The organism is uncultured Fluviicola sp., from assembly GCF_902168135.1.
Classification (GTDB): Bacteria; Bacteroidota; Bacteroidia; order Flavobacteriales_D; family Crocinitomicaceae; genus Fluviicola.
In genome coordinates, this window is sequence record NZ_CABHOL010000044.1 from 1 (window position 1) to 57,671 (window position 57,671).

The 57,671-nt window shown below is 41.7% G+C and carries 50 protein-coding genes and 1 tRNA gene (1 of these 51 running past the window's edge); 30 read left to right on the forward strand and 21 right to left on the reverse strand.

The window, feature by feature from the left end; translation table 11 throughout:
- Positions 1–519 (forward strand): prolyl oligopeptidase family serine peptidase (locus QZT69_RS14850; protein ID WP_294676509.1); only part of this gene is annotated, 519 nt, incomplete at its 5' end.
- Between the two features lie 76 nt (positions 520–595).
- Positions 596–1,291, forward strand: a complete 696-nt coding sequence (locus tag QZT69_RS14855) for a hypothetical protein (RefSeq protein WP_294676515.1) — start codon at positions 596–598, stop codon at positions 1,289–1,291.
- Between the two features lie 847 nt (positions 1,292–2,138).
- Here QZT69_RS14855 and QZT69_RS14860 read toward each other — a convergent pair.
- Positions 2,139–2,594 (reverse strand): YbjN domain-containing protein, encoded by a 456-nt coding sequence (locus QZT69_RS14860; protein ID WP_294676520.1) that lies wholly within the window; start codon positions 2,592–2,594, stop codon positions 2,139–2,141.
- A gap of 136 nt (positions 2,595–2,730) precedes the next feature.
- On the opposite strand from QZT69_RS14860, the gene QZT69_RS14865 reads away from it, so the two are divergent.
- Together QZT69_RS14865 and QZT69_RS14870 are read left to right on the forward strand one after the other, a co-directional pair.
- Positions 2,731–3,999, forward strand: a complete 1,269-nt coding sequence (locus tag QZT69_RS14865; RefSeq protein WP_294676533.1) for a nitrate/nitrite transporter — start codon at positions 2,731–2,733, stop codon at positions 3,997–3,999.
- A 30-nt stretch (positions 4,000–4,029) separates the two neighbouring features.
- Positions 4,030–7,038, forward strand: coding sequence for a T9SS type A sorting domain-containing protein (locus QZT69_RS14870; protein WP_294676538.1), 3,009 nt, complete (start codon positions 4,030–4,032; stop codon positions 7,036–7,038).
- A 19-nt stretch (positions 7,039–7,057) separates the two neighbouring features.
- Here QZT69_RS14870 and QZT69_RS14875 read toward each other — a convergent pair whose 3' ends face one another.
- Both QZT69_RS14875 and QZT69_RS14880 read right to left on the reverse strand, forming a co-directional pair.
- Complete coding sequence (locus QZT69_RS14875) at positions 7,058–7,240, reverse strand: DUF6496 domain-containing protein (RefSeq protein WP_294676542.1); 183 nt, start codon at positions 7,238–7,240, stop codon at positions 7,058–7,060.
- 44 nt (positions 7,241–7,284) lie between these two features.
- Positions 7,285–7,611: a hypothetical protein gene (locus QZT69_RS14880; protein WP_294676547.1), complete on the reverse strand. Its 327-nt coding sequence runs from the start codon at positions 7,609–7,611 to the stop codon at positions 7,285–7,287.
- 254 nt (positions 7,612–7,865) lie between these two features.
- Between QZT69_RS14880 and QZT69_RS14885 the strand changes: the two genes are divergently transcribed.
- A complete protein-coding gene (locus QZT69_RS14885) occupies positions 7,866–8,285 on the forward strand; it encodes a hypothetical protein (RefSeq protein ID WP_294676555.1) in 420 nt (139 codons plus the stop codon).
- Positions 8,286–8,346: 61 nt separating this feature from the next.
- Here the strand turns inward: QZT69_RS14885 and QZT69_RS14890 are convergent, their stop codons facing one another.
- A complete protein-coding gene (locus tag QZT69_RS14890) occupies positions 8,347–12,687 on the reverse strand; it encodes a T9SS type A sorting domain-containing protein (RefSeq protein WP_294676565.1) in 4,341 nt (1,446 codons plus the stop codon).
- A 295-nt stretch (positions 12,688–12,982) separates the two neighbouring features.
- Here QZT69_RS14890 and QZT69_RS14895 point away from each other — a divergent pair, with 295 nt between their 5' ends.
- Together QZT69_RS14895 and QZT69_RS14900 are read left to right on the forward strand one after the other, a co-directional pair.
- On the forward strand, positions 12,983–14,392 hold the full coding sequence (locus QZT69_RS14895; protein ID WP_294676569.1) for a hypothetical protein: 1,410 nt from the start codon (positions 12,983–12,985) through the stop codon (positions 14,390–14,392).
- 11 nt (positions 14,393–14,403) lie between these two features.
- Positions 14,404–15,768, forward strand: a complete 1,365-nt coding sequence (locus QZT69_RS14900) for a T9SS type A sorting domain-containing protein (RefSeq protein WP_294676575.1) — start codon at positions 14,404–14,406, stop codon at positions 15,766–15,768.
- 115 nt (positions 15,769–15,883) lie between these two features.
- On the opposite strand, the gene QZT69_RS14905 is transcribed toward QZT69_RS14900, so the two are convergent.
- Both QZT69_RS14905 and QZT69_RS14910 read right to left on the reverse strand, forming a co-directional pair.
- Positions 15,884–16,192 (reverse strand): hypothetical protein, encoded by a 309-nt coding sequence (locus QZT69_RS14905; RefSeq protein ID WP_294676582.1) that lies wholly within the window; start codon positions 16,190–16,192, stop codon positions 15,884–15,886.
- A gap of 16 nt (positions 16,193–16,208) precedes the next feature.
- A complete protein-coding gene (locus QZT69_RS14910) occupies positions 16,209–18,584 on the reverse strand; it encodes an outer membrane beta-barrel protein (protein WP_294676588.1) in 2,376 nt (791 codons plus the stop codon).
- 254 nt (positions 18,585–18,838) lie between these two features.
- Here QZT69_RS14910 and QZT69_RS14915 point away from each other — a divergent pair, with 254 nt between their 5' ends.
- The 4 genes from QZT69_RS14915 (at position 18,839) to QZT69_RS14930 (ending at position 21,497) form a co-directional block, all read left to right on the forward strand.
- Complete coding sequence (locus QZT69_RS14915) at positions 18,839–19,285, forward strand: Hsp20/alpha crystallin family protein (protein ID WP_294676595.1); 447 nt, start codon at positions 18,839–18,841, stop codon at positions 19,283–19,285.
- A gap of 191 nt (positions 19,286–19,476) precedes the next feature.
- On the forward strand, positions 19,477–19,656 hold the full coding sequence (locus QZT69_RS14920; RefSeq protein WP_294676602.1) for a hypothetical protein: 180 nt from the start codon (positions 19,477–19,479) through the stop codon (positions 19,654–19,656).
- A 312-nt stretch (positions 19,657–19,968) separates the two neighbouring features.
- Positions 19,969–20,451 (forward strand): T9SS type A sorting domain-containing protein, encoded by a 483-nt coding sequence (locus QZT69_RS14925; RefSeq protein ID WP_294676607.1) that lies wholly within the window; start codon positions 19,969–19,971, stop codon positions 20,449–20,451.
- A gap of 5 nt (positions 20,452–20,456) precedes the next feature.
- Entirely contained in the window at positions 20,457–21,497 is a 1,041-nt protein-coding gene (locus QZT69_RS14930) for a hypothetical protein (protein WP_294676611.1), read from the forward strand.
- Between the two features lie 241 nt (positions 21,498–21,738).
- On the opposite strand, the gene QZT69_RS14935 is transcribed toward QZT69_RS14930, so the two are convergent.
- Genes QZT69_RS14935 through QZT69_RS14950 form a run of 4 tightly spaced genes read right to left on the reverse strand, consistent with a single transcriptional unit; the run spans position 21,739 to position 24,588 of the window.
- Positions 21,739–22,689 (reverse strand): MlaD family protein, encoded by a 951-nt coding sequence (locus tag QZT69_RS14935; RefSeq protein ID WP_294676623.1) that lies wholly within the window; start codon positions 22,687–22,689, stop codon positions 21,739–21,741.
- Entirely contained in the window at positions 22,686–23,456 is a 771-nt protein-coding gene (locus QZT69_RS14940) for an ABC transporter ATP-binding protein (protein WP_294676631.1), read from the reverse strand. Before QZT69_RS14940 ends, QZT69_RS14935 begins: the two co-directional genes overlap by 4 nt.
- Positions 23,453–24,217, reverse strand: a complete 765-nt coding sequence (locus tag QZT69_RS14945) for an ABC transporter permease (RefSeq protein WP_294676636.1) — start codon at positions 24,215–24,217, stop codon at positions 23,453–23,455. Before QZT69_RS14945 ends, QZT69_RS14940 begins: the two co-directional genes overlap by 4 nt.
- Positions 24,218–24,222: 5 nt before the next feature.
- Complete coding sequence (locus tag QZT69_RS14950) at positions 24,223–24,588, reverse strand: hypothetical protein (protein ID WP_294676638.1); 366 nt, start codon at positions 24,586–24,588, stop codon at positions 24,223–24,225.
- Positions 24,589–24,758: 170 nt separating this feature from the next.
- Here QZT69_RS14950 and QZT69_RS14955 point away from each other — a divergent pair, with 170 nt between their 5' ends.
- Positions 24,759–25,178, forward strand: coding sequence for a DUF3788 domain-containing protein (locus QZT69_RS14955; protein ID WP_294676642.1), 420 nt, complete (start codon positions 24,759–24,761; stop codon positions 25,176–25,178).
- A 3-nt stretch (positions 25,179–25,181) separates the two neighbouring features.
- Here QZT69_RS14955 and QZT69_RS14960 read toward each other — a convergent pair whose 3' ends face one another.
- A complete protein-coding gene (locus tag QZT69_RS14960) occupies positions 25,182–25,592 on the reverse strand; it encodes an HPP family protein (RefSeq protein WP_294676650.1) in 411 nt (136 codons plus the stop codon).
- 166 nt (positions 25,593–25,758) lie between these two features.
- Between QZT69_RS14960 and QZT69_RS14965 the strand changes: the two genes are divergently transcribed.
- Genes QZT69_RS14965 through QZT69_RS14975 form a run of 3 tightly spaced genes read left to right on the forward strand, consistent with a single transcriptional unit; the run spans position 25,759 to position 28,511 of the window.
- Entirely contained in the window at positions 25,759–26,151 is a 393-nt protein-coding gene (locus tag QZT69_RS14965) for a hypothetical protein (RefSeq protein ID WP_294676654.1), read from the forward strand.
- Positions 26,138–27,859: an AarF/UbiB family protein gene (locus QZT69_RS14970; RefSeq protein WP_294676657.1), complete on the forward strand. Its 1,722-nt coding sequence runs from the start codon at positions 26,138–26,140 to the stop codon at positions 27,857–27,859. The genes QZT69_RS14965 and QZT69_RS14970 overlap by 14 nt, the downstream gene beginning before the upstream one ends.
- A complete protein-coding gene (locus tag QZT69_RS14975; protein WP_294676660.1) occupies positions 27,831–28,511 on the forward strand; it encodes a hypothetical protein in 681 nt (226 codons plus the stop codon). The genes QZT69_RS14970 and QZT69_RS14975 overlap by 29 nt, the downstream gene beginning before the upstream one ends.
- 161 nt (positions 28,512–28,672) lie before the next feature.
- Here the strand turns inward: QZT69_RS14975 and QZT69_RS14980 are convergent, their stop codons facing one another.
- Together QZT69_RS14980 and QZT69_RS14985 are read right to left on the reverse strand one after the other, a co-directional pair.
- Entirely contained in the window at positions 28,673–28,933 is a 261-nt protein-coding gene (locus QZT69_RS14980; protein ID WP_294676667.1) for a GIY-YIG nuclease family protein, read from the reverse strand.
- A gap of 102 nt (positions 28,934–29,035) precedes the next feature.
- Positions 29,036–29,109 (reverse strand) — tRNA-Asp (locus tag QZT69_RS14985).
- 408 nt (positions 29,110–29,517) lie between these two features.
- On the opposite strand from QZT69_RS14985, the gene QZT69_RS14990 reads away from it, so the two are divergent.
- From QZT69_RS14990 to QZT69_RS15010, 5 genes are all read left to right on the forward strand, one after another.
- Positions 29,518–30,237 (forward strand): pirin family protein, encoded by a 720-nt coding sequence (locus QZT69_RS14990; RefSeq protein ID WP_294676671.1) that lies wholly within the window; start codon positions 29,518–29,520, stop codon positions 30,235–30,237.
- A gap of 10 nt (positions 30,238–30,247) precedes the next feature.
- Complete coding sequence (locus QZT69_RS14995; RefSeq protein ID WP_294676675.1) at positions 30,248–30,865, forward strand: NAD(P)H-dependent oxidoreductase; 618 nt, start codon at positions 30,248–30,250, stop codon at positions 30,863–30,865.
- A 137-nt stretch (positions 30,866–31,002) separates the two neighbouring features.
- The gene (locus QZT69_RS15000) at positions 31,003–31,521 is read left to right on the forward strand and encodes a YceI family protein (protein ID WP_294676686.1); all 519 of its coding nucleotides are present in this window, start codon (positions 31,003–31,005) and stop codon (positions 31,519–31,521) included.
- A 185-nt stretch (positions 31,522–31,706) separates the two neighbouring features.
- On the forward strand, positions 31,707–33,587 hold the full coding sequence (locus tag QZT69_RS15005; RefSeq protein WP_294676689.1) for a T9SS type A sorting domain-containing protein: 1,881 nt from the start codon (positions 31,707–31,709) through the stop codon (positions 33,585–33,587).
- 2 nt (positions 33,588–33,589) lie between these two features.
- On the forward strand, positions 33,590–33,943 hold the full coding sequence (locus QZT69_RS15010) for a hypothetical protein (protein ID WP_294676694.1): 354 nt from the start codon (positions 33,590–33,592) through the stop codon (positions 33,941–33,943).
- 339 nt (positions 33,944–34,282) lie between these two features.
- Here QZT69_RS15010 and QZT69_RS15015 read toward each other — a convergent pair whose 3' ends face one another.
- Positions 34,283–39,844 carry a T9SS type A sorting domain-containing protein gene (locus QZT69_RS15015; RefSeq protein WP_294676709.1) on the reverse strand — a complete coding sequence of 1,854 codons (5,562 nt, stop codon included), beginning with the start codon at positions 39,842–39,844 and terminating at the stop codon, positions 34,283–34,285.
- Positions 39,845–40,200: 356 nt separating this feature from the next.
- Entirely contained in the window at positions 40,201–41,436 is a 1,236-nt protein-coding gene (locus QZT69_RS15020) for a PKD domain-containing protein (RefSeq protein ID WP_294676717.1), read from the reverse strand.
- Between the two features lie 91 nt (positions 41,437–41,527).
- Here QZT69_RS15020 and QZT69_RS15025 point away from each other — a divergent pair, with 91 nt between their 5' ends.
- Positions 41,528–43,813, forward strand: coding sequence for a T9SS type A sorting domain-containing protein (locus QZT69_RS15025; RefSeq protein WP_294676724.1), 2,286 nt, complete (start codon positions 41,528–41,530; stop codon positions 43,811–43,813).
- Positions 43,814–43,940: 127 nt separating this feature from the next.
- On the opposite strand, the gene ispE is transcribed toward QZT69_RS15025, so the two are convergent.
- Positions 43,941–44,744: a 4-(cytidine 5'-diphospho)-2-C-methyl-D-erythritol kinase gene (gene ispE, locus QZT69_RS15030; RefSeq protein ID WP_294676735.1), complete on the reverse strand. Its 804-nt coding sequence runs from the start codon at positions 44,742–44,744 to the stop codon at positions 43,941–43,943.
- Positions 44,745–44,803: 59 nt separating this feature from the next.
- Between ispE and QZT69_RS15035 the strand changes: the two genes are divergently transcribed.
- The gene (locus QZT69_RS15035; protein WP_294676742.1) at positions 44,804–45,760 is read left to right on the forward strand and encodes an acetyl-CoA carboxylase carboxyltransferase subunit alpha; all 957 of its coding nucleotides are present in this window, start codon (positions 44,804–44,806) and stop codon (positions 45,758–45,760) included.
- Between the two features lie 60 nt (positions 45,761–45,820).
- Here QZT69_RS15035 and QZT69_RS15040 read toward each other — a convergent pair whose 3' ends face one another.
- Positions 45,821–46,603: a hypothetical protein gene (locus tag QZT69_RS15040; protein ID WP_294676748.1), complete on the reverse strand. Its 783-nt coding sequence runs from the start codon at positions 46,601–46,603 to the stop codon at positions 45,821–45,823.
- Positions 46,604–46,818: 215 nt separating this feature from the next.
- Here QZT69_RS15040 and QZT69_RS15045 point away from each other — a divergent pair, with 215 nt between their 5' ends.
- From QZT69_RS15045 to QZT69_RS15065, 5 genes are all read left to right on the forward strand, one after another.
- Complete coding sequence (locus QZT69_RS15045) at positions 46,819–47,733, forward strand: DUF5777 family beta-barrel protein (RefSeq protein WP_294676752.1); 915 nt, start codon at positions 46,819–46,821, stop codon at positions 47,731–47,733.
- Between the two features lie 115 nt (positions 47,734–47,848).
- A complete protein-coding gene (locus QZT69_RS15050; RefSeq protein WP_294676756.1) occupies positions 47,849–48,388 on the forward strand; it encodes a YceI family protein in 540 nt (179 codons plus the stop codon).
- 4 nt (positions 48,389–48,392) lie between these two features.
- Entirely contained in the window at positions 48,393–48,797 is a 405-nt protein-coding gene (locus QZT69_RS15055) for a hypothetical protein (protein ID WP_294676761.1), read from the forward strand.
- Complete coding sequence (locus QZT69_RS15060) at positions 48,798–49,163, forward strand: c-type cytochrome (protein WP_294676764.1); 366 nt, start codon at positions 48,798–48,800, stop codon at positions 49,161–49,163.
- Positions 49,164–49,263: 100 nt separating this feature from the next.
- Positions 49,264–50,139 (forward strand): choice-of-anchor V domain-containing protein, encoded by an 876-nt coding sequence (locus QZT69_RS15065; RefSeq protein ID WP_294676772.1) that lies wholly within the window; start codon positions 49,264–49,266, stop codon positions 50,137–50,139.
- A 58-nt stretch (positions 50,140–50,197) separates the two neighbouring features.
- Here QZT69_RS15065 and QZT69_RS15070 read toward each other — a convergent pair whose 3' ends face one another.
- Positions 50,198–50,764, reverse strand: a complete 567-nt coding sequence (locus QZT69_RS15070) for a hypothetical protein (protein ID WP_294676799.1) — start codon at positions 50,762–50,764, stop codon at positions 50,198–50,200.
- Positions 50,765–50,865: 101 nt separating this feature from the next.
- Between QZT69_RS15070 and QZT69_RS15075 the strand changes: the two genes are divergently transcribed.
- A complete protein-coding gene (locus QZT69_RS15075) occupies positions 50,866–52,356 on the forward strand; it encodes a hypothetical protein (RefSeq protein ID WP_294676805.1) in 1,491 nt (496 codons plus the stop codon).
- Between the two features lie 313 nt (positions 52,357–52,669).
- Positions 52,670–53,047, forward strand: coding sequence for a methionine-R-sulfoxide reductase (locus tag QZT69_RS15080; protein WP_294676809.1), 378 nt, complete (start codon positions 52,670–52,672; stop codon positions 53,045–53,047).
- Here QZT69_RS15080 and QZT69_RS15085 read toward each other — a convergent pair whose 3' ends face one another.
- Positions 53,048–53,710: a winged helix DNA-binding protein gene (locus QZT69_RS15085; RefSeq protein WP_294676815.1), complete on the reverse strand. Its 663-nt coding sequence runs from the start codon at positions 53,708–53,710 to the stop codon at positions 53,048–53,050. It abuts the gene before it with no gap.
- Positions 53,711–53,817: 107 nt separating this feature from the next.
- Here QZT69_RS15085 and QZT69_RS15090 point away from each other — a divergent pair, with 107 nt between their 5' ends.
- The gene (locus QZT69_RS15090; RefSeq protein ID WP_294676821.1) at positions 53,818–56,256 is read left to right on the forward strand and encodes a TonB-dependent receptor; all 2,439 of its coding nucleotides are present in this window, start codon (positions 53,818–53,820) and stop codon (positions 56,254–56,256) included.
- 43 nt (positions 56,257–56,299) lie between these two features.
- On the opposite strand, the gene QZT69_RS15095 is transcribed toward QZT69_RS15090, so the two are convergent.
- Together QZT69_RS15095 and QZT69_RS15100 are read right to left on the reverse strand one after the other, a co-directional pair.
- Positions 56,300–57,259, reverse strand: coding sequence for a transglycosylase SLT domain-containing protein (locus QZT69_RS15095; protein ID WP_294676835.1), 960 nt, complete (start codon positions 57,257–57,259; stop codon positions 56,300–56,302).
- 221 nt (positions 57,260–57,480) lie between these two features.
- On the reverse strand, positions 57,481–57,671 hold the 3' end of the coding sequence (locus QZT69_RS15100; protein ID WP_294676840.1) for a hypothetical protein. 916 nt of this gene lie beyond the right edge of the window; 191 of the gene's 1,107 nt are visible here — the last part of the coding sequence; its start codon lies off the right edge, out of view; its stop codon occupies positions 57,481–57,483.

Consider the following 57,671-nt stretch of genomic DNA (forward strand, 5'->3'; position numbering starts at 1 on the left):
TATCCGAAACAGATAGATGATATTCAGGCCGCACTGAATGAAATCAGCCTTCCGAAATACAATGTTTCCTCTCAATTTTTCCTGTTCGGAGCTTCTGCCGGCGGGCATCTTTCCCTGCTTTATGCCTATGGTTTTGATCCGAACCATTATGTAAAGGGAATTTGCAATACGGTTGGCCCGAGTGACATGACCGATCCGAATTACCTGAACAATCCGCTTTATGCTTCGGTTTACCCCACATTGATCAGCGGAGGCACGCAAAACCAGGCCGGAATTGAAGCTGTAAGTCCCGCACTTCGTGTTACGGCAGCCTCACCTCCAACCATTTCTTTTTACGGAGAACTGGATCCGCTTGTCCCGACTTCGCAAATGTCCAGACTGCATGATGCATTAACGGCTAACAACGTTTATAACCAGGCAACGATGTACCAGGGAGCAGGGCACGGGAATTGGAACACTCAGCAGTCGAATGATTGTATTGCGAAAATACTGTTGTTTGTGAATACTTACTTCCCTTAGAATTCTTGGAACCAAACATTGAAAGATTTTGAAACCTGTTGTATATTTGACCTGCGCAGCTTTATTTTAAACAAACGTGTTGATTATTTTTATTCTATACCTGGTAGTTTTATTACTGGGAATCATTACTTCTGTTTTCTATTTGAAGCAGTTGTGTAAATCCGAAGCTAAACTGCCTGAAGTATGGAGAAATTTGACTACCCGGAAAAATTTCAGGTTGAGTATTCGTCTTATAACAATCTTCCTGACTTTAGTCCTTCTCAACCAAAACACGCTGAATTATTTTGCAATAAATCACCTGGACAACGGTCTTATATTCAGCCTTTGTTTTACTTTCGTTCCAATTCCTTTGTTTGCTTTTTTCTATATTCATACGCACAGCAAATGGAAACGGTACGGCTACATTGTATTACATGCTATCTTGATCGGATCCCTTTTCTACGGAGGTTATTATTACCCATTCAGCCTTCCGAATTCGAGTATTTCTTTGATACTAAACAGCGTTTTTTTCTTAATTGCTCTTTTGAACCTGACAGATTTACTGATCCATTCTAAAACGGATCATTTCAAATTCAAACTAAAGATCACTCTGGTTGTTTTAGTCTTTTCGTTACTTGCCAGCATCCTGTCTACGATGCATTGGTCGGATATTTCTTCGGGCAATTCCATTAATGTTACTTATTTCCTGATGCAAAATATCAATATGCTCCTGTTTTACGTTTCGTTCCCTTGCATATTCGTTGCAGAAATAATTAAATTGCGCCGTGTTTGAGTTTTTTGTTATATGTCAATCGGTCCTTGGGTTAGCTATCCTTTCGGCAATAATATTAATATACCATTTCAAAAAGTCGGTGAAGGATTTACCCCGAGACTGGAAAGAAGCTTCCTTTATAAGAAATTTCAAGTGGAGTGTTTTATTTTTGACACTTTACCTGACCATTATTTTCGTCGGGGAACAAATTTCAACTCCCATGGCGCATAGGGGGATATATAATTGTTATGTAATCATCAGCAACTATTCTTTACACGTTCCTTTCTTATTTGGATTTCTATTTATTAACACCTCAAAAATCTGGAAAAAATATTCTTACATCTTATTGTATTTGATTCTCCTTACCCATTTCCTTTGGATGGATTACTTTGACCCAAATTCGGTTTTGAGTATCCATACTTCCAGGATGATAGACATCATTATTTTCATAGCAACCCTTCTCCACCTAACAGACATCCTAATTAATCCGAAATCGGATAATATAAAATTTCAACTAAAAATAGATTTAAACATTTTGTCTTATTTTCTTCTTTCCAATATTACCAACGCCTTTAATATCCATGGGGCTGATCCCAATGAACTGCTCTATCTAATGAATTATCTGATAACTATATTTTACTATTCTTTTTTTTGCTTGATATTCACTTCTGAGATCATTAAACTGAGGCGCAGGGACAATAGTTGCTAAACACAATCAGTTTATAGCGTAATTCTATAGTTAGATATAACTTTCGGTGCAGATAGTTTTAACATTTGAAAAGAAGCACAAAAACTTTATCGCACTTGTTTGATTTTATTGATCATTAAATATCAAAAAAAACGTCCCGGTTGACCGGGACGAGTATCATCAATTAAAATTCACCGGTTTATTATTCGGTTTCGGATCCCAGCTTCCCTCAAACTTGAAAGTCAGTTTACCGTGATAATCTGCGGAATAGAATGCCACACGATCCAGTGTTGCATCAATCTCACTTTTATCGAGGTTATCTGCTTCCCGCAAACAAAGCACATAAGTCCAATCCGCCTTGATACTGATCCAGGAACCGTACATGGTATGATTGATCTCCAGGCAATTTTTGAAAAAAGCTTCCTGGTTGCGATCGGGAACCGCCACCAACGGACTCATTACCTGGAAATAATATTTATCCGGGTTTTGCGGAAAATTGAAAATATCAATCCACACAGTAGACCCCTTATAGGTCAAATTCCATTGTCCGGGTTTTTCGCCGCGGCATAATCCCGGATCTACTCCTAACTCAGCAATACTCTGCTCAATTAAGAAAGCTGATGCATCAAAACTCATGTCGGAAAATTAGTAAAAAAAGTTTTTCGTGTCAAGACTTCGCGATATTAAGACCTCAGGACTATTGGGTAATGAGATTAGTATTCGTTTTAAATCAATTATGCGTAAGTTTAATAGTCAAAATCTTGAAAAAACAATGAATCCGAAAAAGGCTCCGTGGTACTTCCTGGCATTACTTATCCTGGCAGGTGAATCGGTATTCATACTTCCGTTTGTGCTTTCACGGGTATTCCGTCCGATTGTACTGGAAGCTTTTAACCTGAATAATCTCCAATTGGGGATCTGCTTTTCAATCTACGGAATAGTTGCATTGGTATCCTATTTGTTGGGCGGTCCGCTGGCAGATAAATTCGCACCCCGGAAATTAATTGCTACTGCTTTGTGGCTGACTGCACTCGGGGGATTTGTTTATGCCATGTTCCCTGAATTTACGGTTCTAAAAATCCTTTATGGTTATTGGGGATTTACAACTATTTTCTTGTTTTGGGCACCCATGATTAAAGCCGCCAGAGTATGGGGTGGAACAGCAAAGCAGGGAAAAGCTTTTGGTTTCCTGGACGGCGGGCGCGGTTTGGTTGGAGCATTGTTTGCCACAATGGGCGTTTTTGTTTTTGCTCTTTTCCTGGGTACTAATCTTTCAGGAACCGGTATAGAAGAGAATAAAGAAGCTTTCAGACAGGTCATTCTCATTTCATCCGGGATGATTATTTTGGTTGGGATACTGGTTTGGTTTTTTATGAAATCAGACCCCAAAACAGAGGAAGAACATCAGGTCGACCGGATTAGTTTCTCACAGGTAACTCGTGTTTTGAAATTACCTGCAGCCTGGTTATTGATGATCATTATTTTATGTGCTTATGTAGGCTATAAAATAACGGATGTTTTTTCCCTGTATGCCCAGGATGTAATGAAGTACAACTCCGTTGATTCCGCTAAAGTGGGAACTTTTTTGTTATTCATCAGACCGATCATAGGTGTAATTATCGGGATATTGGCCGACCGCTGGCAAACTACCGTATTATTATTTATCAGCTTTGTAGTCTCTTTTTTTGGAGCGCTGATTTTCGCCCTGGGTTTTGTTCCGGGATCAGCCTTACTTTTATTCCTGGTTTCAATACTGATCACGGCATTTGGAGTTTACGCCGCACGCTGCCTGTATTTTGCTGTTATGGAAAAAGGACAGGTTCCATTAGAACTAACAGGAACAGCTGTAGGGATCATTTCGCTTGTAGGTTACACACCGGATATTTTTGCAGGTCCTGCCATGGGTTATCTGCTTGATGGCTCCAAAGGAATCAGCGGGTATCAGCAGGTATTCTGGATGCTGGCTGTTTTTTCACTGATTGGGGGAATAGCCGGTTGGTGGTATGCGAAAATGTATCATAAGAACAAAAACTTTCCATGAAATGATTTATTTTTGCTTCAAATACGCTTCATGAAATCACTTACCCTCCTAATTCTTTGTTTCTCAACCATTTTTGCACACGCCCAAATCCCGGATTTTGATTGGGCGAAAGTCACAAAACTTGGAACTTTCCAGGGAGCGCGTGATATGGTTATAGATTCTGACGGAAACAGTTACACTACCGGATATTTTCGCGGGAATACTGATTTTGATCCAGGACCGGGAACTTTCATGCTCAACGGTGGAATTGGCGGGACAGATATCTTTGTTTTGAAACTATCTGCAGCTGGAAATTTTGTGTGGGCAAAGCGATTTTCCGGTTCATCCGCTTCATCTGACCTTGGAAAATCTATTACAATAGACAGTTTGGCAAATATTTATATCTCCGGTGAATTCGAAGGCACTGTTGATTTTGATCCGGGACCTGGAATATTTAACCTTACTTCTACAGGCGCTCAGGACGTTTTCATTGTTAAACTCACCAGTTCCGGAAACCTGGTATGGGCAAAATCGTTCGGAGGAATAAGCGCCGAATTGGTTTTCGATATCAAAATGAACAACCCCAACACATTGATGTTGATGGGATTTTACCATAATACCGTTGATTTTGATCCGGGACCTGGTGTTTACAACCTGATTTCTGCGGGTTATCAAGACGGTTATCTCTGTAAATTAAACGCAAACGGTGATTTTCAATGGGCAAAAAGCTATGGAGGGAGTGCGGGCACAGATCAGATTAGTTCAGTAGATTTTGATGGCGACGATAATATGTATATCGGGGGATACTTCAGCGGGACTGTTGATTTAGATCCCGGACCCGATACCTTAAATTATACGCCGGTTAGTTCCTGGCAGGATTTGTTTGTACAAAAACTGGATTCTTCTGGAAATGAAATCTGGACATCTGTTTTTCATGGTCAGGGTTCCGAAGGCATTGCAACGATCAAACATGATCCTTTGGGGTATGTTTATTGTTCCGGATCGACTAATTCTCCTGTGGACTTTGATCCGGGACCTGGTGTAGTCATGGAGCCCATTACCCCGACAGGTTTCTTTACTGGTTTTTTGGTTAAATTATCAGATACCTTAGGTAATTTGGTATGGGTCGACATCATTAAAGGACAGGATAATCAATCAGCACGTGATTTTGACATCGATACTTTGGGAAATATTTATTTGACAGGTTCTTTAGATGGAACTGCTGATTTTGATCCTGGGCCAGGTATTTATAATTTGACTTCCAAAGGAGCCGGAATATTCCCTTATGTTTGTGATGATGCATTCATTACCAAACTTACTCCTGCAGGAGAATTAATTTGGGCTTATGCTTATGGTGGTGTCGATCAGGACGAGGTGTTTTCCATACATTTGGGAGATTCAGGATATATTTATACCTGCGGATTATACTCAAAAATCGTAGATTTTGATCCGGGTGCAGCTATTTATACTCAAAACGGTGTACCTATGGCAGCATATGTGTATCGTATCAACGAATGTTTTCCGGGCGAATCTACTGCAACACATACTGCATGCGGAAGTTTTACCTGGATAAACGGCGTCACTTATACCTCAAGCAATCATACTGCAACCTACGCTCTTGCAGACGCTGCTGCAAATGGATGTGATAGTATTATTCATCTCAATTTAACCATTCTTCCGAATTCATATTACACGGACGTCGCTGCTGCATGCAGTTCTTACACATGGATCAACGGAGTAACTTACACTTCCTCCACCAATAATGCAACTTATATTCTTCCGAATTCAATTGGCTGTGACTCAATCATCACTCTGAATCTGACCATTTACCCCTCACATACAACGACTCTAAATATTTCTGCCTGTAATTCTTACCTATGGCCGACTAATGGTACAACATACACGACTAACGGCACCTACAGCCATCTTTTAACCAGTTCTCATGAATGCGATTCTTTAGTCGTATTAAACCTAACAATCGGGACTCCCAATTCGGGATCAGAAAGCCGAACGGAATGCGATCATTATACCTGGCCTGCCAATGGAGTTAACTATACCAATTCCGGAACTTATACTGCCGTTACTCAAAATTCATACGGTTGCGATTCTACCGTGACCTTGAATCTGATAATTATTCATTCAACCTCCTCAGCTGAAAATGCTGTGGCTTGTGATACGTATACATGGCCAATCAACGGACAAACGTATACTACTTCAGGAGTGCACACTGCTACTATTCCAAATGCTGTAGGTTGTGACTCGATAATTACATTGAATTTAACAATTAACCATTCAAATCTTATTACAGAAAACATCATTGCCTGTGATCAGTATTATTGGCCGGTCAACAACACTACCTATACTTCTTCGGGCACGTATATTGAACCATTCAGTAATCAATCAGGATGTGATTCCATACGTACATTGCATTTAAACGTCAATTATTCTTCTTCGTCAATAACTGTCATGGAAGCCTGCGGAAGTTACACCTGGACAAATGGAAGTACTTACACCACATCCGGAAACTATACTCAAACTTTACTTACCTCAGGCGGATGCGACTCGATTGCTACTCTGGATTTAACGGTTGACCCGCTGCCGGGCATCACTTTTAACGGATTTACTTTAGCAGCAACTACTACCGGAAATTCGTATCAATGGTTAAATTGTACTGCTGATTTTTCTCCGATTTCGGGAGAAACAAGTTCATCTCTTACATTAACAGCCAACGGAAGTTATGCTGTTGTGGTGGCAACCGATAATTGTATTGATACAAGTGCCTGTTTCGTGGTAGAAGGGCTTCAGGTCTCAGAAATCTTCCCGGAAAACACTATCCAGGTTATACCAAACCCTACTAATGGGAAAATTTTTGTAAGCCTGATACAACTTGCCAAACATATTGATGTTCAGCTGATTGACCTTAACGGTAAAATACTTCAGCAAACTATGTTCTCTCAAACAGACACTTTCGAGTGGATGCTTGTCCAGATACCAGGTATTTATGTCTTAAAAATCAATACCGACGGGTACGAAAGCCGCGTGAAGCTCATTGTAAATTAATTCTTACACGATAAGTATTTCATGATTTCTTCTTCTTCTTGGGAACCTTCGCTCCTTCTTCACGTGCTTCGGAGAGACCGATCGCTATTGCCTGTTTTTTACTGGTTACTTTCTTTCCAGAACCACTTTTAAGGGTTCCTTCTTTTAGTTCATGCATGGCTTTTTCCACCTTTTCGCCTGCTTTCTTACTGTATTTTGCCATAACATTGGTTTTTAAGACTTTAGGACACCAGGACTAATTAAGTGTCAAAAGAAGAAGCCGATCAGGAATAACAGAAGTCCTAACAGGATCATGATCACTGCAATCAGCAAAGTCCACTTGAGAAAGGAAATCACCAATTCGAAATTGTGTTCGTGCTCTTCTTCGGTAAGTTCTTTCAATACTTTCCGGAACCGGAAAATAAACCGTATAATGGGAAAACTCTTCTTCTCATATCCTTTCTTTTCCTGTTGTTCGTGAATAACTGCCACAATCTTGTAATACGAAAAGATAAAGATTGCCGTATTCAAAACAAGACCTGTTATCAGCAAACAGATCCCAATCCATTGTACTGCATTTACTTCAAACTCCATACTTAAAGGTAGAAGCGTTTTTAGCCAAATCCAAAAAACCAAAACATTTATAAAATCCGCTAAGTTGAATACAAATGTGCTGCTAACTTACCCCGATGTTTCATTTTCATGATCCGTTTTTCGTATGCGGGAAGTCCCAAATTATCCTAAATGATCACAAAAGACTTTTTCCCGGGGATCGGATGACTTAACTTTAGAAGACACTCGATCCACTTAGTTGTTCTAAGTTTTATTAATTACTAAATAACGAAAAGATGGAAACAACAGACAGCATCAACGAGTTCAAGGACAGACCCGATAAAGGAGAAGGAAGCGACCACGATTCTATGAAAACACTTTCTTCCACTACACGGAAACTGTCACAAAATGGGTACGTAACTCAATTCAAAGCTACCAAAAACGGTCTGGAGTCACTGGAGACGCATGAGGTGTATTCACCGGAAGAAGTGAAAATCATTAATTTTTACCGCTTTGAAGGCGAATCTGACCCTTCCGACAATGCCATTCTTTACGTGGTTGAAACAAGTCAGGGTGAAAAGGGGACATTAACGGATGCATATGGTGTTTATACGGATTTGAAAGTTTCCGAATTTGTGAAGCAGGTAGAAGAAATTGAGAAGGCAAATACCAATCCGCCGATTGATGGCAGACCGGAAGACCAGGAGGCAGGATAACATAAATGAGAAAGGAGTCCTGTTCTAAAGGACTCCTTTCTACAACCAAAAAACTTTTTGTTTATTCCTTTATAAGTTTGAAAATTTGTGTACGTCTTTCCCCGGTAACCTCAACCAGGTAGATTCCATTGCTGCGCTCGGAGATATCGAATTTACTTTGGTCTATTCCTTCATACTGATCAACCACTTTTCCGTGAATATCACGAATTGTGATGCGGTAGCTTCCTTCCGCTTTAACTGTAAAAAGTCCTTTCCCCGGATTCGGGAATAAACTCACCCAATTTCCATCCGTCAGGTTATTAAGACCCAAGATTTCCAGTTCAGCATTATTCTGATGTTCCGTTATTTCATCATTCACGGAAAGAGCAGTTATTGTCCCGCTATTTTCCTGATATTTTATTCCATAGAAGGAAGTTGTATTGGGATTAATGGTACTTAAGGGATTCGTATTGTCGATCAGGATATTCTGCCAGAAGCAGCCTGTATTGTAAACATTTGATGCAGCAAATTTGACTCCCTTGACAGCCGCCCAGTCTGAGGCACCTATTCCTACCGTCATTTTATCCCAAAGCGTTGCATCGGTTGCTGTATTTACTGCCCTCACGTGTACCTCATTCAGTGTATTTCTATATGTAAATACCGCCTTTCCATTCGAAACGTCCATATCAGACCCGAACATATACCCCTGTACAAAACCGATATCTGCAAGATAGATCGCAGAGAGCGCACCTAATGTATTCGGATCGATTCTGATATATCCCGTGCGTTTAACACCCGAAGCATTCAACAGCACACTTCCGTTGTATGAAACCGGATTATCGTAAACGAACTGAGCCATCACATGGGAGTTTGTGCCTTCAACTTCAAGAGTATTGAAAACAAAGTTCCCTCCGGGACTTGAAATCGGCACAGGTGCAGGAGATGCTAAAAGAGCAAGTGTAGTATAATCCAATTTGACTAGTCTCCAAAGCGTCGTTGATGTGGCAAAACTAACAAATAGATTATTATTTTTAAGTGCCACTCTTGATTCGGAAACAGAGCTGATTACAGGTATAACCGAATGAGCTACGTAAGCTCCGCTGTAACTAATTCTCAGAACAAAAATATCATCTACCGTTCCCGGAATCGTTGTTCCCATATAATTGAATCCGGATCCGGTCATACGCCCTGTAACGATAATCTGTGATGCCGCTTCATCAAGTACAAAATCCGTAATCTGGGCCCCTGGAGGAGCATTCCATGCCCAAACAACAGATCCGTTCGCAGCATTAAATTGTGCTAAATATTTGAATTTTGTAGGATCAACGCCTCCCAGGTAGAAAACTCTTCCGGCATCACTCACTTCAAGTTTGCTGTACAGGAAATCGGTTCTTACCAACCAGCTTAAGCAAAAATCATCAAACTTTACCAGGAAGCCTTCCAATGCATTCAAGGCAATACAAGAAACTGTCTGGCTGCCAAATGTAATGTCAGGATCCATTGCCCCGCTGTAATAAACAGCGCCTGAGTTATCACCGTCCACATCTGCTCCAAAAGTCCTTCCGGCAGAATTACATGTCATCGGATGAGTAAAGGTCTGACCTCCTGAACAACATTCAATAAACGTAATATCAACCGTATCGGAAAAATTACAAGAACTGTTTTGGGAAGGTGTAATAACTGTAGATGGCAAAGCCGGATAAGATATATTAAATATGTAATTATCGTCCAATGCCGTTGTTACAGTACCCGGCGAATAGACTTGATTACTACTAAGAACCGTATTGCTATTTTGGGATATCCAGGAAAAAGTATTCGTGCTAACTGCACATAAGTTTTGACCAAGTGAAAGTGTCTGTGGTACACAACCTGAAAGCTCCGTTGGTAAAACCGGAACTTCTTTTTTCATAAATTCCAGGTCTCTAACCAACACATCCCCCCTTCTGATATAGCTGAAATTGTTAATCTGCTCATTGTAAAAAACCAACATGTCATAATCATCATTTGCCGCAAAACAGAAAGAAGATGTTTCAATCGGATAGTTATCAGCAGTAAATAGTTCTTCATATACCAGCTGCTTATTCGCCGGCAAGACAAAATTATTACTGGATTGATTCACCTGCCCATTGATCATATCTGATGATTTTACCAAATATGCGTAAGACTTAACATGGGGATTCCCCAAAGACGTGGCGCCTGTTTCAGAATAACTGCGTCTAAAAGAAAGTGAATAATTCTCTCCGGGATTTGTATTTACCCAAAAGAAGAGCGATGAATAACAGCTTTCCTGTGTTGATCCCTGATCGGTTTCCTGGTAATTACAACTGAATTTGAATGAATTATCCGAATAAATCGCAGGAAATATAAACTGATTACCACTTAATAAGATATGCTCATAGACATTTCCAAAACAGATTTGATTACACTCAGGTGTATCATTGCAGGTTAAATCATCCAGGTCGCTTTCACTACACGCAGGAACATAGACCTGGATATAAGTAGGAAGACCTTCACGGTCTGTGCTTGCCGGTAAATAACCGATCGTGTAAACACCTGGTTGTGTTGCCGTAAAGTTCAGCTGATCATTATTAGCACCTGTAATTGTAACGGAAGCGTTTGCATTCCCGGTCTTAACAACCGCTTCCTGGATGAAAGTAGCATTCATATCATTTACCAAAGGTGTCAGATTTAAAGGCCAGGAATCACAAATCGTATGAACAATCGGTGTATAAGTAACCCCGTCACAAAGAAAACCTTCATCCGGATACGATTGAACCAGCAATCCATCGTGGTTACCAACAATATAGTTTGAATTATTCAACGTATAGTTAACGCCGTTGAAAGGGTTTGTAAAGTTAAAGCCTAAATCCTGCAGTGCGTTCACCTCCCTTTGATGATAGAACCTTTTCACCTGTCCCATACTGATTCCCGGGTTCATTACATTATTCCCCAATGGCGAACCGGAACAAACATCCGGAAAGTGAGATAATGAGCTGCCCTGATCAAATACCGGAGGCGCATAAACAGGATCATTGGTGTAATTACCTATACAACTTATGTTAGTACAGCCGGAAACAGCAAGTGTACTGAAATTCGGATCGGGGTCGCAATCAAAAATTCCCGGAGCATTCAATGGAGTTGCCCCCGCATAGAGCAGATCCCTGAACTTGAAATCCGATGAATTAATCCCGAGGATGTGCGTCAATTCGTGAAGGAGTACGCTGTAAAGGTCATATTCCCCACCCGCAGGCATTCCAGGATAATTCATGTTAAAGTTTGAAACTGCCGGATTGAGGTAAATAGCCCCGATCGGGATTGTCATGTAATCACCATATGGAAAATAAGTGGTTGCCAACTGAACCATGGGGATCTGCGAACACCCCTGACTGAGGAGATTAATGTCTTCGGGCTGAACATTTTGAGATGCAACTCCCAAAGCATTTGTGTACCAATTAAGATCAACCCAGGATTGAGGATAAGCACTTAAAGAAACTCCCATTCGCTGGTTCACATTTCCACAGCTTGCATCGACAAAATTTCGGTTTAAAAATGCATCTATATCCTCCAATAATTCGACCGCTGTGTTAATTACATCCGCTGAATTAGCTGCCCACACAGGTGTTGCATATGCTGAGCCGTCAAAATATGTCAGTACAAATTTGGTCCCGACATTGATTGATACCGTTTTATTTCCGGCATTCTGCATCTTTTTCAGTTCACTGACAGGATCAAAAGTTTCTTGTATTACTTCACAAAATTTTCGCTGATGGTCTAAACGCATTTCACAAGGCTTGGAAGGTTCCGATTCTTCTCCGTTAAGGGTATAAGTTACGGACATAGCTATTTCATCGCCGGGAAGAAGTGTAATCCCCACAGCAGATAAATAAATGAAATTATTTGTTGTACAAGGTGATACATAGGTTTGACCGTTTGTCAAATTCGTAATGTAGAATGTATAGCATGTTGCGTTGTATATTGGTTCGGCAGAAATCCGAAGATCTAAATCCGTAATAACCGAACCGCAAATTCCTTCTTTCAGTGCAATTTCCTTGGGAGGCAGTCCCAATGCAAATTCACACATATTCGTCCAGTCCGTATAAGAGCCTTTGGAGGATCCGGAATACTTGATGCGCACTTTTGTATGATAACTGCTTGAATAAGTAATGATACTTGCAAATGCATTCAACTGGATCGAATTGGAAGCACTTACCAATGTCAATGAATTACCGGTGGTAATATTCTTCAGTTCAAACTCGTATTCAAGGGCTCCGGGATATACCTGGGTGGAAATAAAACCGTCCGTTGAAATGGTTGAACAGTTTTCGATAGTGTTGGCAAACTTGACCGGTGAAGTTTGTGCGTTGGATTGCGTGGTTATACTTATTGCCAATAAGATACACAGCGCGACGAAGGCAGTTCTCATGTAGTTAAAGTTAAATTATTTAGACGAAAATAATAATTCTGCTCATTCGCCACCTATGTTTTTCAAAAAAAAAGCACACAACTACCTGCTTATGAAGCCTTTCAACTAAAATGATATGTCAACTAACACAGTGGTAGCGTGGGAACTTTAAAAAACAGTCTATTCGATTTTTTTTTGTTTTTAAATTTTTCTTTCATAAATTGCAATGAATTAGCTATCGCTTGTTTTTCACAACTCAATAAAAAACGTAAAGTAATTTACGTTGTTTTCATGTTTTAACATAAACATACGAGTTATGAAAAAAAAATTATTTCTTTTGACCACTATCGCTGTAAGTTCCATTATTCAACTGACAGCCCAGGTAAAAATTGGGGACAATCCCAACACAATTAACGCCAATTCAATGCTTGAATTGGAAAGCACCAACAAAGGTTTTTTACCTCCGAGAGTAGCATTGAACAGTCTCACAAGCACTTCTCCCATGACTGCCACAGTCGCTGAAGGAACATTGGTTTACAGCGTCGGGGGAACACTTCCCAACGGTTATTATTACTGGAATGCCAGCAGATGGGTGATGCTACGGGTAGCACGAGACAATTATGTTCTTGTAAAATCTACAGCAGATCTTCCTGCTCCTGTTGCAGGAGTAATTACACTGGTTGCAGGAGTAGAGTATGAAATTAACGGAACAATCTCGCTTTCAAACTCCATCGACCTGAACGGTTGTACACTGAAGGGGGATGATTCTGCAAACGATAAACTCATTTACACGGGTACAGGTGCATTGTTTACCGGAAACAAGACCGGGAATATTCGTTTCCTGACGCTTACCGCTGCTTCTGGCAGTGTATTTAATATCGACGCACTGGGAACCGCCCAAAACATGCTTGTACAAAACTGTTTTTTTCTCGGCAGCAGCAGCGTTGGGACTATAGCCGGTGTGGGCGGAACCGTATTCTTTTCCACGGTAGCTTATTTTGTCAACACCAATGGAATCACACTCCAAAATGACAACAATGTGGTCCTGAACAATACGCTTTGGGATGCCTCCAATTCGAATACCTACGAAAAATTTGTGGGTACTTTCAATGTCATACAAATACTGGGTGGTGACCGTTTAACTACTTCAGCAAACTCAGCCAAAGCTTTAGACATCAGTGGAATAACAAGCATTAATACCGGATCAGCAAAAGTTATCATGTTCATAGGAACAGGAACTTACGTGGTGGGTACTTTTGGCAACGCCTGGGAAGTGGAAGCTAACGGTCTTCCTACACAGAAGGATGAAGTAGCCGGGGGAAACATCTACATCTCAACCCCCGTCGCAACGACCTTTTCAGCCTCAGACACACCGGTAAAAGCACAGGGAACAACAACTTCTTCCAATTTGTTCCGCGTAACGAGTCCTGCCAATAACAGGCTCACTTATTCAGGAAGTAAGACACGCTCGTTCTACGTTTCAGGCGCAATGAGCATCAGCAATCCCAACAGCAACAGGTTCTTTTCCTTTTACATTGCAAAAAACGGGGTGGTCATTCCTGAGTCGCGCCAGGACGTCAAACTTGTCAACAGCACTGACCAGGTTGCTGTTCCAATTTCCTGTTGGGTGACGATGGCACCGGGTGACTATATTGAAGTTTGGGTAGCAAATCAAACTGCAACGACGAGTGTTACTGTTCAAACGTTGAACCTGTCGATCCAATAAAACAGAAGGTCATGAAAAAGCTCATTATTAGTTGCCTTTTGTTCCTCACCGGAACAGCCGGGATTCATGCCCAGCTCACCAATTCGGGAAATATCCGAACATTTACCGGTGCGAATGTGACGATTTATGGCGATGTCACCAACAACGGGACTATCGCTGATTCGGGCACACTCGTAACCCTTGCGGGATCCAGCTTACAAACTTTCGGAGGAAGCAGTGTTACTACTTTGAAGAACCTGCTTCTTAACAATACCAGCGCATCCGGGGTAACACTTGCCCAGGCCCTGAATGTAAGAGGAACTTTGACTTTTACAGACGGGTACCTCAATACTACTGCTGTCAATCTATTAACAATGACCAGCACATCGGCTGCCAGCGGGGCAAGTAATAACAGCTTCGTATCCGGTCCGGTTGCTAAGCTTGGAAATACGGCATTTGTATTCCCAACCGGAAAGAACGTGGTCTATGCCCCCATTGCCATTGGGGCTCCCGGGGTCGTAACAGACCAATTCACTGCCGAATATTTCCAGGTGTCACCAACTCCAACATACCCAACATCGAGTTTTGAACCGGCTTTGAACCATATTTCCGAATGTGAGTACTGGATGCTCGACCGGACCACGGGATCTTCCGATGTGGCAGTAACACTCAGCTGGGATACAAGAAGCTGCGGTGTTACCAACCTTTCAGATCTTCGCGTAGCTCGCTGGGACGGCGCTCAATGGACGGATAAAGGAAACGGTGGCACAACTGGTACAACAGCAGCAGGAACAGTAGTTTCTTCAGCTGCCGTAACAGGTTTCGGACCATTCACACTGGCTTCGTCTACCCTGACAAACCCTCTGCCGGTTGAACTAGTGACTTTCGCTGCAAACTGTGAACAGGAGAAAGCTGTCCTTCGATGGAGTACTGAAAGTGAGTATAACAACGACTATTTCAGCATTGAAAGCAGTCTCAACGCGCAGGACTGGCAAACAGCTGCCACCATTGAAGGAAGCGGGACAACCAGCGATTTAAGCAATTATTTATGGGTTGATGCATCCAATCGGGGAAGAGACATGTATTACCGCTTATCCCAAACGGATTACAACGGTACAACGACCGTGCATGAACCGGTTTACCTCTCAAGCTGTTCTGAAACGGATAGCAGGCTCAGCATTTACCCCAATCCTGCCAAAAGCGTTGTCAATATCCTGACGGATGAAAAGATCACTCAAATACGGATCCTGGATCCGGCTGGAAAGGTTGTTGCCGTTCCGATTGATTATCACTACCAGCAAATCAATTTCGGCGAGCTGCCAAACGGTGTTTATTTCATCGAGGTAACAACTCCGAAAGCCATTTTTAATGAGAAAGTGGTGATCTCCAGGGATTGAGAAGAATGAAGTCATATTGATTAATCCCCGGTCCGGATGGGTCGGGGATTTCACATGAATTACCATTTCCTTTAGGTTGTATTATCCTTCCTTCATCCATTTTATCTGCTACGTTTTATTCTTCTTTGATTAATACAAACAAAAACCTCTCAACGGATCCTATAGTACTCATGGTAACATCTTCAATCTCATATCCCTGATTTAACCAAATATCTACTTCCTGTTTCAAAGCAACCAAAAAATCAACTTCTCTTCGGTCCATCTCTTTGCTTTCCAACTTATAATCAGGTTGTACAATTTCAATAGTATACCTTGCTGTATTGGTACCTGAAATAATTACCGATGATTTCTTTTGCCCGTAGCTGCTTGCCATTCCTAAAAATGAGAGTGTCAGCACACACATCATTGCCTTTAACTTTTTCATATTCTTTGTTTTAAACTTATTTCTTCCCCGCCCTGCCTGCTTCTCCCGTTGAGCCTGCGCTGCGTTCGTTTACATTCAGTCTTTTGTTGCCAAACTTAAAGGAGCACGAAAAACGAACTGACTGGGTATCGTAGTAAAAATCATCCTTCACCACGGTTTGGTTTGTGCGGGTGGTTGTTTTAAACCGCAATATACGAAACGGATCGCTCATTGAAAGTTTCAGGGAAACGCGGTTCTTCAAGAGGTTTTGGGTCAGTGAAAACCCCGTAAACGGGTATTGAATATTTTGTGTGATGTTTTGGTACGAAGGACTCACATAGGAAACGTAAGCTTTCAAGGTCAGGCTTTCCCGTTTATCCAATACAAAACTGAAATCCAGGTTCAATATCCCCACGAAATTGTTGATATTTTGACGTTCAATGACCTGATTAACGCTGGTGTTCGAGAAACTTCCAAGAATCATTGCATCTATTGAAATTCGCTTTTTGATTAGTTTGTAATAACTAAACACAAGCGTTGCCGACCGGCTTGAATACAGATTCGCATAAGTAGTTTGCTGCAGCTGGGTCGCGTTATCAAAAATGGTGACAGTGGTTGAGCCTTTGTGATCATACCCCAAGTAAAGGTTCATAGTGAAATCCTTCACACTCGTAGTGATCGACATGGAATGATGGACAGACGGTTTCAACAGGGGATTTCCCACTCTATAGCTGAAGCTGGAGGTGTAATAGCGAAAAGGATTTAACTCATCATACCCGGGACGGTAAAAATTCCTGGAGTAGGAAAAATTCCATGAATTCCCTTTCTTGGTTTCGTACATCGCAAAAACTTTGGGAACCAGCTGGAAGTAATTATTAGCTGTTTCAAACCCGGTAGTTGGGGATTTTCCCCGATACATCGTATTCTCCCCTCTTAATCCCAATTGGAAGGACCATTTTCTGATTTTCCAATCCACACTTGCGTAACCCGCCTGAATGTGCTCCAAATAGTTAAACCCATTGCTTTTCAGTGTATCAGGCGTTTCCGGGTCGGAAAGATTATTGAATACCGAAAGGTCGTTCCTGCTGTCGGTATAGGAATAACGCACCCCAAAGTTCAGTGTGATCTTTTTGATCGGATGCACGTAATCCAATCCGCCGGATAAAAAATGGGCATTTGCCGACAACCGGTTAGTCTGAGAACTCAATGAATCCACCTGGTCCGTATTGTAATATTCGGTTTCATAATTGATCCGCTGCCGGTTGTTATAGTTGGTGTAATCGACATTAAAATCAAGCTTTTTACCGAGCGTATCCAGGCGTTTTGCAAGACTGAGGTTCAAAGAATGTTTCCCATTGTCCGATCCATCTTTCGTTTGATTATCAATCAACCCAAACAGCCCCCCCGAATTTGCTCTTTTCTCAATTTCGCTTAAACTGCTGTATATGTACCTGTTAAAACTGGTAAAACCCAGGATACCAATTTCCGTGTTTGAATTCAGTTCGTAATTCATGCCAAGCGCTCCCCTGAAATCCCGGTATTGCGACAAACTCGTACTATATTCATCCCATTGAAGGGTATCAAAATCGATGTTCTTTTCACCTTTCGGACGGGATTTGCCATTACTGAAACTTGCATTGGTATACAAGCTGAACTTCCCTTTACGATAAGCATAATTGCCCGAAGCTTCCTGCTGGGAGTAAAACTTTTGACCGATCTCTCCGCGGACACTCCCTTTGCTCAACCGGCTTTTGGAACCGACAGTCAATTTGATATTGATCAATCCCGAGCGGACAGAAGCAGCATATTTAACCGGTGGAATCGGGATTATTTCGATGTACTGGATATCTTCCGCTGGAATAGAGCGGATGAAAGAAATGAGAGAAGCACCGTCCAAAGGAATGAGCTTATCATTCATCATCACCTGGGCTGTTTTTCCATCGGCCAGCTTGATATGATCACCACTGATATAAACTCCCGGAGCAAATTCAATCACGTCCGCGGCATCTCCACCAGCCAATGCCGGGATATCAGCAGGGTTAAAAATCGTACGGTCGACCTTTCTGACAATGATGGGCTGTTTTGCAACAACCACCACGTCTTCCAACACTCCACCATCGTCTATCGTTAAATCAAACTGAGTATTTCCCTGAACCTTAACTGTGGTATCAATCGATTTAAAAGGCACTTTGATGTGCAATTGGTAGTTGCCATCTGCCAGACTGCCAAACTCAAAATGACCGGTAGAATCGGTATGAGTTGTTTGAAGACCGATAGAATCCTTCTCCAGCACCAGTTTACAATAGGTAAATGAAACACCGGATGAAGCTGAGATTTTCCCGCTCAAACGTGACTGAGCCAACAGGCAGACGGGCAGAAAAAGAAAAAGGAGGTACGCGGTTAGTACTTTCATCCAGGGACATTAAAGGAGTTTTCACTGTAGTTCCAAATGCTAATTAAAGCATTTTAGTCTAATAAAAAACAATTTGACAAATAGTTACATTTTAAACATCTGATTTGTGTTCAGAGATGCTGAAAAATTTTCAGAAAACCTGAAATTTTGTCACTGAAACTGAAAAAATATCAGCTTTATTCTGACTGGCATTTTGTTTGATTCTAACTGATTGTAAGTTATTTATAATTATTGTTTAACTAAAAAAGTTGGTTATGAATCTGGTAAAAAAGAATGGGAACAGATTTCCCTCATTTTCCCCGATGTTCGACGATTTTTTTGGACGCGAACTTTTTAACTGGGGAAACAACAATTATTCTTCAACAAGCACAACTATGCCATCGGTGAACATTCGGGAGACGGGTGAAAATTACGAAGTTGAAGTTGCGGCACCCGGCATGGACAAAAAAGATTTCAAGATTACGCTTGACGGCAACCTGCTGACGATTTCTTCCTTCAAGCAGCAAAGCAGTGAGGAAACAGAAGATCGCTATACACGCAGGGAGTTCAGTTATCAGTCCTTCCAGAGAAGTTTTCAGCTTCCAAAAGATGTGGTAGATCAGGATAAAATAAGTGCCCGTTATGAAAATGGCCTGCTGAACTTGTCTATTCCTAAAAAGGAAGAAGCCAAAAAAGCTCCCAAACTGATTGAAATTGCGTAATCTGTTGCGCAATACAAACAAAGAGGCTGTCTTAAAAAGACAGCCTCTTTGTTTGGTTAAACTTCCAACACCTCTAATATCCTCTTGTCTCCCTACTTACCTTACAGTTTTCGCACTAACGTTTGTCACTGTTTCGTCTTCACCCGCTTTGCGGCCTCTTGCCGAGGCCCAAAAAGTAGCAAAAACGCCTTTTGCACAATTACAGCTTTCAGACAACCAACCGATCCGGACCAATCCACGAAAAGGAGGGATCAGGATCCAAAATGCAATCCTGTAGCCGTTTTACAAACACTACAGGATTAACACTTTTCGGGATTGCTAACCAGATCGGCTGGTTGTCACTTCTTCAAAAAGATGTGAAGGACGGGTAATGATTGGAAGATTCTGTGCTATTCCTACAGGTCGTGTAATTGTGCATGTTCACAGCTAATCCCAATCAGCCAAAAAGGTTAAATCTTTAATTTTCAAAAAGTAATCTTCTGGTTTTTTGGAACAGTTTCAAAACCCTATGAAATAAAAAAGAAGCAATCTTTTTAATGGCCAACAATGATTTCAAATCGACATCCGCGAATGTTCACCACATCAAAAATTCAACGATAAACAGCTAAAATGTGATTAAAAATGATTCGTGCAACTCCGAAATCGGATAAGCGTCTTAAATCTGAACACACATATTCAAGACTATGAAGAAAAGAAAAATCATTGCAGCTGCAACACTCCTTATTGCCAGCTCAGGTGGACTTCATGCACAACAAGCTTTACCGGCCGCGGGGAATGAAGCCTCGGGTGCAGGAGGAACATGCAGTTACACCATCGGACAAATTGATTACACTTCCAATTCCGGACCGAGCGGAGAAGTAAACCAGGGAGTTCAGCAGCCTTATGAAATCCTTACCACAGTTGGTCTGGAAGATCACAGCATCACTTTGGAGCTTGCTGCTTTTCCAAATCCAACCAACGGAAGCATGACCATTTCAGTGAGTGATTACGCGAATCAAAAGCTTACTTACCAGCTTTTTGATACCCGTGGGAAACTCATCGAAGAAAGGGAAATCAACCAGCATGAAACGGGTGTTTCCATGCACCAATTGGCTCCGGCCGCCTATTTATTGAAAGTAACTGATAACGGTCAGTTAGTAAAAGAATTCCAAATCATTAAAAACTAAACACCATGAATAAACGCATATTAAATACCGCAATCTTATTATTACTTGCCTTCAACCTTTTTTCACAGGCACCGCAAAAAATGAGCTACCAGGCTGTCATCCGCAATGCATCCAACACACTGGTAACCAACCAGAATATCGGCATGCTTGTCAGCATTTTACAGGGAAGTCCGGGCGGAACCGTGACTTACCAGGAAACACAAACCCCTACTTCAAATATCAATGGCTTAGTGAGCATTGAGATTGGGGCCGGAACGGTTGTTTCAGGTACTTTTTCGGGAATCGACTGGTCAGCAGGACCTTACTTTGTGAAAACCGAAACAGATCCTGCAGGCGGAACAAATTATACGATTACAGGAACTACCCAGTTATTAAGCGTTCCTTACGCACTGCACGCAAACAGTGCCAACGAAAACGATCCGGTCTTCGGCGCTTCCGTTGCATCCGGAATAACAGCTATAGATACGGCAAACTGGAACAATCACACTGATTCCACAGACATTGCAGGCATGGGATATGTTGCCGGTCTGGTGAAATATGAAGTAGGAGATTTTGCACAAGGCGGTGTAGTATGCTATGTAGACGAAAGCGGACAGCACGGACTGGTAGTTGCCAAAAACGACATACCTACCGTGAGATGGTTTGCGGGTACTTACGGTAAAACGCGTGCCGACGGAAATGGTATTTATGCAGGTGCTGCGAATACAACGATTATTATTCCGGCACAAATCTCCATCGGTGATGACGGCAACCCTTATGCTGCAGCAACCTGTAATGAACTGCAGATCACTGAAGGAACTGTTACTTATTCCGACTGGTATCTTCCAACAAAGGCAGAGTTAGAGCTTATCGGTGCCAACTACACCATTATTGATGCAACTGCAACGGCGAACGGCGGAACCAACCTGCTTACATCGCCTTACTGGAGTTCCAATGAAGCAAACAACACCGATGCAAATGCGGTGGTGATTACTCCCGGGGGAACATCCATTCTCACCATCAACAAAGCAGCAACTTTTGAAATAAGAGCGGTTCGTAGATTCTAGTTCAAAGTTCGATAAACCGCTCTGAAGGCCATGGAATTCGTTTCATGGCCTTTGTTATTTTGTAAGGTTATAAAACGCATTGTATTTGGTTTCAGCATGTGCTTTTATGAAAATCAAGATTTGAATGGAGCCATCCGAAAAAAATACATGGATGAAGATTTCCGACTGAAAGAAAATAGCGCTGTGCTTTTTGCTATGGTTTTGACACAACATTTGGTGGAGCTATGTTAAGACCGGCAGATTAGCGCTTTCCTTTTTTCTTTTCTTTAAAGGGCCACCGATGTTTTAAATTGTTCATACTTTCATCAAAATCATCTGCTCCATTCTCGAAATGCATCAGGATGGAATCAAATTTCTTCAGATATTCCGGATCTGTGAACAATACTCGAACGATTCCCTGGCCATTTTTCAAGTTATCGGACAAGGATTGAAGATTTCCTGAAACAATCGCCAGACTGTCTGTCAGTGAACGGATATTGACAACTGTGCGACTAACATTATTTCTCAAAACCGTGTCCCCCAGTATCAGACCTGCAGTTCCTTTTCCTTCACGAAGATTCCGGGCCACTGCACGCAGGTCTCCCGTAAGCACCGCCGTATTTTCCCCTACATACCTAAAATGGGTGATCGCCGACTGCACATCGGCTGATACAGCAGGGTCAAGCAGTAGGTTCAGCAATGATCCGTCACTATTCAGTTTACCGGAAATAACCCGCAAGTCTGCCGATATCACGTTTAAATTTTGGTTTGTTTTATTCAGAGTCTGAAGCGTAGCATCCATTTCTACAGACCTGTATGTAAGCAATTTATCTCCTTCTTTTATTTCCGGAGCTGTACTGTGTGAAGCATTGATATTAACAATTCTATTCCCCATTAATCCATCGGTTCCAATAACTGCCACGGCATCTTTCCGGATAAACCGGCAAGCATCCCTGTCAATCGACATAATAACCATTACGGAAGAATCACTAACGATTTCGACCTCATCGACCGTTCCAACGTCTATTCCTGCATAGCGTACACTATTTCCACTTCTGAGTCCGTTAACATTATAAAATTCTGCCCTGATATGGATCGTATCTCCGAACAAACGCTGTTTGCTCCCCACGTAGTATAGTGCAGCGATAATTCCAAGCGTCCCTATTAATACAATAAGTCCTAAGCGGATATTTCTGTTGGTTTCTTTTTTCATGATTCAAAAAATTTTCTGACGGCTTCATTTTCGGACGCCTTGAGCTGCTCATAAGTACCTTCCTGATAGCATTTCCCCTCTATCAGCATTACAATTTTTTCCGCGACTTTCTTTACGCAATGCATGTCATGTGATATAATAATCGACGAGGTGTGATATTTTTTTCCAAGTTCAATCATTAGATCACTGATTTCTCCGGCAGTAATCGGATCAAGACCGGTAGTTGGTTCATCATACAGAATTATTTCCGGCTTAAGAATCAGGGTTCTGGCTAACGCGATGCGCTTGCGCATTCCACCGGAAAGTTCCGATGGCATCATGTTGATAGTGTGAGGGAGTCCCACATTGGTTAATGCTTCTTCAACAAGCCGGGCCACTTCCTCTTCCGACATTTCCCTCCGATGCCTGCGCAATGGAAACTCCAGATTTTCCCTGACAGTCATCGAATCATAAAGCGCATTGCTTTGAAAAAGGAATCCCACACGGGAGCGTATTTGGTCCAGTTCGCGAAGACCGATACCAGACATGTCCTGCTGCAATACACGGATAATTCCGGAATCGGGTTTTATCAAACCGATGATGCATTTGATCAATACCGATTTCCCGGAACCGGACCTTCCCAGGATAACTATATTCTCTCCTTTGTTTAATCTCAGGTTGAAATTGCGAAGCACGTGATTTTCCCCAAATGATTTACAGAGATTTTCCAGGTAAATAACGGTCTCCGAAGTTTCGGTCTCAGTTCCATATCCGGTTTTCAAACTCATATCAGTTGTAATAAATCAGTTATCTGAACAGCTACCAGGTCCAGCACAAATACCATCAGGGAGGAAACAACAACTGCTGCATTTGCAGACCTTCCCACACCTTCCGTACCATGTTGTGTGGTGTATCCCTTATAGCAGCTGATAATTCCAATTGCAAAACCAAAAAAGAACGTTTTGGAAATTGACGGGATAATATCTCCGAAAGAAAGGGACTCCATCACCTGAGTCCAATAAAGATCCCAGCTGATCGCACCACGCAGGTTTACACCGAGATAACCTCCGTAGAGTGAAATCGCATCCGCAAAAACAACGAGCAATGGAACCATGAATGTAACCGCTGTTACCCTGGTTACCACGAGGTACTTAAACGGATTGGTCCCGGAAACTTCCATCGCATCAATCTGTTCCGTTACTTTCATGGAGCCTAGTTCTGCACCGATGCCGGAACCGATCTTTCCTGCACAGATCAATGCCGTAATAACCGGAACAATTTCCCTAACAAGAGAAACCGAGATCATTCCTGGCAACCAGGCTTCAGCTCCGAATTTTATCAATGTGGGACGCGACTGTATCGTAATAACCAAACCTATAATAAAGCCTGTTATTGCTACCAGTCCCAGTGATTTGTAACCCAGAAAAAAACATTGACGAAGCATTTCCCTGAACTCGTATCCTTTTCTGAAAAACTCTCTGAAAAAACGGATAAAAAAACGGGCTATTTCACCTATTTCGATTACGCTATTTTTAATATTCTCCCACATCGTGACTAAACTGAAAGATTGTTCAGCCGGTTCATTTTTTCGAGTGTCATATCGCCTGAGTCAATTATCTGCCAGGACTCTTCTGTCCATTTATAAATTTCTGTCTCAAGGCCAAATGTGTTTCTTAAATAATCCTTAAGTTCTGAAGGTGTCATTTCCGGATTTATAATGAGCATTCCGTTCTGACCTCCCGACCGGCAATCACCAACGGTAAAGCTGCTATTTCGCACAATTTTTCCGGGATGTGGTCCATCTTCTGTATGAGGCTTTGCATAGAATTCGAGTTTCAAATTCCTGAATTTATTCGTGAAAAGCTCCCGGATGGCGAATACCTTCCGATGGTTATTGATTTCAATCTGAATTGCTTCCATGACAAACCGTTTAAAAGTTAATTCCACGAATGTCTTCTATTCTATTTCCGGGAACAATGACATTCGTCAATCCCTGAGTTGACTTTTCCCCTTCGGGTTCAGATTGTTTTCAATCGGTATTGATCACTACGAACAACGTCATGCATCCTATAATTCACTAATTTCACCGCATGGACACAAGTGTTTTTTCCAATAAGGAAATAATTCCCGGGGATCAGGCCCTTTCCGAGGAATTGAAAAAAACCGGCGATCTGTGGAATTCCATCCGGGATTATGTTCAGAAAAAGGCCCCTGACTCCGTGGAAGAATGGAAATATTCGGGAAAAAAATTTGGATGGAGCTTTCGGATCAATGACAAAAAAAGGGTCATTGTTTACCTGCTTCCACGGGAAGCTTATTTCAAAGCCGCATTTGTATTCGGTCAAAAAGCTACCGACGCAATCATAAACAGCACCATTTCCGACACGATCAAAAAAGAGCTCCTGTCGGCTAAAGTTTATGCAGAAGGGCGGGGAATCCGGATTGATGTCCGTGATCCCGAAGTACTGGAAGATATCAGGCGCCTGATCGAGATCAAGTTGGCTTACTAATATTCAATCACCCTGTTTGAGAAAGTAGCGGATTAAATCCGTTGCCGTTACAATTCCACTTACCTGATCACCATCCAGGACAATTACAGAACTGAACTCCCCTTTTGCAAGCAGTTCCCCTGCCTCCGCAATTGAAGTCTCTTTGCTGACCGTAACCGGATTGTGAGACATAATGTCTTCCACTTTTTTCAAAGAATAAACAGGTTCGTTATCATCAAGAGTTGCCTCTCCAATGGCGTGCATGTAATCGGCAAGGCTTACCATTCCTACCAGATGATTGTTTTCTGTAACCGGAAAATGACGGTGAAAACGCTGTCTCTCATAGAGATGTTTGATAACCAATATTTTATCCTGGGGACCAACACATTCAACCGGAGCGGTCATAATTGCTGATACGGGTAATTTTAAATCCATAGGTATTCAAATTTTAAAAAGACCGGGATATTCGCTGTCTCCCGGGGTATTCTTTTTTTACTCTTCAAAAATAGAAGTTGTTTGTATCACAAAAAGGGGACAAAAATCATTCGAAGCACTGATATTCATCAACTTTTATTTCTCTTAAATATAAGAAGTTAGCGGCATGAAAGCAAAAACATTTATCGAATTGGCAGCATTGTCTGCAAACCTGTATGCAATCTCAAGAGAGACGCATTTAATGGATAAGTTAAAAGAATTATCTGAGCAAAGCCGAGACAAGCTCAATGAATTCATGTCTGAAAAAAGGGTTGATGAAGCCGGCAATGAAATTCCTTTTACGGAAAGAATCCGGCTGAAAGCAAAAGAAGTACAGGAGGAAATGGAAGTGAAAATCGGTGAGATGGTTTCGGCATTCTACGAAAAAGTAAACATTGCCCATACCGACAAACTCATTGATCTGGAACGTAAACTGGAGGAAGTCAACAGAAATCTGGCCCTGGCCGAGGCACGGATTCATCAACTGGAGAACAAAGACCCGATGGATGGCGCTGTTTGAGAACATACGGCAACGCTACCGGTCTTTCAGAAGGTTCAACCATATCCTGCGCATTTTTGTCCGCTACGGTTACGAAGACGTTGTCTCATACCTCATTGAGACACGCCGATTTTCCTTATTGAGAAAACTGATTCCCCGTTCCACCGCCAGAAATGCACGGAAGTATACCAAGTACGAAAAGATGCGCCTGGTATGTGAAGATCTTGGACCAACGTTCATCAAGTTCGGGCAAATCCTGAGTAACCGTTCTGACCTGCTTCCCGCAGATCTGATTATCCAGCTTGAAAAATTACAGGACAATGTCCCTCCGCAATCCGGAGCAATTTCACGGCAGGTCATTGAGTCCGAATTGAAAAAACCGATGGAAGAGTTGTTTGCCTGGTATGAAACCGAGGCCTTTGCTTCGGCGTCCATGGCCCAGGTGCACAAAGCGACTTTGAAGACCGGTGAAAAGGTTGCTGTAAAAGTACAGCGCCCGGAAATCCAGGCAATCATTGTCGAAGACATCAAGATTATGTACATGCTTGCACGAATTTTTGAACGCAGGATTCCTTCTCTCAGGAGTTTCGATCCGCTTGGGCTTGTACAAAACTTCGAAGAAAGTATTTTGAAAGAACTGGACTTCATCCGGGAATCAGTTAGCATTCAGCGTTTTGCAAGAAACATACTCGACGACCCGAATGACAACACTACCCATGTTCCAAAGGTTTACAAAGAATATACTACCGGTAAGGTCCTCACCATGGAATTCATTTCCGGCGTAAAAGTGACGGACAACAAGATCCTGGAGTCGAATGGTTATGACCGAAAAGAAGTCGCTCATAAACTTGCCGTAACTTATATCAAGCAAGTTTTTCAATACGGATTCTTTCATGCCGACCCGCATCCCGGTAACATTCTTGTTCTCCCCAACGGGCATATCTGCTTTCTCGATTTTGGGATGATGGGTACTATTCTTCCGAGAGACATTGAAATACTCGGACACCTTTTTCTTGCTGTAAAATCCAAAGATGTCCGGAAAATCATCCGGACTTTAATGCGTATGTCTGACATGACAACGATTCGCGATATGCGCTCATTGGAATATGAGATCAACGAGTTTGTAGCTAATTACAGCGTTATCAGTATCCATCAAAATGAAATGAGCACTGTGCTACTCCAACTCAAGGATATTATTGTGCGCTATGACCTGAAGGTACCGGCTCATTTTTTCCTGCTCGCACGCTCCATGGTAACTATTGAAGGTCTTATCAGTAACCTGGACCCTAAAATTGATATGCTGGAGATCGCCCGACCTTATCTGCGTTCCGCTATTTCAAAAAAACTCAACCCGTTTACATTGGGGATGAAAGTACTGAATGGTCTTTATGAAATGGCCAATTACATGGAAGAATTTCCCAATGACCTGAAAAATGCCGTTCGTAAAATCAATTCCGGAAAGATCAATGTCAACCTGAACCACCAGGGAATAGATCCGTTGGTCCATACCTTTAACCGGGTCACCAAACAACTTGCCGCCTCATTGGTAATCGCCGCGTTGCTCGTTGGATCTGCTCTCTTTATTATTCATAAAGTCGGTCCGTTCTGGTTCGGGTATTCCCGTTACGGCGTGATCGGGATCATTTTCAGTTTTATCCTGGGGTACGGGATGATCAAAAACATCTTTAAAGGAGACCACGATGACTGGAGCGGATGGAAAGAAAAATAAATTGAGTCTGAAAAAGCATTTGTCCACTGAAAAATGGATATTCATTCCGATCATCGGAATCATTCTGTTTGTGATTTTGTACATCGTTGCAGCTGTCTACTATCCGGGAGGATCAGATAGGAACAGGACTGCAGAAGGATTCGACTGGGTCAACAATTACTGGTGCGATCTACTGGCCGAACCGGCCAAGAACGGAGCTCACAATCCGGGAAGGATCTTTGCCTTAACAGGAATGATTATCCTCTTTTCCACAATAGCCGTCTTCTGGTATTATTTACCACCCTTTTTTCACGAAAAGAAGCGAAATATCCTCATAATCCGTTACACCGGAACTTTGTCCATGGTTATTCTCATTTTCATTTTTACACGGTTCCACGACAGTGTAATTGGTATCGGAAGTACGATCAGTGCTGTTCCAATGGCCGCAACCCTCAGCGAACTGAGGAAGAACCATCTGAAAACATTGTATTTCCTGGGCTGGTTCTGCATTCTGCTGATCCTGGTCAATTTCTTGATCTACCTCACCGGGTGGTTCATTGTTTTTTTACCCGTACTCCAAAAAATCACGCTGTTGTCTTTTCTTGCATGGATACTCATTATAGATCTGAAATGCCTGGTGATAAGCCGGAATAAACGTGGTTTTCGGGAGTAGGAGGTTTTTCCTAAAAGACCAAAGTCCTAAGACATTGATACATCTTAGGACTTTCTAATCTCAACAGCCATATTGAGCTTCTCTTTTTGCTTTTAATCCCGGCTGAGCCGTGACGGTCTGGACGGGACTTCTCGGCTGAGCCGAGACGACCCCATGCGTGACTATTTTAATTCGTTTCTATCTGAAGTGAGCAGCCAATCTAAATACTTGTGATTTTGCCTCTTCAGCATCTTCTCGTATTTCAGTGCTTCTGATTTGTCTTGAAAATTTTTAATAAAAATCAACTCCCATGGACCTCTTTCTGAGGTGTATTTTCCCATAGGAGAATTGTGTTCTTCCATACGACGAACAATATCAGTCGTATAACCTTTATAATAAATCCCGGATGGATTGGAGATAATATAAACGTAGTAGCTTTCCATGAATAGTAATTTCTATAAAAGACAAAACCCTCAAGACATTGATACATCTTGAGGGTTTCTATTTCCTACAGCCATATAGGACTTATCTTTTAACGTAGTGTGCGGTCTGGACGGGACTCGAACCCGCGACCCCATGCGTGACAGGCATGTATTCTAACCAACTGAACTACCAAACCAATTTCTTTTCCTTTGCAGGAGTTGACAACAGTCAACTTTCGAATTGTGTAATGCTTTACGTTAAAAGCGTTGCAAAGATACGTGCAAATTTCATTTCTGCAAGGAAAAAATGAAAAAAAAGTCATTTTAATTTTAACAAACGTGCGTTTTTATTAGAAATCAGCCAATTAATCTTTTATTTTTTTCAGTGCAGATGACACATTACCGGAAGACATGACCCAAAAAAACTCCTTTACAGATAGACATCCATCTATTTTCCCAGTGAAATCAACGATATGCAGTGATTTTGTCCCCCACTCCTGTCTTACCAAATCCTTAAAAAATGGTAAAATAATATTTACCATGGTAATTATTACAAAAGTTATTGTATCTTTGCTTCATCAAATAATCCAAGAAAGGACAAAAACATGAAAACAATCTTCCACTCAGAAAACTCAAGAGGTCATGCAAACCACGGTTGGCTGAACGCCAAACATTCATTCAGCTTCGCTTCCTGGTATAACCCGGAAAGAGTTCACTTCGGTACTTTACGCGTATTAAATGACGATACCGTTTCACCGGGAATGGGATTCGGAACGCACCCTCACGACAATATGGAGATCATCACGATCCCATTGGAAGGAGCAATTGCACACAAAGACTCCATGGGAAACAGTGCAACCATTACAGCCGGAGAAATCCAGGTAATGAGCGCCGGGACCGGAGTACAACACTCGGAGTTTAACCCGAACGAGGACCAGGACCTGAAATTATTCCAGATCTGGTTATTCCCGAACAAACGCAATGTAGAACCGCGTTATGATCAGCAAAAGATTGCAGTGGACGACCATTTGAATGAGTTCGTACAAATTCTTTCACCGGACAAGGACGATGCCGGAGTTTGGATCCACCAGGATGCCTGGTTCAACATGGGGAAATTCACGGAAGACAAAACCCTGACATACGCATTGAAAAATCCGAAAAACGGGGTTTATGTGATGCAGGTTGAAGGAAGTTCCGTAATCGACGGACAGCAATTAAATCGCAGGGATGCATTAGGAATTGTAGACACTTCCTCCGTAACTTTGCATATAACCAAAGGTTCCACTGTTTTGCTGATGGAGGTACCGATGGAGGTGAAAATGTAACAACAGAAAAATGAAAAATGCGCTAGCATGGCGTTACGCCACACAGAAATACGATCCGACGAAAAAAATCAGTCATGAGGACATGCAGGAAATCCTGGAAGCGATTAACAGCGCTCCAACTTCCTACGGATTGCAACCCTTTAAATTGATCCACGTCAAGTCCCCGGACCTGCGTGCACAGTTAAGAGCTGCATCTTTCGACCAGTCGCCTCTGACGGATGCTTCAGACGTCGTTGTATTCACTGTGAACCGTAATATTGAAGACCAACAGGTTGATTCTTACATGCAGCGCATTGTTGAAATTCGTGAAGTTGAACGCGAAAAACTGAACCGGTTCCAACAGAATATTGTTGGGGTGCTATCCAATCTGAGCCCGGAAGAACTCATTGCATGGAATACCAAGCAAGCGTACATCGGATTGGGATTCGGTTTGGTAATGGCCGCTCATCTGGGAATTGACAGCACTCCGATGGAAGGTTTCCAAAAAGAGAAGTACGACGAGATCTTAGGTTTGACAGATGATCATTCGGTTCTCGTTCTGACTTTCGGATACCGTTCGGATGAAGATCATACACAACACCACAAAAAAGTCCGTAAGACTTTGGAACAATTAGTAACGATTAAATAGACATCAGGACTTTAGGATTTTAAGACTTCAAGACGGTAAAATCAACTTTGAACCTTTTGAACCTTTTGAACCTTTTGAACCTTTTGAACCTTTTTCAAACAGTAAATAAAAAATAAACAATTTAAAATTCAATCAAAATGAGTACAACTAAATGGACAATTGACCCTTCTCACAGTGAAGTAGGATTTAGCGTAAAACACATGATGTTTACAAAAGTAACCGGAACATTTGATGCAGTAAATGCTACTGTAGAAGCTGAAGACGGTTTTAAGAACGTGGTTATTGATGCAACCATTGATACAGCTTCCGTAAATACACGCAACGAACAACGGGACGGACACTTAAAAAGCGGAGACTTTTTCGATGTAGAGAATCACCCTCAAATTACCTTCAAAGCGGAACTTCCCGAATTGAAATCAGGTAAGATCGAAGGCGAATTCCAGTTACACGGAATCACAAAACGTATACCATTGGATATCGAATTCCACGGAGAAGGAAAAGATCCATGGGGGAATGAAAAAGCAGCTTTCAGCTTTGAATCTTCCATCAACCGTAAAGATTTCGGTTTAACCTGGAACTCTGCCCTTGAAACAGGTGGTGTATTGGTTGGAGAAGATGTGAAATTGCGTGGTGAGATTCAACTTGTAAAGCAATAAATTTTAGTACAAGGTTTTAGTATAAGGACAGGCTTTCGGCCTGTCTTTTTTTATTCATTTAAACTTAGATTTTAATCATTCGAATATACATTTTACACATCCAGGGGGCAATCTGTATTTTTTTTAACCAACTAAACATTAAATTTATCGTTAATAGAATGTTAACTAATTAACGACTACTTTTTATGAAAACCCTGCTACGACTGGTAATCATCCTACTACCCTTAAATCCGTGCTTTGCACAACCGGCAAATGATAATCCTTGTTCAGCGACATCACTGACAGTAGGGACATCCTGTTCTTATTCCACTTACACTAATGCAGCCGCAACTGCCTCAGCGGGAGTTCCCGCACCGGGTTGTGCAAGCTACAGCGGCGGCGATGTTTGGTTTACAGCAGTAGTACCTGCAAGCGGAGTTTTAACGGTAGACATGAATACAGGAGTTATCTTAGACTCAGGACTGGCGTTTTATACCGGGACCTGCGGATCATTGACCTTACTGGAATGTGACGACGATGATTCTCCCAACGGAGCTATGTCCATGATTTCGCGTTCAGGATTAACACCAGGGGCAACTATTTTTATCCGTGTGTGGGAATACGGGAATAATGGCAACGGAACATTCTCCATTTGCGCAAGCTCTCCCCCGCCAACAACCAATGATGAACCTTGTACAGCCATTGCTCTTCCGGTAAACACTTCTTGTTCCTACACAGCTGCATCCAATTACGGGTCTACCAATTCGGTTGGACCACCTGCACCTGGTTGTGCTTCTTATTCAGGCGAAGACGTTTGGTTTACTGCAGTGGTTCCGGCAACAGGAGCCATTATGGTCAACACAAACTCCGGCACCATGACAGACAGCGGTATGGCCTTCTACACAGGAACTTGCGGATCACTAACACTTGTCGAATGTGATGATGACGATTCTCCAAACGGCTCGATGTCCATGATTTACCGTGGTGGACTTACCCCCGGGAGCACCATTTATATTCGTGTATGGGATTTAGGCGGAGGCTCCGGAACGTTCTCCATTTGTGCAGTTGAATCTGCGCCGCCCAACTCATGCGGGAGTGCTGCAACAAATGATAATTGCCCTTCTCCTGCAACTTTAACGGAAGGACCCGGAACATTCAGCGCATCAACGGATGTTACTTTTACGGCTGATCAACCGGGTAACGTAACCAGTGTATTCTGCGGTTCCATCGAAAACAATTCCTGGTACCAGTTTGTGGCTTCAAGTACCTCTCACACATTTCCAATTTCATCCGTTACCGGATGTGTGAACAATTACGGAATCCAGGCACATGTTTACAGCATTACGTATGATGCATCCGGGTGCTGTACAGGCTTCACTTCCATGTCAAACTGTTATAACCCTGGAAATACTACCCTGGGAACGGTAACAGCTACCGGCCTTACCATTGGGAATACTTATATGCTGATGATAGATGGAAATGCCGGAGACGGTTGTGAATTTACGATTTCCGGATGGACAGGAACAGGTATCTTACCGGTATCGCTTTCTGAATTTAACGGGAACGCAACAAGCTTAGGAAACATTCTTAGCTGGCGAACAGAAAGCGAGTACAAAAACGATTATTTTGAAGTCATGTATTCCCGTGATGCCGAGCATTTCGTGACAATCGGAACTGTTCAGGGAGCCGGAACAACATCTGATCCTAACGAATATCAATTCATCCACCAGGGTGTCCCATCCGGAACCAGCTTTTATAAATTGCAGCAAGTAGACCTAAACGGGGATAGAACCGATTCGAAAATCATTTCTGTGAATTCCAAAGAAGATATAGACGGTTTGTTCAGAGCATATCCGAATCCGATGAAGGACCAATTGGTTATTCAGCTTCAAAGTTCCAGAAAGGAAACCATGGAAATTCAAATTATGGACCAGAAAGGCGTTCCGGTATTACAGGAAAAAATCGATGTAAACGAAGGAAATACGAACCTTTTCAGAGATATTTCTTCTTTGAGTGAAGGGGTTTACACCCTGGTTGTAACAAGCACTAATTCTTCTCAAAAACAACGTATCATTAAAATTGACTAACTATGAAAAAAACAATCTTCTTATTTGCGATCTGTTTTTTCTCAAATGGTGTTTTTTCTCAGACATCCGTATTTGAATTAAATCAAGAAAAAGCGCGTTATAATCAGTCTAAAAATATTTCAAAGATCGTTTCCAACACCTTTGTATCCCAGACTCCCATTACCGGTTCGGATTTCACACAAATCAGTGCTCTGATGAGAGAAAAAGACGGCTATGTTTCATGCACACTGAGCACTCAGAATAAACTAATCGTTGAACATGAAAGCTGGGTGGAAACAAAAGACATCGAAGATGTCATCGGACAATTTGTTACTGTTGAACTTTTCAAGCTTCCGGCAGAACATTCGATAAAATAAGATAACCCTATTAAAAAGCTCCGTTTGTCATTTGATAAACGGGGCTTTTTTGTTTTAAGAACTTCCTATCTTAAAACTTTACCCATCCGGATAGACTTTTGCCGATAACAGCAGTAGTCCGGGGGGATATCCATCACACAGAGGAAAGTAACCTTTAAAGAAGATAATCATGCTCAGGACGGGCTTTAGCATGTGACTTTAGTCCTGCAATTCAATAACAGAATATACTTGACTCCGATAGAATGATCCTCCGTATCATTTGAATCATCATCGTAACTACGTGCAATAAAAAACGGCCACTCTTTCGAATGACCGCTTTCTTTTCAAATAAACAAAGGATTAGTTCTTCACAATTCTTTCGATGGAAGTACCTGATTCTGTTTTAATTCTCAATGTATAAACACCTCTTTCGTAAGTGCTAAGATCAACCTGATCTCCGGACTTAATTTGAGCTGTCTGAACCAATTTTCCTTGTACATCCATTACTTCAACAATTGCCGAAGAAGCATCCATTGTCACGATTACAACATCGTTAGTTGGGTTTGGATGAACAGAGATCGTAGAGATCATATTCTCTTTGATTCCAACATTTGTAATGTTCACACAGTTTGATGTATCCGAACATGTACCGTTTGATACAATGACTGCATACGTACCATTTGCTGTTGCAGCAAAAGTTTGTGCTGTTGCACCCGCAATCGGTGCATTTGTTGTACAATTAATCCACTGGTAAGTTGTTCCTGCAGAAGCTGTAATCGTAGCATCACCATTATCTGTTGCTGTTGCAACAAAGTTTGTGATAGTCAGGTTCAAAGTAACCACCGAATCACATCCTGATGCGTTGGAAAGTGTATCATTATACATACCAGATGCGTTGTAAACTGTTCCGTTCTGAGCCCATGTATAAGTAGGACTACAAGTTGAAACCGTAAACACAGAAGATGTCGGCATATTGATTGTCAGGTCCAAAGTGATAACTGAGTCACAATTTACTGAGTTTGGAATAGTATCCGTATACATACCGGAAGCAGTATAAGTCATTCCATTTTGTGCCCATGTATAAGATGAACATTCAGTTACAGAAACCGTTGACGTTGTAGGCTGATTGATTGTAAGGTTCAATGTGATTACCGAGTCACAACCAAACATATTTGGGATTGTATCCGTGTAAGCACCTGAAGCCATATAAGTCATTCCATTCTGAGCCCATGTATATGAATCACAAGATGACGCAGTAACCGATGAACTTGAAGGTTGGTTTACTATAACTGCAACAGATGCAGATGCAGAACAGTTAAAGCTGTTGGTAGCTGTAACCGTATAAGTGGTGTTAACCACCGGACTTACCCCCATTGGATTTTGAACTGCAGATGTGAAACCTGCCGGAGCAGATGTCCATGCATATGCAATTGTACCCTGTTCAGTATATTCAATACTAACATCATCAACATGTAATTCAAATTCATCCGCTCCGGAATAACAATTAAATCCTACATAATAATTTCCTGTTACACTTGGTGTATATGAAGTAGTACCTTGAGCCCATGTAGTATTTGTAAGACTTGCACCACCATTATTATCCCATAAAATTGAAGTTTGTGCAGCGGTCGTTGCAGCATTCCCAACAGTTACTTTCAGATTTTCAGGAAATGAAGCTCCCCGAACCTTATACCAAAATGAGATATTGTAAGTTTGACCTGCAACCATATATAATTGAGGTGTAATCGCCCATGCATTCGCTGCGAAATCCGGATCATATACATAAGCCATACCCGAGCTTCCTGATTGAGCGGCAAGTGCGGAAGTGCTCCAGGCATTTCCTGATCCTGCATTAATCATCGTCCATGCTGAAGGAGGGAATGTTTCAAATCCTTCTGTCAAAGTTGCAGCAACCGATGTATTAGGGTTCGCAGAAGAGGTTAAATCAATCATATCTCCATTACAAATTGTAGCCGCACTACTAGCAGCTGTTACAGCTGTTGGAGAAGGATTTACAGTTACAGAAACGGTATTTACAGTTGTACAACCACCATCTACCGCTGTTACAGTATAGGTATAAGATCCTGCATCTGTTGGAGTAATTGTAACCGGATTTCCTGCAACCGGAGTTTCAGCACCACTTCCTGCAGTACTTACCCAAGAGTAAGTATAGTTTTGCATTGGAGTTGGATTCGTATTCGCAGCAGTAAGATTTACCGAACCATTCAAACAAATAGCAGCAGCTGAAGCTGAGGCTGAAATAGCATCCGGTACAGAAACTGTTACTGTAACCGGTACCCGTGCACTTTCACACCCTGTAACAGTGTTCAATTCACTCACATAGAATGTAGTTGTAGCTGAAATTGCCGTTGTATAAGTTGTCGAAGTACCTGATTGAAGAACAGTTCCTGCAACTGCCGCATCATACCACTTAAATTCCGGAGTTGGCAAACCACTTGTAGAAGTTACAGAAGCTGTTGGAATCTGTGTACCACACTGTGTAGAGTTTGCAGCAGTCGGAGCTGAAGGAAGCGGGTTAACCGTTACAGTCACTGTTGGTGAAGGAGAAACCGAACAACCTGCAGCTGTAATTGTTGCTGTATAAGTAGTTGTTGTAGCTGGAGAAACCGATAAAGGGTTTGTTGTTCCAATTGTTCCAACTCCGTCTGACCACGAAATGGTTTGAATTGCAGGTGCAACGTTTCCGGTAAATACCACATTTAATCTGTTAGTACTCGTTGTTCCAACTGCATTCCCGCTTGTTGACCACACAACTGTATTTCCTGGCGTCGCAGTATAATAAGTCTGAGAGTTATTTATTGCATCAGCACCATCGTGGCTTACCTCAACAACAATGTTGGATGTACCATCCCAGTTATATGGAGTTGAAAAGTTAATTACGTTAACTCCTACAGCATGCGTATATGTTGCAGCCGGATAAACAGTTGTATAAGCTGCAGAAGAAACAAAATCAGTAAATGCTGTTAATCCTGTAGTTCCGATTTTAACAACAAAATTTGCATTCGCAGCATCATCTCCTAAAGTAGTGATGTTATAAGACATCGAAGTAATCGGACCTGCGATCAATCCTGCTGCGCTTAACTCAGCAGCTGTAAAGATTGTCTGCATACGATATGAAGGCCATCTGTTACAAAATGCTGTTGGCTGTGAAGTTGCTCCCGTTAAAGTAGTTGCCGTACCAATTGTAGCGGAACCACTCTTAGTTAGTGTCGCTGTAAGAACAGAAGGAGAAGACTCACAAATTGTTGATGAGCTTGCAGTTGCAGATGCAGTAACTCCAAGCAAAGGTTCATCCGAATAAGAAGTTCCGATGTAATTCCCTGAAAGTGCTAATGAATTTGTTGCAGTAACAGACCAGCTTACAGTTGCATTAGCAGGAGAAGGCACAGCTATTGTTCCCTCCCAGGTTGACCCGCTTGAATTAGTCATTGCAATTGGAGTTTGAGTAACTCCGTTCACTGAATAATTAAGATTGACTGACGAAATCGTTCCATTAACGTTTGCAACATCTACAGATATCAAGTGCGGTGTTCCGGCACACTGAACTGTGTTTGGAGTTATTGAGTTAAATGTAATTGTCGGTGGTGTTGCCGGAGCTCCGTCAAATTCATCAGCCCCCATATCAGGAGCAGTACTTCCTCCGTTTACAGGACTTACCGGTCCAGGTCTTACTTGTCCATCAAAATCAACCGCAATTCCTAAAGTAGCCTCTCCACCAGATTCAATCTGAGTTGGAGTAGCTCCCAAATTCAAATGCAAATCAGTATTGTTGTTTACAAACATCGGATTGACATTTGCTGAATTTGCATCTGTGTTAGCAACAGCCGTAATCGCAGAAGTCCAATTTAACAATGACGTTAAATTCGTTGAATTAGCTCTAGCCGTAAATCCGGTAGTTCCTAAATCATTTGCAACAAAGAAATCATTCTTATTAGAAATCGATCCGGTTGCTCCGATATTTGTAGCAGAAGTTGTTACATAAACATAATGTCTTGCCGCTCCTGTTTGAGCATTTGTAAAGTTTGCGAAGATATTGTTTTGCACCTTGTAAACCGAAGCAACATTTTGAATCTCATAACAAGAATTAGAATAAGTTGGGGTTAAACCATTTCCAATTGAAACATTGTTATGGTAAACAAGGTAGCTTTGAGTTGCCGCAGCACTAGCAGTACCGGTAAAAATACCAATTGCGTACCTGTTTGATGTTGCAGTTCCCGTAAAGCTTGTGTAAATGTCTGAAACCATATTATTATGAATCTTACAAACATTTGTCCCGCTTGTTGATTGGGAAGAAAAAAGACCGTAAGCAACAGAAGTTGTAGATGTAGAACCCGCAACACTGATATTTTTGATACTATTCCCTGAAACTTCTGTATTGCCAGAAACACCTGCAAGGTAAATACCTCCTGATATTGCCTGATTAGATGCAACCAACGAAACATCGGTTGATTTAACAGAAACTCCATTTTGATTTAACAAATAAACCCCTCTTGCAGCAACAAACGTAGCAACGGTTGGTCCGATATTCGTTATTAGATTACGATTTCCCGCAACAATTACTCCGATAGAGTTATTCGCATCGGGATAAGTTGAATTTCCAAGGAAATAGATCCCATTAATTGCTCCATCAATTGTTACATTCATCACCTGGTTATCAGAGTTGGCACCAGACAGAGCAGTTGGAGCAATCCCGCCTCCCGTTGTTGAAGCTGAGAATAAAATAGCACTGGATGAACCCGAAGTATTGTTTCCTCTATTCAGTTTTACAGATATGTTCCTAAAAATGTTGTTCATAGCCCCATCTGTTGCTGAAGCATTACGAACCAAATAGCCAAATTCCATACTTGCAGATGCACTGTTATCTACATCTATCCCATCGAATCTAAAATAATCCCCTCCTGAAAGCGTAATACTTGCGTCATTTGATCCCGTTGTTCCAGTTGAAGTAATCTTCGGATTCACACCGGCTCCGTTCTTTTGGAAAGTAATCGTGTTTGTAGAAGTACCTGTAGCAGTAATTACCGGAGGCAATTCATTGAAAGTTTGTCCGGAAGTAACATTAAACACCACCGGAGCAGTCAAACAAGCTGAAGCTGAATTTAATGCATTGATTGCATTTGTAAAACTTGAAAAGTTTGTCCCTGCATTAGGTAAGGTATTATCAATCGTGAAGGTTCCACCGGCAGAAGTGATTGCCGAAGCAGAACTTACTAATGAAATATTGTCTACTGCAGCAGATGGAGCTGATCCGCCACCGCCGTCATTCTTCCATGTAAAAATCAATCTGAATGTTTGATTTGTGGAGCAATTATTAACCACACTTGCCGGAATTGAAATCGTAGCGGTATTTACCGACGAAGAATTCCAAAGACCCGCTAAATTGATTGCAGGTGCCGCTAAGTTTCCATTACTCGCTGAAATATTCGTTGCAACCGGAGTATAACTTGTCGGAGCAATAGAAACCATTAAAGCATCCCAATAACCGCTTTCCCCCAATGCTTTCCAATTAAAACTTAGCTGAATGTTCGTTTCCCCTGCAGGAAATGTGACATCACGATAAAAATGAACAACAGAAGTACTGGAATTAGTATATCCATTTGTTACTCCCGCATCCGCAGAAATATAAGCTGCATTCCCTGTAAAACCGGTTGCGGCAGTACCTACAAACCATTTATTGGTGACGGTTCCGTTATCAACTGTCCAGCCATTGCTGGTAAAATCCGGGCCTAGTTCAAAGCCTCCATCAGTCGCAGGGTTGATTAAAGTTGTCTGTGAAAAAATAGAATTCGAAGCAATCAGGAATAATCCGACAAGCAGACCTCCTAAGCTAGATAACGTATTTTGTTTCAGTTTAAACTTTAACCTTACCGGAATTACTGATCTAAGTGTAATTCTCTTCATAAGTTTAAAATTATTTGTTTGAAACAAAAATCCACAAATATTTCACAGATACTACTATACTGCTTTTGGCACCAACTTAAAAAATCGTTGGAATATCGATTTAGTAATTTCTTAACATAACGTACATATTTATTCCAATCCCAGTAATTTAGAGGCTTTTTAAACTAAAAAAACGGTGAAAAACAAAATATAAATATGTTAATTATTTAACGTAATAATTATCAATAATTGATGCGTTTCCGAAATAAGCATTTTCTAAAACACCGATCATTGTTACCTTACAGTGCGTTTTGTTTGATTTCGATACAAATATTTTAAAATAAAAATATTTAACATTAATGTTAAACAAAATATATTTAAATACTTCTAATTGTTTTAATTCTTCCATCCGGGCGTGTAATATAAAATAACTGGATTTGATTTGTTCGATGAATCATGACAGGCAGTTCTCCTAATTTTCTTTTTTCCATCAGCAGTTTTCCTTCAACACTGAAGACCTCTAGAGAAAATCCCGGGACACCGGCCGAAACTTCAATAAACTCATCATGGGTTAAAAACACCACTTTTTCAAAATCCGTTTCCGGTAAACCGAGGGACATTACCTGCACCTGGATGGAAAATGTATCTGTGTTACAAATGGATGATGCCATTAATTGAACAGTATACGTCCCATTCGAACCGAATGTGTGCTGCGCATTTTCCGTTAATGCACTTTGACCATCCCCAAAATCCCAGGTATAAGTTGTTGCTCTTGAACTGGTATTTGTCAGTTGAATGGTTTCTCCGTTTTGGACCAGGGTAAAAGAAGCCTGTGTCGGTTCATCAACGGGATGCAGGTGAAAATGATCCAGTGAATCCAAAATCACCGTTGTTGCAGCGTTTTGCAGAATCCCGGCAGTTGAAGCTGATAGACCACCGTAGTAGGTTGCTCCCACAGGGCTTTGACGAAAAAGAGAGGTGTAAAAGGTACAAGCCGCCAGGTAAGTCCCTTCTGCCGACGGATGAGATTGATCGGCGTTGTACAAATTAATTGCCGGATGATTTTCCCGTACATAAGACCAAACGCGCCCAACCGGCGACACCATTGCATGATCACTTGAATCCGCCATACGCATATATGCGTTGTACAAGCGCGTATTCATCTTTTCAAACGTATTTATTTCCGACCACTGCGGATCTCCGTTCTGCCTTCCCCAGGTCATGTAATACATCACGTTGCTGCAGGAATTATTCGCCCATATACTGTCCGACAGCTGCATCGCATAAGGTAAGGTCTGCGAATTAACCTGGGCATCCGGGAAACTCGGCTCCTGGCTTTGTCCCTGGATCACCACAACATCCCAGGGCTTTGAATGGATTTTCGAATAGGTCAATGGATCAGTAGTGTGATTTTGAAAGGTGTAACCGCCGTTTGTTTTGGAGTCTATGGTTATTTCTTTTCCAAGATTCGCAGCAAGTGCTCCAAGCGTACCCGGAAGATCGTTTACATAAGTATAACTGTTCCCGATAAACAAGACAGAAATGGAATCCTGGGCATAAACACAGGAATAAATAACCGAGAAACAAAAGAAGGAAAGGAGAATTTTTTTCATTTTAATACGTTTTATCTCTAAACAGAAATCTGTTTTTGGAGTTGCCCGAATATTTGGCTTATTTTACAAATCATATTGTAATCCTAAACAAATGAAAAAAGTCTTCATTTCCCTTCTTTGGATAATCCTGAGCTCTCAACCGGCTCTTTCACAGACTTATTTGGGATTTGAATACAACCCCAATATTCCGGTTAAGAATGGAAGTGCCACTCTGAAGAACCCATGGGCCGGCGGAATTAATTACGGCCAGTTCTCAACCATCGATTATAATTTCGACGGATTAGACGATTTGGTAATCTTTGATCGCAGCGCCGACGAATTCATCCTCATGGAACATACAGTAAATGCTTCGGTTCATGGATACGAATACGTTTACAAGGGCTATGAATATTTTCCAGCTGACTGCAAATACCGCGCTGCATTTGTTGATTATGATGCGGATGGAAGAAAGGACCTTTTTACTTATGGAATCGGCGGTGTAAAGATTTACCGGAACATCGGAAGTTCTTCATCAGGACTTCAATGGCAGCTGATCACAGACAATCTTCAGACAGATTACGCAGGAGATATTTCCAATCTGTATGTAAGCGCCGGAGATATTCCCGCATATACCGATGTAGACTTTGACGGGGATATCGATGTACTGACTTTCCATATCGGCGGGCAGAATCTGCTCTACCATCAGAACCAAAGTATGGAGCTCTATGGAATCCCCGATTCACTAATCTTTGTACTCAAGAACCAATGCTGGGGAAAATTTAGTGAAGATGCCAACAGCAATGATCTTTTCCTGAATGAAACTGCTTATCCCTGCGAAAACGGTGATGTCCCAAATCCGTTAAGACCGGAAAAACCGGGAAGAGATCCGCAAGACTATGAATCAGACCTCTTAATCGACACCGCGCTTGAAAATGTCACCCGACATTCAGGCTCCACTATTTTAGCAATGGATGTAAATAATAATGGGGTTATGGACCTGATCCTGGGCGATGTTTCCTATGCCGGAATCACCTTATTGATGAACGGTGGAAATGCTCCCAATACCAATTCTGCCATGATCAGTCAGACACACAACTACCCTTCGGCATCCAACCCGGGGTTCATGCAGCTATTTCCGGCAATGTACTGGGAAGACGTGGATTTTGACGGAAAGAAAGATCTGATTATCGCTCCCAATGCACGAACCGTTTCCGAAAACCAAAACAGTGTACAGTTTTTCAAAAATACCGGCACAAATGCCCTTCCGAACTTTGTTTTCCAGGAAAACAATTTCCTGCAAAAAGATATGATCGAGAACGGACTGGGAAGCATCCCTGTTTTAGTGGATGAAAATGGGGATGGATTAAAAGATTTGGTAGTTGCAACTTTTATCCGGTACAAACCCACTTTAGCCCTGGAATCCGCACTGCAACTATACCGGAACACAGGAACCGCTTCAAACCCGGAATTTACGCTGATCAATAACGATTACTTAGGCCTTTCATCCTTGGGATTGGGTTTAAGATCTGTTCCAACATTCGGGGACCTGGACGGCGACGGTGATACCGATATGATTATCGGCAGAGAAAATGGAACGCTTCTGAAGTACATCAATAGCGCAGGCCCGGGAAATAACCTAAACCTCGGAACATCCGTTTCCTTAACGGATAATACCGGAAGCGCAATCAATGTGTTGTCCTATGCTTTCCCGCAGCTTTTCGACCTTAACAAGGACGGATTGGTTGATCTTATCGTAGGGAAAAAGACCGGAGAAATAACGTATTATCAGAACACAGGCACAGCTTCCAATCCGGTTTTTACTTTAATCACCCAGAACTTAGGCCAGGTCGACATTTCGTCTTCTCCGGACGGATATGCCGCTCCACATTTCTTCCGTGAAAATGATACCACACATTTGTTTGTCGGTGCTTACAACGGTAAAATGAACTATTACCGGGATATCGACGGACACTTAAACGACGGAGACATCTTCAGTTTGTACTCAAATACTTATTTGAATATGGATGTGGGGCTTTACAGCAGCTTTTTTGTGAATGACATTGACGGGAACGGATTCCTGAACTTATTTGTAGGCCAGGATCTGGGTGGTTTATTTCTCTTTGAAGCAGATCCTTTGAGCACATCCTCTGTCGGAGAATGGAAAATAGAGTCGAACCTGGTCCTCTATCCGAACCCGGGAAATCAGTTGGTGCAGGTACTTTCCAAAAACGCTGTCTCCGATCTAAAGCTTCACGGGGTTTACAACAACCTGGGGCAAAAGCAGGCCATCGAACTTTCAGGGATGACCATGGATGTGAGCGGCCTAAGCAGCGGCTCTTATTATTTTGTCCTGGAAAACAATGGGAAGGTTGAACATCTGAGTTTCATTAAAAAATAAATCAGCATTCAAAACAAAGAATAATAATCATTTAAAAATCAATTATTTAATCTTAAATCTGTTCGCAAATTAGCGAACACATTAATTATCGAATTCAAGAATTCCGGAATTTTCGAATGAGGAAATGCTAAAGCTTGAGATTCATTTCGTATAAAACCGGATGTGACCACTTAATAGATTGAACCTCCGATTCGAAAATCCCGAACAGAGTAGATCCGGAGCCGGTCATTGCTGCGTAAACAGCCCCATGTTCATAGAGATCCGTTTTAATATCCTCCAATTCCGGATATTTTCTAAAAACAGATTTTTCAAAATCATTCACCAAATCCTCTTTCCAATTTTTGATAGGTTCCTTCAGAACTTCTATTAAAGAACGGCGATCATTGTTCGGAACAACTCCTTCATAGGCCTCTTTGGTCGAAACATGAATTCCAAGGTTCACCAGGACCACCCATTTATTTTTCAGGTCAATGTTCAAAGGCGAAAGAACTTCTCCTCTTCCGGTTGCAAACTGCAGTCCGCCATCGATAAAAAAAGCGCAATCAGAACCGATTTTGGCCGCCATTACTTTGAGCGCCTCATTCGGGATATCCGGTGCATATTTATCACGCATCAATTTCAAAGCAAAAGCCGCATCGGAAGAGCCACCTCCCAAACCACCTCCCATCGGAATGAGTTTATGCAGGTGAAAAGCAAGCTCCGGAAAAGATTTAAACCTTCGGAATTCGGCTTCGGCGTCGAGTACCAGGTTCCCCGATCCGGGAATTTCCAGTCCGGAAGTTGTAAATGAAGCCTGCTCGCTCTCAACAAATTCAAGGATATCGTTGAAAGGGAGTTCCAGCATGGCAGTTTCCACATCATGGTAGCCATCATCCCTTCTTTTAAGGACGTGCAAACCCAGGTTTATTTTGCATGTTGGAAAATTAATCATGTCGTAAAATTAATTGATGCGAACTATTTTCGTAAATTTCGCCCCTCAAAATAGCAATTATGTCCACATATTTAGATTTTGAAGAACCTTTAAAGGCTTTAGAAGATCAAATTGAACAAACGCGTGAGATCGGCAACAGTACAGGTGTCGACATGTCCGACAAAATCCGTGACCTGGAAGAGGCTCTCACCAAAAAAACAAAAGAAATATTCAGCAAGTTGACACCCTGGCAGCGCGTTCAGTTGTCCCGTCATCCTGACAGACCTTATACATTGGCTTACATCAATGCAATTACCGGTTTTTCCTTCCAGGAATTACATGGTGACAGAACCGTAAAAGATGACAAGGCAATGGTCGGAGGATTTGGTTTGCTTGACGGAAGAACAGTGATGTTTATTGGTCAGCAAAAAGGGATCAACACCAAGATGCGCCAGTACCGAAATTTCGGGATGCCAAATCCGGAAGGATACCGCAAGGCTTTACGCCTGATGAAAATGGCTGAAAAATTCAATAAACCGATCGTAACATTCATCGATACACCGGGAGCATTCCCCGGATTGGAAGCAGAAGAAAGAGGTCAGGGAGAAGCAATTGCACGTAACATTTATGAAATGATGCAGTTGAAAGTTCCTGTGATTTGCATCATCATCGGTGAAGGTGCATCCGGCGGAGCTTTGGGAATTGGTGTAGGAGACAAAGTTGTAATGCTTGAAAACACGTGGTATTCAGTTATTTCTCCTGAATCCTGTTCTTCCATTTTGTGGAGATCCTGGGATTTCAAGGAAAAAGCAGCTGAAGCATTGAAATTGACCAGTTCGGATATGAAACGTTTGAAACTGGTTGACGATGTGATTGAAGAGCCTCTTGCCGGAGCTCACAGAGACCAGGAAGCAAGTTTCCAAAACGTAAAAGACAAAATCATTGAATACCTGAAAGAACTGGATGCTAAAAGTCCGGAACAACGAATCGAAGAGCGCATTGAGAAATTTAACTCAATGGGTGTTTGGAACGGATAAATTAAGAAAGAATTCAAAAAGTAGGGGCGTAAAATTTTACACCCCTACTTTTTTTTAGTTTTATTCCCACCTATTCACCGTATGTTCATTATTCAAATCAATCACCAAAGTAACCTTCAATCCCTTTTTCACTTTCAGGAATCGCTCATAAACTGCATCAACCGAATAATTATTGACAATGGTATGATCCTGCCAGATTCCCTTTATGAAAGATTGATTGACAATGCGGATCCGGTGCTGCCCCTTCGGTATTTTCACTCCAAACACTCCACCCATGCTTTCTACAGCCTGGGGAGAAACCCCAACTTTCACATCATCCACAAAAACCAGCATGCGTGAAGGATGATCGTATCCTTCTTCAATGTTCATAAATTGCCAGGAAATCTGCATCGGGTAATGCTTCCCTTTGAATTCGGGAATTTTATTCATCAACTCATTTCCGTTCAAATCAAATTGAACAACGGAAACATCCGATTTGTCGAGGTCAAATTCAATCCGGACTTTTGAAACTTCCTTTGCATTGACTTCAAATTCACAAACTGCATTGATACTGAACTCATTTTCAAAGGTATGTTCAACCCACCTTCCTTTGCAATATGCCTCATTTACAAGTCTGATCTTGTGAATGCCTTTCGAAAGGAATAAGGAATATTTTCCCCAATTGCTCTGGCGGCAGGAATCCGAAACAGGCAGTACTTTTCCGTCCATCACCACTTTATTCCTGTTCAAATGGTCATATCCGGTTTCAATCCCTTTGAATTTCCATTCCAAAACCACCAAATGGTCTTTTGAATATGCATTCAAAGAAAGCAATACAATTACGCAAGTCAATAAGTTGTGCAAAAGCTTATCTATTTCAGTATGACAAAGTTAGTGTTTAAACCTGATTTTACAAGCTCAAAACAGCTTATTTTAGGATTCCTATAGTAGGCTGTTTTTCCTATCAACGAAGTAGACTATTTTACAAAAGCATTCCAACCATTCAGACAATTCTGCATTAAATCGATAGTTATTTATCAGGGTAAATATTATCTTGGCAACAAAAGAAACTAACTAAAATGATTAAAAGGCTATTATTTATTGGAGCAGCGTGTTTTTTTACACATTTTTCAATTGCACAGGAAACGGACTCAACGGAAGCAGTAGAAACCGAAACTGAAGTTGATGACAACCTGGTTGAACAGACATTTCAGTCCACCCGCATCGTCAGCGGCCATTCGGTAGAATGTTTACGGAAAGGAGTTTTGGAATTTCGGGTAGAACACCGTTTCGGCGATTTAGCAGGTACAAACGGCGGTGTTCAAAACTGGTTTGGATTCGACAATTCAAGTGATATCCGTCTGGCATTTGAATACGGAATCACTAACAATCTCATGATTGGCGTTGGAAGAAGCAAAGGTACAGGAACTCCTTACCGCTCATTGATTGATGGGTTTGGCAAATACCGCATCCTGCAGCAGAAGAAAAAAGGTATGCCAATCTCCTTAGCAGTAACGGGAAGTATGTTTTATACTTACATGAAAGCGCTTCCGGATATTTACGCCGTTGCTCATTTTCCAAAACAGGAATACCGTTTCTCCTACTCCGCTCAGTTAAACATTGCCCGCAAATTCGGAGATCTGGTAAGTCTGGCTGTTATGCCTACAGTTGTTCACCGGAATTATGTGGCGGCTGATGATCAGAACACGCTATTCTCACTTGGCGGAGCAATGCGCTGGTCATTGACAAAACGCCTGGGAATTATGGTAGAGTATTACCAGGTTTTCCAGGATAAGGGAATGCGACAAGCAAACTTTAATAGTCTTGGCTTTGCGGTAGAATGGCTGACTTTCGGGCACAATTTTACCATCTACCTGACGAACGCGCGTGGTTTCGGAGAAACACAATTTATCACCAATACTTATGACAATTGGTTAAAAGGTCAATTTAGGATTGGTTTTTGCATCGGAAGAAAGTTCGAGTTCGGACAATAAAACAGGTTCAAAAGGTTGAAAGAGTTCAAAAAGTTCAATGCATAAAATCCAATTTGAACATTTGAACATTTGAACATTTGAACATTTGATGAATATAAAATTTAAAACAACCATTATGAAAAAATTACTTTATCCAGCTTTAGCAATCTGCTTATTTGCAGGTTCGGCATTTGTAACATTGACAGCACCAAAAGACTATGTCTTCAAGGAAGGGTTCAAAATTGCATTCAAGAGCAAAGATCCGTCGGGTGAATTTAAAAAGGCAAAGGGAACGATCAAATTTGATGAAAATGACCTGGCGAATGCAAAATTCGATTTGACCATTGATGTGAATTCCATCAATACAGGGAACTCTATGCAGAATAAAAAAGCTCAAACTTCCGAGTGGTTTGAAGCAGAAAAATACCCAACTATCAAATTTGTTTCTTCCAAAGTGGAAAAATCCGGGGAGAGCTATTCCATCACAGGAAAATTAACCATGAAAGGGGTTACAAAAGAAAAAAAGATCCCTGCGACCGTTTCCAAATCCGGGAATGACCTGACTTTCAGTGGGAAATTCACGGTAAATCGCATTGATTATGGTGTGGGACGTAAAAGCGATGCTGTTCCGGACATTATGAATATTTCTTACTCCATTCCGGTAACCGAAAAATAATCAGATGTTCAAACGCTTTTTTTTCCTTGCCGCAGCCTCCGGCTTATTTGCGTCGCTTATTTCATGGATCTATTCTTCCGTTTACAAGAATATGATCGCAGATTTTACAGAAGCAAGCGGTTATTGGCATTTGTTGTGCTTTTCCGCGATGATCACATTCGGGATCAGCATTCTTGGAGCCGGCATTTATGCATTTATCAAGAACAAGGCTGTCGCTTCTTTTGTTTGTAATTTCATTTTATCAGGATTTTCAGTAGCCTTGGTTTTTTACGTCTTTACCATGAATGACCCCGAATTCAAGAACGAGGATTCTATGGCAATGATCGATTATTTCAAAGGCTACCTGATTCCGTTCGTGTTCATTCCTGCACTTTCATGGATGAGCTTTAAACCTTTATTTATCAAGTAAATGAAAAAAACACTTTCTATTTTCTTAGCGTTGGGGAGCATTGCTGCTTTGGCATTGTTCCTTCCCAGTGCATGTACAAAGGCAAAAACTCCTCCCGCATTACCGGGGGTTACATGCAACAGTACCATTTCATTCAGCACACAAATCGCCCCGATGATAGAAGAAAACTGTGCCGTATGCCATGGTGTTGGAGCCGGAACATCACCGGTTTTGTCGAACCATGCAGAAATCGCTGCAAATGCAGAGGCAATTATTCAGGCTTTGCGAGGAACACCCCAGTTGATGCCGCAAGGAGGACCGGCTCTTCCCGATTCGCTTATCCAACAGTTCCAATGTTGGCTGCAACAAGGAAGAATGCAGAATTAAAAACAGGATAACTTCGGAAATTCATAATTGTTTACGGCAATTTAATAACAATAGACAATACGTACACAACTAACTTTGAGACAAATACAAAAAAAACGTTATGACTAAAAACTACATCTATATCGGGCTATTAGCCGCTTCGGGGCTTTTATTAAGCTTTGCTGGAAATCGATCCGTACAGACAGTTAAAAACTTTAGCAAGAATTATCATACTTTGAACCAGGCAGGAAGTCCGGGAGGAAGAACAGGTGCTCCCGGAGACGGAGTTTGTACTCAATGCCACTCAGGAACAGTTCAAAGTGGCTCGGGTTTTAATAATGTAACTTTGACAAACGCCGGAACACCGGTTACGGAATACGAACCAGGGACTACTTACGAGGTTCTTGTTAGCATGGCCACTACCAACGCCAAAAACGGATTTGAGATCGTTGCTTTGAATCCGAACAACACAGTAGCCGGAACATGGGCAATTACAGACGCTACACATACCAAAACCATTACTTCCGGAGGGAAATCGCGTGTTACTCATAAATTGGCAGGAACAAGTTTAACCAGCTGGACATTCAACTGGACTTCACCGGCAACCAATGTTGGAACTGTAACATTCTACCTGGCAACAAACCAAACAAACAGCAGCAGCGGCACTGATGGTGATGTAATCCGTACTTCACAACATGCTTTCGGCTCACAAGCCGGAGTTGAAGAAGCTTCAGCTAAACTGGAAACACAAATCGGGTACCAGGCAAGTACGAATTCTTTGAACATTCATTTGAACAGCAAATTCGACGGAGACGGCTTTGTAAATCTGGTTGACATGAACGGAAAATCCGTTTTCACAGAAAAACTTGGAAACGTAAACGCCGGTGAAAGTGCGCATTCAGTAAGACTTGACAACGAATTAAACAGTGGTATTTACATGGTGAATGTTTCTGTAGATAATAACATGACGATGAAAAGGGTATTTATCTCCAAATAATTCATTCGGATCAGGATAAAAAATGTGGGGACGCGAAGCATCGCGTCCCTAACTATTTTTATCCGATTCTTCTTTGTACCAAATCCTCTACCCGTTCAAAAAACTGGGAAGGCGTACTTGTTCTCCACTCGATATCCTCCAAATCGCCGCCCATTACAAAATAATGGTCTACCCGGGCTCTTTCGAATTCATGGATCACATGGTCGTGAAAATTGACCAAAGCAATCCAGCCATCCTCTACTTCATCAAACCATTCTTCGTAATAACAATCATCCGAGTAATGGAAGTTCAACACGTTCTCACCAATCAAAATAAACTTATTGATTCCATGAGGCATCATTTCTTCGATCACATTCCGTTTCAGGGTCATGATATCATTCTCAATAGCATCATTCCACTCCCCGATAAACTCCATAATCGCATAGCCTTCTTCGTAATCCACAAATAAGATCTTGGCAAAAAGTGTCCGTGAACCAATGTTGTCCCATTGCGGATGGATCAGGAAGTTGTAGATCCGGTCCGTAAATTCAAATTCACTGTACTCTCTGTCATAAAATGGCGAAAGTGAATCCTCGGAAGCAATGTACAAGTGTCTCCAATTAAAATAAGGCTCTATAAAATGCACAAAATCAGCTTTTTAAGTTTGGAATAAAAATTGTAAAAATGAACTTCGAAATTAAAAAGAAAGTCTACATTTGAGTGTTCATTTGAAACAAAAATTTACCAATGAAAAAACACAATAAATCACTATTATTCAGCATCTTAACGATAAGCGGAATTTTATTCTTCAGCTCCTGTTCATCCGATTCTTCGGAACGCGATGCCGCTGAAGCAACTTCAGCAATGATTGAAGGTAACGAAAAAATCGTTGCGTTCGGCCATGTCAGTGCCATGAATATTTTGAATAATGCCGATTACAAAAGCATTCCCAAAGTAAATACGATTTTGGGAAGTGTTCTGGGAAACTGGAAAAGAGGACTTGAAATCGATAAGCCGATTTACTACGCATTAGAAGCTCCATTTGCTCATGACGGAACTCCGGAGACCCTTTATGCAATTATAAATATCAAAAACCAGGACAGCCTTGCATCTATCATCAGCGAAATGGGGTACGCACTGGATAAAGACGGGGATATTTCTTACCATCAGGAAGACGACGTAACTTTCGGTATCCGTAACAAACTGCTTATCATTATCAGTAAACCGGGAGATTATGACGGCAAAACAAAAATGAAAGAAGCATTTGCTTTAACCGAAGGGGATCTTTCAGAAAACAAAGCGGAAGATATTATCGGGCAAAAAGGAGATATCGTTTCCGGAATTGATATTTCCCGCTTACTGCATACATCCAACACAGAGTTGGAAAAACTTCCTGCCGAGAAAAAAGAACATTTGAACGAACTGGTAGAAGATGCATACATTAAAACAGTCGCAAACTTTACAAATGGGATGGCTACGGTTGAATCTCAGAACTTGTTCTCGGATGCACTGAAAGACGAATTATTTTTCAAGGACAATAACGGAACAACCTTAGTAAGCAAATTGGGCGGTGGAAACCCATGGATGGGAGTTGCAATGAACCTCGACCTGAGAAAAGGGGAAAATTTCCTTAGCACTTATCTGCCGAATACCAAACAACGTATCATGGCTGATTTTCCGGGTGAGGCAAAATTTGCATTGATGGCATTGGGTGAAAATCCGTTCTCCAAGTTATTCTCTGGTCAGGCCGGGATAGCATTGAAAGGAAATCCGAAGTCGGATTTGGGAATGGAATTAGAGTACAGCAGTTACCTTGGACTTGGTCCGAAAGGCGATATTCTTCAAAAAATAGTAGAAGAGCAGTTCTCTGTTTTCGGTGAAAAGAAAGGCGATACTTACACCATGGACAATATGCGCCTTAAATCCACGAAGAAAGGAATATTTACTTCCAGCGGAAAGGAAACAGCAGGAAAATTAAATCTTCCATCTTATGCTAAGAACTTTGGTGAAGACAGCTTCTCTTTATTCATTGCGTTCGAAAGAATGGATGTGAAGAGCCTGGAACTGGAAGATGCGGCAAAAGTAGTTGAGATCCTCCAATACGTTACAATCAATGCTGATCGGGACGGCTCTAAAATGGTCATTGCCGCGAAAAAGAAAAATGTGAATATCCTAAAACAGGTGACTGATTTTTATGCAAATCAGATTATGGAAAAAATGGATGCCATGGGAGTTTAAAAAACTGAATCATTTAAAACAAAAGGCTGTTCGATCGGACAGCCTTTTTTGTGGTTTTTAGACGACCTCATTTCGTAAAAAAATCACAAACAACATTTAATCATACTTTTGAAAATCAGTTTATTACACAAAAATCTGTTCACAAATTTATGAAGAAGTGAATTCTAAAATTCAAGAATTTCAATTGTTTAGACGAAAATCATTTTCAACTAAAAGCCATTCGCTGTTTTTTTTAGGCTAAAATGATTATGAAGTCATATTTACTATCCTTTCAAACACTTTTTTTTGTACCTTGTATTGCCAAATTAAACTGATGAAAGAAAAGAAAGATTGGAATCCACTGACTCCGGATGAAGAACGTATTATTGTTCGAAAAGGAACAGAATATCCCTTTACAGGTCAATACAATAAATGGAACGAACAAGGCATTTTTGTCTGCCGCAGATGCGAAGCTCCTTTGTACAAAAGCTCGGATAAATTTGACTCCGGATGCGGATGGCCGTCATTTGATGATGAAATTCCGGGAAGTGTAAAAAGAATCCCTGATCCTGACGGAAAACGTGTTGAAATCATCTGTGCAAATTGCGAAGGTCATTTGGGCCACGTTTTTACAGGTGAAAAATTTACACCTAAAAACACACGCCATTGCGTAAATTCGTTGAGTATCTTATTTCAAAAGACACAGGGATAACTACGTTTTCACATACTTTCCGACCAACTCCTCCAATTCCGATTGTTTAGCCTCCTGAAAAATCTCTTTGTGAAAATCATCCAGTTTACGAAGGGTACTTACCAGGAACATCAATTCCTTATCACTTAAAATACCCGTTGCTATGGCAGCCAGCAATTTAGTAGTTGACGCAGTGGAATAAACGGCAACTCTCCCTTTATCAGTTATAGATACACGAACACTGCGCTTGTCTTTCAGATCATTCGTTTGTTCCAGGTATCCTTTTGTAATCAAACGCTTTATAATTTCCGTACCCGTTGTAATTTGGTGGGCATTGTGGTTTATGAGTTCGCTTTTCGTCATACTTTGACCCTGCAGCATCACGATCAGGTAGGTAAATTCCTCTAATGAAGCAAGCTGCGTTTTGGGCATCGACTTTTTTGCATAGTGATCCACATAACGCCCCATTTTACCTATCAATGCTCCCGCCATTTCAGTTAGTGTTTGCCGGTTAAAATTATCCCAGCTTGCTATTCCGAAATCGACTCCGTTATCACCGGTTTGACCAAGCCGCTTATTCATAAATAATAAAAAGCCTGTCAAAGAATCCTGCTGCAGATCATTTGCTATTGAACGCTGATATTCCTCGTATTGCTTGATTATCTGAACTAAAGTGCTTTCCATTTACGCCTTATCTACTGCGAAAATACAATAACTACTACAAAAATGTTGCAAAAAAATATTTTTTAATACAATTTCGTATTAAATTTGGACTCGTAATACGAAAACATATGAAATTAAAAGCTACCCTATTTATTCTTTTGTTACTAAACATTTCCAAACTTCATGCTCAGAACAATGGAGTTATCCAGGGAGTTGCACGGGATAAAAATACCCAGGAATTACTGTTCGATGGTATTGTCAGAGTAATAGGAACCGATTTTGCAACCAAGACCGATGAAAACGGTGCTTACCGGCTCGAAATTCCGACAGGGACTTACAACCTCACATTCAGTTATCCCACTTATGAAAGTATTACAAAGTACAATATCGTAGTAACTTCCGGAAATGCTCAAATTGTGAACTTCGAGACCTCGGAAACTGAAACAGAGATCGGAGAGGTTGTGATTACGAACCCCAATGCTACCAGGGCAGATGCCACCGACATGGTTACCCCGCTTTCTGTACAGCGTTTGACCACCGAAGAAATCAAAAGTAATCCCGGCGGAAACTACGATGTATCCAAAGTAGTACAAACACTTCCGGGAGTTGGTGGTGCAAGCGGCGGAGCTGCCAGAAATGACATTATCATCCGGGGAGGCGCCCCCAATGAAAACGTTTATTACCTGGACGGGATCGAAATTCCGGTATTGAACCATTTTCAAACACAGGGAAGTTCCGGTGGTGCACAGGGAATCATAAACGTATCTTTTATCGAAGAGCTGAAACTATCATCCTCCGCATTTGATGCCCGCTACGACAATGCACTGGCTTCTACCTTTGTGATCAAACAACGGCAGGGAAACAATCAAAAGTTCTCCGGGAACATCCGGGCAAGTTTAACAGAATCAGCTGTAACACTGGAAGGTCCGCTGGGGAAAAAAGCAGATTTCCTTGCTGCGGGAAGATTCTCTTATTTAGATCTTCTTTTCACACTGATCGATTTACCGATCCGGCCTCGTTACCAGGATTACCAATTAAAAGTCTCTACCAAGCTCAACGACAAAACTACCTTATCGTTTATCGGATTGGGGGCTATTGATAAATTCAAATTCGGTGCTACCCGGGAAGCAAGTCCTGAAAATGAATACTTCCGCCGTTCCCTTCCATTCATCAGTCAATGGAACTACACAAGCGGATTGACACTTAAGCGCCTGATTAAAAAAGGATACATCAATTTTGCACTCAGCCGGAACATGTTCAACAATCAACTGGACCAGTTCAAAGATGCACAATACGACAACGAAGCCTTTCGCAACTTCGGATTGCAATCACAGGAAATTGAGAATAAACTGCGGATAGATTTAAATAAGTATGTCAACAAATGGAAATATTCCGTGGGAATTTCAGCGCAGTACGTCAAATACAATACGGACATCTATTCCAAACTGAATGACGGAATAAAGGATTCTGCCGGAAACACCCTTACTCCCCCACTGGAAATCCGTTTCAAAAGCGCCATTGAATTCTTTAAGTTCGGTGCATTCGGACAGCTTTCCCGCAACTTCTTCTCAGACAGATTACTGATCTCCGCCGGCGTGCGTTCGGACATCAACACTTTCACCACAGACGGGTTAAACCCACTTTCGACCCTTTCTCCCCGCCTTTCGGCAGCCTACAAGATCACCCCAAAATTTGAATTAACAGGAAGTGCCGGTGTTTATTATAAAATTCCAACCTATACCGTTTTGGGATACCGGAACGACACCAACCAACTGGTCAATAAATCGCTCAATTACATCCGTTCCACACATTACGTGTTCGGCGGACAATTCCTGCCGAATGAAGCTTTGCGTATTACCCTTGAAGGTTTCTATAAACTTTATTCCAATTACCCGGTTTCTATCAGCAATGGCATTTCGCTGGCAAACCAGGGACAGGAATTCGGTGCTGTAGGCAATGAAGCAGTGCAAAGCTCCGGAAAGGGTGAAACTTACGGATTTGAAGTGTTTGTTCAGCAAAAACTGGTTAAAAAGCTGTTCTACTTTGTTAGTTACACCTACGTAAGAAGCAGATTCTCAGGAATTTACGGAATTTTGATTCCTTCAGCTTGGGACAACCAGCACCTGCTTTCGGGAACAATGGGCTACAAATTCCGAAAAAATTGGCAGATCGGAGCGAAATACCGGTTGGCAGGAGGTGTTCCCTACACTCCTTTCAATTTAACCGCATCTCAATTCGCCTACCCGACAACCGGAAACGGAGTTCTGGATTATACCAGCGTAAACAGTCAGCGCCTGAAAACGTATAGCCAATTGGATTTGAGAATTGACAAAACCTGGAACTTCAAAGCAACAAGTCTTGCATTTTTCATTGATGTTCAAAACATACTAGCGACCAAACAACAAGGCACACCTTATTATACATTCAAGCGAACAGAAGATAATACAGGGTTTGCAACTACAGACGGACAGCCTTTAAAAGCTGATGGTTCAAATGGAATTCCATTACTTCTAAAAAACGAATCTGCAACTGTAACCCCAACACTGGGTATCATTTTCGAATTCTGAGAAATGAAAAACCGGTCTTCATGATTCCCGAAACGGAGGCCGGTTAATTCGTCTCGAATGCTTCAACACATGGATAAACGACGCAGGCCTTGCGGGAAATAATTTCGTTCAACTGGATATGAGCCGCCAAAGCCAACTGCGAATAATTTTGAGATGCATTCCCAAAACTTGCGGCACTGGTAACCCACATTTTCCGGATCAACTCTTCACCTGAACTTACAGGGCCAATTGCATTCACAACTGCTTTTACATTCAAAGCTCCGGCGTGATAGACATGCATGGTCAATAAACGGAACCAGATTGACTGTTCATCAACAACAAGCCCAGCGCTTTCTGCAATGTTTTTCGCCGAAGGAATACAAATACGCTTCAACAATTGAGAAGCCGCATAGGCAGAGCGCATAAAATCCTTTCTTTCATCCACCGAGCGGTTTACGGTTAATCCCATCGAGCGCGCTACAGCAGGCATAAGCTGGAAAGGCCCGTATGCTCCAACAGATGATTTCTGCATTCTTCCCGGACTTTCAATCAACAAGATGGATTGTGCATACCAGGGATCTACGCCAAACTGTTCAAAAGCAGAAACGCCCTTCGGCAAGCTTTCAAACACCAGGTCGAAACGGTAAAAATCATTCTTTCCGGTCGTAACATTGATGCGCTCATCTGCATTCAGACTGTATAAAGTTCGGATACTATCCTTAAAAATCGTCTTTTGTGCTTCAGTCTGGGCGTGCCAGTCTTTATTCGACATTTTTGCAATGATCTGCCGGGTAGAACCAACATTGATCAAAACAGAATCCGGTGAAAGGATCATGATCTGCTGCCAAAATTTCGGATGAGCCAGCTGGTCCCACTGCGCTGCCTGAATCCCTGCCGCTCCCATAATAATATGCTCGGAAGCACCTTCCGTAACGGCGATCATTTCTTTTTCCCAGGAAGAATTTTGGGAGGAAGCAATAAATGGAATACACGCAAGTATTGCAAGGAGAGTTTTGCGTTTCATTGTTGTTGTGGGTTTTGGGTGATGCAAATTAGGAAAATGAAGTGAAAAACACAATACGTCTGTGAAATTTTAACTTCTGTAGCTTCGCTTCTTATAAAACCTACTCCACTTTTCTTGCCGCTAAGGACGCGAAGTCGCAAAGGTGTTTCCCTCGTATTACATTTTTCAGACTATAATTCATCTTCAAAAGCTTCGCTTTTTATTCCTTGGGGTTAAAAGTCTCAGAAGCGTCTCAATCCTTCTCCGTTTACATATCCCTTCAAAATGATTTCGAGTTCATCCATAGAAACCGGGAACCAGGGCTCTTTAGCAATCTTTCGAACTGTTAACCGCTCTTTTACTGAAAGTGTGCCGTCAACGATCAATCCGAAAATAAGCAAACGCGCCATCACCCTGTTTTCTTCCGGATTAG

What these genes read in the sequence shown, in the direction of transcription:
- QZT69_RS14860 (WP_294676520.1), bottom strand. Translation starts at nt 2,594, where the DNA reads ATGAGTTTTGATGCATCAGCTTTCTTAATTGAGCAGAGTATTGCTGAG.
- QZT69_RS14865 (WP_294676533.1), top strand. Translation starts at nt 2,731, where the DNA reads ATGAATCCGAAAAAGGCTCCGTGGTACTTCCTGGCATTACTTATCCTG.
- QZT69_RS14870 (WP_294676538.1), top strand. Translation starts at nt 4,030, where the DNA reads ATGAAATCACTTACCCTCCTAATTCTTTGTTTCTCAACCATTTTTGCA.
- QZT69_RS14875 (WP_294676542.1), bottom strand. Translation starts at nt 7,240, where the DNA reads ATGGCAAAATACAGTAAGAAAGCAGGCGAAAAGGTGGAAAAAGCCATG.
- QZT69_RS14880 (WP_294676547.1), bottom strand. Translation starts at nt 7,611, where the DNA reads ATGGAGTTTGAAGTAAATGCAGTACAATGGATTGGGATCTGTTTGCTG.
- QZT69_RS14885 (WP_294676555.1), top strand. Translation starts at nt 7,866, where the DNA reads ATGGAAACAACAGACAGCATCAACGAGTTCAAGGACAGACCCGATAAA.
- QZT69_RS14890 (WP_294676565.1), bottom strand. Translation starts at nt 12,687, where the DNA reads ATGAGAACTGCCTTCGTCGCGCTGTGTATCTTATTGGCAATAAGTATA.
- QZT69_RS14895 (WP_294676569.1), top strand. Translation starts at nt 12,983, where the DNA reads ATGAAAAAAAAATTATTTCTTTTGACCACTATCGCTGTAAGTTCCATT.
- QZT69_RS14900 (WP_294676575.1), top strand. Translation starts at nt 14,404, where the DNA reads ATGAAAAAGCTCATTATTAGTTGCCTTTTGTTCCTCACCGGAACAGCC.
- QZT69_RS14905 (WP_294676582.1), bottom strand. Translation starts at nt 16,192, where the DNA reads ATGAAAAAGTTAAAGGCAATGATGTGTGTGCTGACACTCTCATTTTTA.
- QZT69_RS14910 (WP_294676588.1), bottom strand. Translation starts at nt 18,584, where the DNA reads ATGAAAGTACTAACCGCGTACCTCCTTTTTCTTTTTCTGCCCGTCTGC.
- QZT69_RS14915 (WP_294676595.1), top strand. Translation starts at nt 18,839, where the DNA reads ATGAATCTGGTAAAAAAGAATGGGAACAGATTTCCCTCATTTTCCCCG.
- QZT69_RS14925 (WP_294676607.1), top strand. Translation starts at nt 19,969, where the DNA reads ATGAAGAAAAGAAAAATCATTGCAGCTGCAACACTCCTTATTGCCAGC.
- QZT69_RS14930 (WP_294676611.1), top strand. Translation starts at nt 20,457, where the DNA reads ATGAATAAACGCATATTAAATACCGCAATCTTATTATTACTTGCCTTC.
- QZT69_RS14935 (WP_294676623.1), bottom strand. Translation starts at nt 22,689, where the DNA reads ATGAAAAAAGAAACCAACAGAAATATCCGCTTAGGACTTATTGTATTA.
- QZT69_RS14940 (WP_294676631.1), bottom strand. Translation starts at nt 23,456, where the DNA reads ATGAGTTTGAAAACCGGATATGGAACTGAGACCGAAACTTCGGAGACC.
- QZT69_RS14945 (WP_294676636.1), bottom strand. Translation starts at nt 24,217, where the DNA reads ATGTGGGAGAATATTAAAAATAGCGTAATCGAAATAGGTGAAATAGCC.
- QZT69_RS14950 (WP_294676638.1), bottom strand. Translation starts at nt 24,588, where the DNA reads ATGGAAGCAATTCAGATTGAAATCAATAACCATCGGAAGGTATTCGCC.
- QZT69_RS14955 (WP_294676642.1), top strand. Translation starts at nt 24,759, where the DNA reads ATGGACACAAGTGTTTTTTCCAATAAGGAAATAATTCCCGGGGATCAG.
- QZT69_RS14960 (WP_294676650.1), bottom strand. Translation starts at nt 25,592, where the DNA reads ATGGATTTAAAATTACCCGTATCAGCAATTATGACCGCTCCGGTTGAA.
- QZT69_RS14965 (WP_294676654.1), top strand. Translation starts at nt 25,759, where the DNA reads ATGAAAGCAAAAACATTTATCGAATTGGCAGCATTGTCTGCAAACCTG.
- QZT69_RS14970 (WP_294676657.1), top strand. Translation starts at nt 26,138, where the DNA reads ATGGCGCTGTTTGAGAACATACGGCAACGCTACCGGTCTTTCAGAAGG.
- QZT69_RS14975 (WP_294676660.1), top strand. Translation starts at nt 27,831, where the DNA reads ATGACTGGAGCGGATGGAAAGAAAAATAAATTGAGTCTGAAAAAGCAT.
- QZT69_RS14980 (WP_294676667.1), bottom strand. Translation starts at nt 28,933, where the DNA reads ATGGAAAGCTACTACGTTTATATTATCTCCAATCCATCCGGGATTTAT.
- QZT69_RS14990 (WP_294676671.1), top strand. Translation starts at nt 29,518, where the DNA reads ATGAAAACAATCTTCCACTCAGAAAACTCAAGAGGTCATGCAAACCAC.
- QZT69_RS14995 (WP_294676675.1), top strand. Translation starts at nt 30,248, where the DNA reads ATGAAAAATGCGCTAGCATGGCGTTACGCCACACAGAAATACGATCCG.
- QZT69_RS15000 (WP_294676686.1), top strand. Translation starts at nt 31,003, where the DNA reads ATGAGTACAACTAAATGGACAATTGACCCTTCTCACAGTGAAGTAGGA.
- QZT69_RS15005 (WP_294676689.1), top strand. Translation starts at nt 31,707, where the DNA reads ATGAAAACCCTGCTACGACTGGTAATCATCCTACTACCCTTAAATCCG.
- QZT69_RS15010 (WP_294676694.1), top strand. Translation starts at nt 33,590, where the DNA reads ATGAAAAAAACAATCTTCTTATTTGCGATCTGTTTTTTCTCAAATGGT.
- QZT69_RS15015 (WP_294676709.1), bottom strand. Translation starts at nt 39,844, where the DNA reads ATGAAGAGAATTACACTTAGATCAGTAATTCCGGTAAGGTTAAAGTTT.
- QZT69_RS15020 (WP_294676717.1), bottom strand. Translation starts at nt 41,436, where the DNA reads ATGAAAAAAATTCTCCTTTCCTTCTTTTGTTTCTCGGTTATTTATTCC.
- QZT69_RS15025 (WP_294676724.1), top strand. Translation starts at nt 41,528, where the DNA reads ATGAAAAAAGTCTTCATTTCCCTTCTTTGGATAATCCTGAGCTCTCAA.
- ispE (WP_294676735.1), bottom strand. Translation starts at nt 44,744, where the DNA reads ATGATTAATTTTCCAACATGCAAAATAAACCTGGGTTTGCACGTCCTT.
- QZT69_RS15035 (WP_294676742.1), top strand. Translation starts at nt 44,804, where the DNA reads ATGTCCACATATTTAGATTTTGAAGAACCTTTAAAGGCTTTAGAAGAT.
- QZT69_RS15045 (WP_294676752.1), top strand. Translation starts at nt 46,819, where the DNA reads ATGATTAAAAGGCTATTATTTATTGGAGCAGCGTGTTTTTTTACACAT.
- QZT69_RS15050 (WP_294676756.1), top strand. Translation starts at nt 47,849, where the DNA reads ATGAAAAAATTACTTTATCCAGCTTTAGCAATCTGCTTATTTGCAGGT.
- QZT69_RS15055 (WP_294676761.1), top strand. Translation starts at nt 48,393, where the DNA reads ATGTTCAAACGCTTTTTTTTCCTTGCCGCAGCCTCCGGCTTATTTGCG.
- QZT69_RS15060 (WP_294676764.1), top strand. Translation starts at nt 48,798, where the DNA reads ATGAAAAAAACACTTTCTATTTTCTTAGCGTTGGGGAGCATTGCTGCT.
- QZT69_RS15065 (WP_294676772.1), top strand. Translation starts at nt 49,264, where the DNA reads ATGACTAAAAACTACATCTATATCGGGCTATTAGCCGCTTCGGGGCTT.
- QZT69_RS15075 (WP_294676805.1), top strand. Translation starts at nt 50,866, where the DNA reads ATGAAAAAACACAATAAATCACTATTATTCAGCATCTTAACGATAAGC.
- QZT69_RS15080 (WP_294676809.1), top strand. Translation starts at nt 52,670, where the DNA reads ATGAAAGAAAAGAAAGATTGGAATCCACTGACTCCGGATGAAGAACGT.
- QZT69_RS15085 (WP_294676815.1), bottom strand. Translation starts at nt 53,710, where the DNA reads ATGGAAAGCACTTTAGTTCAGATAATCAAGCAATACGAGGAATATCAG.
- QZT69_RS15090 (WP_294676821.1), top strand. Translation starts at nt 53,818, where the DNA reads ATGAAATTAAAAGCTACCCTATTTATTCTTTTGTTACTAAACATTTCC.
- QZT69_RS15095 (WP_294676835.1), bottom strand. Translation starts at nt 57,259, where the DNA reads ATGAAACGCAAAACTCTCCTTGCAATACTTGCGTGTATTCCATTTATT.